The sequence below is a fragment of the Methylobacterium sp. AC832 genome (assembly GCF_979256025.1).
The window spans coordinates 283,072-338,848 of record NZ_CEEDMV010000001.1 but is presented as its reverse complement, the minus strand read 5'-3'; the positions used below and the strand labels follow the sequence as shown (position 1 = coordinate 338,848).

The following is a 55,777-nucleotide window of genomic DNA, read 5'->3' as shown; positions in this document are numbered from 1 at the left end:
GCAGATAGGCGTTCTCGAGTTCCAGGCGCTGGCGCAGGGAATCGACCTCCGCCAGGGCCTGGCGCAGGCGCTCGTCGGCCTCCCGCCGCTGGCTGATGTCGCGGAACACGATGACCGCGCCGAGGAGCCGGCCCCGGTCGCGGATCGGCGTCGACGTGTATTCCACGAAGATCGGGGTGCCGTCCCGGCGCCAGAACACCTCGGTATCCACCTGATGCACGGCCCCATCGCGGAAGGCGGCATAGATCGGGCAATCCTGATGCGGGTAATGGCAGCCATCCGGGTGGCTGTGATGGACGGTGGCATGCATGTCGCGCCCGACGAGGTCGGCCGCGTCCCAGCCCAGCATGCGCTCCGCCGCCGGGTTGATGAAGGTGGTGATGCCTTCGGCATTGACCCCGTAGATGCCCTCGCCGGCCGCGCGCAGGATCAGCTGGTTCTCGCGCTCGATATCGCGAAAGATCCGCTCCATCCGCTGCCACTCGGTCAGGCCGGCGCGCATATGCGCATCGGCCTCCGTATCCACGAGGCGGCGGCGACGCTCGTCGAGGTCGAACAGGCTCACGAGGAGGAGCGCAGGCTCGCCCGGCAGGATCGTCCCGCTATATTCCACATGGAGGCCGTGCCCCTCCGCGTGCCTCGGCGAGAGGGCGTGGGTCCAATCGCGGCCCCGCGCCTGGACGGCCTGGGTGAAGACGATCAGCGTCGGCACCTGGTCGGGATGAAGGCCGGTGACGCGCATGCCCCGCAGGACATCGAGATCGTAGCCGAGCAGCCGCGCGGCGGCCGGGTTGGCGTCCCGGATCTCGTCGGCCACCGGATCGAGCACCAGCATCGCCTCCGCCGCCCTGTCGAAGGCGGGGCCATAGGCCGAAGCAGGCGGCGCGACTGAGTTTTCCATCACGATATCTCGTAGCATGCGTCACGAAAAACCGTAATCGACGATATTTCGTTATGCTCGTCTATCTCTCAAACCATTGTTCCGGTTGTGATTTTTAATGGAACCATGGATGGCACAGCGTTTGCCATGAGGAGACAGTCTCCGCAGAAAGGTCCGCGACATGGCGCTCTTCGACGATCCGTTCAACGCCCGGCTGACCTTGAAGCGCGGGGGCTGCTCCTGCGGAAACCATCGCGATCAAGCCGCGCACGATGCCGAAGCTCCGTCCGGCGACGCCGCGATCACTCGGGCCATCGAAGGCGCGGTGATGCGGGCCCTGTTCCCCGAGGATGCCCAGCGGCGCGCCTTCCTCAGGAGCGTCGGCTCGGCGACGGCGCTGGCCGCCGTGAGCCAGTTCTTGCCCACGAAATTCGTGGCCGAGGCCTTCGCGCAAGGGGCGAAGCCCGAGAAGACCGACCTCAAGGTCGGCTTCATTCCGATCACCTGCGCCACGCCGATCATCATGGCGAAACCCATGGGTTTCTACGAGAAGCAGGGGCTGAACGTGGAGGTGGTGAAGACCGCCGGCTGGGCGGTGATCCGCGACAAGACCCTGAACAAGGAATACGACGCCGCCCACATGCTGGCGCCGATGCCCATCGCCATCTCCCTCGGCGTCGGATCCAACCCCGTCCCCTACACGATGCCGGCGGTGGAGAACGTCAACGGCCAGGCGATCACCCTGGCGATGAAGCACAAGGACAGGCGCGACCCGAAGAGCTGGAAGGGCTTCAAGCTCGCGGTGCCCTTCGACTATTCGATGCACAATTACCTGTTGCGCTACTACCTCGCGGAGGCCGGGATCGACCCCGATACCGACGTGCAGATCCGCGCCGTCCCGCCGCCGGACATGGTCGCCAACCTGCGGGCCGACAACATCGACGGGTTCCTCGCCCCCGACCCGGTCAACCAGCGCGCGGTCTATGATGGCGTCGGCTTCATCCACATCCTGTCGAAGGAGATCTGGGACCGGCACCCGTGCTGCGCCTTCGCGGCCTCGCAGGATTTCGTCACCCAGACCCCGAACACCTACGCCGCCCTGCTCCGCGCGGTGATCGAGGCGACGGCCTATGCCTCGAAGATCGAGAACCGCAAGGAGATCGCCGCGCAGATCGCGCCGGCCAACTACCTCAACCAGCCGGTGACGGTGGTGGAGCAGGTGCTCACCGGAACCTTCGCCGACGGCCTCGGCAATGTTCGCAAGGTGCCGGACCGCGTCGATTTCGACGCCTTCCCGTGGTCGTCCTTCGCGGTCTGGATCATGACGCAGATGAAGCGCTGGGGTCAGATCAAGGGCGATGTCGATTACAAAGCAGTGGCCGAGAAGGTCTATCTCGCCACCGACGCCGCGAGATTGATGAAGGAGGCCGGCCTCACCCCGCCGACCGCCACGTCGAAATCCTTCTCGGTGATGGGCAAGGTCTTCGATCCGGCGAAACCCGAGGAGTACCTGAACTCCTTCGCGATCAAGCGGGCGGGCTGAGCCATGAAGGCCTCCCTCTCGCTCCGCGCCGGCATCGTCTCCCTGGCCGTCCTCGCCGCCTTCCTGCTGCTCTGGCAGATCGCGGTGGGCGGGGTCGCCAAGACCGAGGCCATGGACCCGGAATACGCGGTCCTCATGGGTGCGAGCGCCACCACCGGCAAATCGGCGATGCCGGGTCCGCTCGACGTCGCCGCCACCGCCTGGAAGCACCTCAGAGACCCGTTCTACGACCGTGGCCCGAACGACAAGGGGCTCGGCATCCAGCTCGCCTATTCCATCGGCCGGGTGGCGCTGGGCTACGGCCTCGCGGTGCTGGTGGCCATCCCCATCGGCTTCCTCATCGGCATGTCGCCGCTGATGGGCCGGGCGCTCGACCCCTTCATCCAGCTGCTGAAGCCGGTCTCGCCCCTCGCCTGGATGCCCCTCGCCCTCTACACGATCAAGGATTCGAGCCTGTCGGCGATCTTCGTGATCTTCATCTGCTCGCTCTGGCCGATGCTGATCAACACCGCCTTCGGCGTTGCCGGAACGCGCAAGGAATGGCTGAACGTCGCCCGGACCCTGGAGGTCGGGCCGATCCGGCGCGCCTTCACGGTGATCCTGCCGGCCGCCGCCCCGACGATCCTCACCGGCATGCGTATCTCCATCGGCATCGCCTGGCTCGTCATCGTGGCGGCCGAGATGCTCGTGGGTGGAACCGGCATCGGCTACTTCGTCTGGAACGAGTGGAACAACCTTTCGATCACCAATGTGATCGTCTCGATCCTGGTCATCGGCCTCGTGGGCATGATCCTCGACCAGTTGCTGGCGCGCGCTCAGCGTCTCGTCACCTTCCCCGAGTGAGGTCGCGCCCATGAGCAAGCTCATTCCCTTCGCGCGGCGCTTCGCAAGTGCCGCTCCCGACCCCGCCGCCGGGACCAGCCGCATGTCGTCCTCCGAAAAGTTCATCTCCATCGAGGGGATCGCCCGGCGCTATCCCGCGCCCGGCGGCAAGCAGAACACCGTGTTCGAGAACCTGTGGCTGCCCATGCGGCGGGGCGAGTTCGTCTGCATGATCGGCCATTCCGGCTGCGGCAAGACCACGGTGCTCAACATCCTGGCCGGGCTGGAGGCGCCGAGCGAGGGCGTCGTCATCGTCGACGGGCAGGCGATCGAGGGAACCAGCCTCGACCGGGCCGTGATCTTCCAGGGCCACGCCCTGCTGCCCTGGCGAACGGTGCTCGGGAACGTCGCCTACGCGGTCTCCTCGCGCTGGCGCAAGGCGTCCCGCGCCGAGGTCGAGGAGCGTGCCCGCAAGGCCATCGCCACGGTGGGCCTCGCCGGCTCCGAGCATAAGCGCCCCTCGGAACTCTCCGGCGGCATGAAGCAACGTGTCGGCATCGCCAGGGCACTCGCCATCGAGCCCAAGATCCTGCTCATGGACGAGCCGTTCTCGGCGCTGGACGCGCTCACGCGGGGCACGCTGCAGGACGAGGTGCGCCGCATCTGCATCGAGACCGGCCAGACCGTCTTCATGATCACCCACGATGTCGACGAGTCGATCTACCTCGCCGACCGCATCGTCCTGATGACCAACGGTCCCGAGGCCAAGGTGGCGGAGATCGTCGAGAACCCGCTGCCCAAGCGCCGCGAGCGCGCGAACCTCCATCACTCGCCGGGCTACTACGCCCTGCGCAACCACCTGATGGACTTCCTCGTCAGCCGCTCGAAGAGCCTGCGGGACGCCATGCCCGCCGGCTACGACCAGCGCCACCCGCCCGTGGTGCGGCCTGGTGCGGACGAGCCGAAGCCGATTGCTGTCCCTGCCGCGTCGTAGATCCGCGCCTCGCAGACTCACGCGCCGCCCCTCACCCCCGTGTCTCGATCCATCGGAGAACTCATATGAAGCGCGAAGACCTCACCGAAAAGCTCCTCGACATCAAGCGCGAGAAGGGCTGGACCTGGAAGCATATCCAGGACGAGATCGGTGGAATCTCGCCGATCCTCATCACCGCCGCCTGCATGGGGCAGATGAAGCTGCCGAAAGCCCAGGCGAAGAAGGCGGCGGAGCTGTTCGGCCTCACGGAATCGGAGGAGCGGATGCTCAACGAGGCGCCCTATCGCGGGTCCATCGCGCAGATGCCGCCCACCGACCCGCTGATCTACCGGTTCTATGAGCTGGTGATGGTCTACGGCACCACCTGGAAGGAGCTGATCCAGGAGGAGTTCGGCGACGGCATCATGTCGGCCATCGACTTCAACATGACGATGGAGCGCGAGCCCAACAACAAGGGCGACCGGGTGAAGATGAACCTCTCGGGCAAGTTCCTGCCCTACAAGTATTACGGCAACGAGGAAGGCGTGCCTGATTACGGCTTCAAGGAGCCGTAGCCGGCGCAGCATCGACGCGAACTGGTAAAGGCATCGCGGCTCATCGGGCCGGGTTGCCTTTTTTCGCGCAGGACGAGTCGACGCAGGCCCCGGTTTCGTGCTGATTGCGCAGGCTTGGCCGTAAAAGCGGCCGCCCCGTCGGAGACTGTCGCCCGCATGAACCTCAACGCGATCTCGGCCACCTGGGCCCCCCGGCTCCTCAGCATCCTGCGCATCGTCGCCGGGGTGCTGTTCCTGGAACACGGCACGCAGAAGCTGTTCGGGTTCCCCGTGCGCATGGGCGGCGGCAGCGCACCGGCCCTGTTCACGCTCTTCTGGTTCGCGGCGATCCTCGAAATCGTCGGCGGTGCGATGATCATCCTCGGCCTGTTCACGCGGCCGGTGGCGTTCATCCTCTCCGGCCAGATGGCCTTCGCCTATTTCATCGCCCATGCGCCAAAGAGCCCGTTCCCGGCCCTCAATGGCGGCGACGCGTCCATTCTGTTCTGCTTCCTCTTCCTCTACCTCGCCGCCGCGGGCGCCGGTCCGTGGAGCCTCGACGCGCAGCGCCGCGGACGGTTCTGAGACCCGGAGAAAGCGGTCGGCCGCGCTTCCCGCTTCGGGTGGGAGCGGGTCGCCCCGGAACGAGGGAGAGAATGCGGATGCTTGCCCATCGTCACCCCAGGTCGTCCGGCTTCCCGGCGTGACGACCGTCTCCTCCGCCGAAGACCGGCGGATGCGCGTCATGGCCGTGGCCGTTCAGAAGGGCGGGACCGGCAAGACGACCCTGGCGGCGTCGCTCGCCGTCGCGGCCGCGGAATCCGGCGAGCGCGTCGTCGCCTACGACCTCGATCCGCAGGGCTCGCTGATGGGATGGGGCGCCCTGCGCCGCCAGAACGGCATCACGGTCGACCGCATCCAGGCCTGGGAGATCGGGCAATTGCCCGACATCCTCGACCAGACGTCAGAGAACGGGACGACGCTGGTCTTGATCGATACCGCCGGCGCCGCCACCGGCGCCACCCCCGCGCTCCGCGCCGCCGACCTCGTCCTGGTCCCGGTGCGCCCGTCGCGGCTCGACCTCGTGGCCGCCCGGCCGACCTTGCAGGCCCTCGTCGGCCTCGGCATGCGGAGCCGTTTGGCGCTCGTACTCAATCAATGCCCGCCTCCGCCCTCGGCGCGCACCGACGCCTATGCGGCGCAGCTGCGCGGCCTCGGCGTCCTGGCAGAACCGGGGATCGTCCAGCGCGTCGACCACCAGGACGCCGTGGCGGCGGGGCTTGGCGTCACCGAATACGCGCCCCAGGGACAGGCCGCCGGGGAGATCCGCGCACTCTGGGGCTGGATCGACGCCAAGATGCGAGGCTGACGCCTCGCGTCGCGCGGAGAGCGGGGCGCTGTCTCGCCCCGCTTCGCGAAGTAGATGGGGCAGTCTCTCGCCTACGCTTCCTTCGCCCCGAATGCCGCCAGGATGCGCGCCCAGGAGCGCGTGCCTTTGTGGAAGCTCCTGAGATCGTACTTCTCGTTGGGCGAATGGATGCGGTCGTCATCCAGGCCGAAGCCGATGAGGAGCGTGTTGCGATCGAGCAGCCGCTTGAAGTCGCCGACGATGGGGATCGAGCCGCCCGCTCCGATGGTGACAGCGGGAACGCCCCATTCCTCGGCGAGTGCCCCCCTCGCGATGTCCAGTTCGGGCATGTCGAAGGGCAGGCTGATGGCGCGGCTGCCCTTGTAGCAGATCACCTCCACCGAGCAGTCCGACGGGATTCTTTCGCGCACGAAGGCCTCGAAGGTCCGGGCGAGCTGTTCCGGGTCCTGGTCGTCCACGAGGCGGAACGAGACCTTGGCGCTGGCCTCTCCCGCGATGACCGTCTTGGTGCCCTCGCCGGTATAGCCGCCGATGATGCCGTTGACGTCGCAGGCCGGGCGCGACTGGATCAGCTCGATCAGCATGCGGCCGCGCTCACCCGCCGGCTCCGACAGGCCGATGGGGCCGAGGAACTTGTCAGCCGTAAAGTCGAGCCCGCGCCATTGCTCCAGGATGTCCGCGGGCGTCTCGCGCACGCCGTCGTAGAAGCCCGGCAGGGCCACCCTTCCATCCGCGTCGTGCAGGTCGGCGATGATCTTCGACAGGACGTGGATCGGGTTGCGCGCCGCGCCGCCGAAGAAACCCGAATGCAGGTCACGGTCGGCGCAGGTGACCTTCACCTCGAAATAGGCGAGGCCCCGCAGCGACGTGGTGATGGCCGGCGTGGTCGGGTTCCACATGCTCGTGTCACAGACGAGGACAATATCCGCCGCGAGCTTCTCCCGGTTGGCCGCGACCCATTCCGGCAATCCTTGAGAGCCGTTCTCCTCGGCGCCCTCGATCAGCAGAGTGACGCCACAGGGCAGCTCGCCCTCCATGGCGATGAAGGCGCGGCAGGCTTCGACGAAGGTCATGACCTGACCCTTGTCGTCCGAGGCGCCGCGCGCCACGATCTGTTTTTCGCCGTTGGCGTTCACCGAGATGCGCGGCTCGAAGGGCGGTGTCGCCCAGAGGTTCAGCGGGTCCACCGGCTGCACGTCGTAATGGCCGTAGAACAGCACGTGCGGCTTGCCGGGTTTCGGCGCATGCGCCAGCACCACCGGATGCAATGATGTCTCGTGGATGGCCGTCTCGAACCCGAGCGCCGTCAGATTGCCCTCGAGCCACTGCGCCGCGTCGCGGCAATGCCCGGCATAGGCCGGATCGGTGGAGATCGAAGGGATCCGCAGGAAGGCAAACAGCCGCTCCAAGGCATTGTCGAGGTCGCGGTCGATATCGTTGAGAACCGGGTCGAGGGCGGCCATCGCGCGTCCTTGTGGCAAGCGGGGATGGCGACAGGGTTAGCCGAGGGGATGGGTGGGCGCAAACCACCGACATTGCCGTTCAGGGCTGCAAACCGGGCTGGACGACTTTCGACATGCAGGAAGGTTCAGGGGGCCCACGATTCCGGAACCGTGTTCCGGTCATCGAGGAGCGTTTGGGCTCGCATGGTCGGCACCTGACGAATGATATGCCGGGACGCCGCTCGTCGGGATGCGGTTTGCGGCGCTCCACCCGATCCCTCACCGAACGACGCGACTATCGGACCTTCAGGTGCGACACGGGAAGAGAACGTACCCGCTCGCCGCGAGGGTCCACGCTTCAGCCACGATCAGCGCAGCCGCATCCCGGGGCATGGGCGCCGGTGGGCCAGCGCGAGCGACGGATCAATTCGCAGAAGTTGCCCTTGCGGAAGCTCGGTTCCTTGTCGGCGATGACGTCCGCCTTGACGTTGCCGAACGTCGTACCCGGCTTGTGTCGGATGCCGTCGTAGAAGGCCTGAATGATATCCTCTTTGAAGTCGGGCGTCCGAGGGAAAGCCGACACAACCGCCTCACGCTCGGCGTCTGAATACTCTCCGTAGGTCAGACCGAGCACATCCATCTCGACGCCGGCCGTGACGAGTGCCACCACCGGATGCATGTGGACCGGGATTCCCGGCGTCGTATGCAGCGCGATGGCGGTCCAGACCGTATACACATCCGCCTCCGGTACTCCGTGCGCTGCCAGGAAGTCGCGCGCCGCATTGGCGCCATCGACCTCGAAGCGCTCCTCCGCGCTGCTGTGGTCCGGCATCAGGCCAACGTCGTGGAACATCGCTCCCGCGTAGAGAAGTTCGCGGTCGAAGCTCAGATCGCGGCGGATGCCTGCCAAGGCGCCGAATTGGTAGACCCGGCTCGAATGATTGAAGAGGAGTTCGGTTTCCGTGTCCCGGACGAACTCAGTGACGGCACGGGCCAATTTGCTGTCCGGAATGGTGGCCGAGGTGGGAATGCTCATGAGCGGGTTTCCTTTGTGCTGAGCCTCCCAACGAGCTACGAGACATCCTTGATGGCATCAATCATCGTGTAGCGGCATTTTCTGCCATCATTCATGCATCCTCAGCCACGGAGCCCCAATGGTGCCCCGACTCGTCGCCATCCTCGCCCTTCCCGGGGTCCAATTGCTCGACGTGGCCGGCCCGCTCGACGTCTTTGCCGAGGCGAACGTCCAGAGCGGCGAGGATGTCTACGATCTCGCCATCGTCGGAACGGCCGCAGATACGATTCTGACGTCGTCGGGACGGCGTCTCGTGGTGGATCTCGTCGCTCCCGGCACCGACCCGACTCGCTTCGACACCTTGCTGGTCGCGGGAGCGCCCCGCATGCACGAGGCGGGCGTCGACAACGGCCTCTTGGACTGGCTCGCGAAAGTCGCGACGCAGTGCCGGCGCTACGGTTCGGTCTGCAGCGGGGCGTTCCTGCTCGGTCAGGCCGGCCTGCTGGACCGCCGGAGAGTGACGACGCATTGGGCCGTGGCGGAAGTGCTGGCGGCGCGCTACCCCGAGGCGTCGGTCGAGCCCGATGCGATCTGCCTCTTCGACGGTCCGCTGAGGACGGCGGCCGGGGTCACCGCGGGACTGGACCTCGCGCTGGCGCTCGTCGAGGAGGATCTTGGCGCGGAGATCGCGCGCCGGGTCGCCAGCCAACTCGTGATGTTTTTTCGACGCGGCGGCGGGCAGATGCAGTTCAGCCGACGCGGGTTCAGTGCACCGGCCGGCCGATCGGCCTTGCAGGAGGTGCAGCGCTGGGTGGCTGCGTATCCCGCGGAGGATCACGCGGTCGAGAAGCTCGCGGCGCGCGCGGGGATGAGTCCGCGCCATTTCGCGCGCCTGTTCCGGACCGAGACGGGACTGACACCGGCCGCCTACGTGGAAAACGTCCGGATCGAGGCTGTCCGGCGCCTTCTGGAAACGGACGACATCGTTCTCAAGCAGGTCGCGAGCGCTTGCGGGTTCCTCGACGCCGACACCCTCCGGCGGGCCTTCATGCGGCGCGTCGGGACAACGCCTGCGGAATATCGACGACGACATCTGCATCGCTGAGCCGACGGCGCATCTGAGCCTGCACGCCCGTTCGAACTATCAGATCCGGCGAATCGGTGCTCATCCGGCGGCGGCGCCTCGAACCAGCCCGGTGGCGCCCGACATCCATCTCACCAGCGGAAACACCCTACCGGGGAACAGGCTCAATTTGGAACGGTTATTGAGTGGGCGGGCGTGGGGCGCGGAAGATCTTCCCCCCGCGGCCGCATCGCCATTCGAGAAACCCGGCCGGCATCTCACCGGTCCCGATCCCTCAGGACATGCCCATGCTCATCGACAGCGGATCACCCGGGGCGCCAGCCGCCATCGGCATCAGCCTGACCATCAACGGCGAGGTCCGTGAGCTTCAGGTGGCTCCTTGGACCACACTCCTCGATCTGCTGCGCGAGGAGCTCGACCTCACCGGCACCAAAAAGGGCTGCGACCACGGCCAGTGCGGCGCCTGCACCGTGCTGGTGAACGGCACGCGGATCAATTCCTGTCTCGCACTCGCCGTGATGAAGGACGGCGCCGAGATCGTCACCGTCGAGGGGCTGGCCAGACACGCTGGCCAGGACGGCGCGATGCATCCGCTCCAGGCCGCCTTCGTGGAGCGCGACGCCTTCCAGTGCGGATACTGCACCCCCGGTCAGCTCTGCTCGGCCGCCGGCATGATCTCGGAAGGTCACGCCACGTCGCGTGAGGAGATCCGCGAGGCCATGAGCGGCAACATCTGCCGCTGCGGAGCCTACACCAACATCGTCGATGCCATCGAAGACGTGATGCACGCGGGAGCCGCCCGATGAACCGCTTCGATTACGTCCGCCCGACCACGGTCGAGGAGGCGGTGCGGGCCATCGGCTCCGCCGCCAATGCCCGCTTCATCGCCGGCGGAACCAACCTCGTCGACCTGATGAAATACAATGTCGAGCGGCCCGAACGCCTCGTCGACATCACACGCCTGCCCTTGGAGGCCATCGAAGAGCGCGATGGCGGCCTAGGCATCGGCGCCCTGGTGACAAACGCGACCGTGGCCTATGACGAGCGGATCAAGAGCCGCTATCCGCTCCTGTCGAGCGCGATTCTGGCCGGTGCCTCGGGCCAGTTGCGCAATGCCGCCACCACCGGCGGCAACCTGCTCCAGCGCACCCGCTGCTATTACTTCTATGACGACGCGATGCCCTGCAACAAACGCGATCCCGGCACCGGCTGCCAGGCGATCGGCGGGGTCAACCGCATCCACGCCATCTTCGGTACGAGCGACAAGTGCATCGCCACCCACCCGTCCGACATGTGCGTGGCCCTGGCGGCGCTGAACGCGACGGTACGGGTCACCGGGCCGGCGGGTGAGCGCACCATTCCCTTCGGTGAGTTCCACCGCCTGCCGGGGGACGAGCCGCAGCGGGACACCACCCTCGCGGCCGATGAGATCGTGCTGTCCGTCGATCTGCCGGCCGAGGATTTCGGCGCCCACCACACCTACCTGAAGCTGCGCGACAGGCTCTCCTACGCCTTCGCCCTGGTCTCGGTGGCCGCCGTGATGAAGCGCGATGGCGACACGATCACCGAGGCGCGCTTCGCCCTCGGCGGCGTCGCGCACAAGCCCTGGCGCAATGCGGAGGCGGAAAGCTCCCTGAAGGGCAAGCCCGCCACCCGTGAGACGTTCGAGGCCGCCGCCGACATCGTCATCCGTCAGGCTCAGCCGCAATCCGAGAACGGCTTCAAAGTCGAACTCGCCCGGCGCGCCATCATCCGCGGCCTGAGCCAGGCCGCGGCCGGCACGCCGCAGTCGCAATCCGACAAGCGCATCGCCTGAGGACCCGTCCAGACATGGCAAACAGCATTTCCTCCACCGGCACGGACAGCTTCGTCGGCACCGCACGCAGCCGCGTCGACGGCCCTGCCAAGGTCACTGGCCTCGCGAAATACGCGGGCGAATTCACCGCGGCCGACCTCGCCCATGGCTACGTCGTCTCCGGCGGCATCGCCAAGGGCCGCATCACCGCCATCGACACAGCGGCGGCGGAAGCCGTCCCCGGTGTGGTCAAAGTCTTCACGCACGAGAACCGGCCACGCACGGCGTGGCTCGACTACAATTATCAGGACGCCGTGGCGCCCCCCGGCTCGCCGTTCCGCGCCCTCTACGATGACAAGATCCTCTACAGCGGGCAGCCCGTCGCGCTGGTCGTCGCAGAGGATTTCGACACTGCCCGCTATGCCGCGTCGCTGATCAAGGTCGCCTACGAGGTCGAGGAGCCCCTCACCGATGTCGAGCGCCAGCGCGAGTTCGGCTACGTACCGCCGATGAAGCGCGCGGGAATCAAGCCGCCGCCGGAGCCCTGGGGTGATGCCGAGGGCGCCTTCGCGTCCGCGCCGGTGCAGCTGCGAAACGACTACACGCTCGCCGTCGAGCATCACAACCCGATGGAGCCGCACGCGTCCACGGTGGTGTGGGAGGGCGATGGCCGGATCACCGTCTACGACAAGATCCAGGGCGTCTCGAACAGCCAGGGCTACATCGCCGGCGTGTTCGGCATGGACAAGGACAAGGTGCGGGTGCTCAACCCGTATCTCGGGGGTGGCTTCGGCCTCGGCCTGCGCCCGCAATACCAGCTCTTCCTCGCGGTGATGGCCGCGCGCGAACTGGAGCGCTCGGTGCGCGTGGTGCTGACCCGCGACCAGATGTTCACGATGAGCTATCGCCCCGACGTGCGCCAGACGATCTCGCTGGGCTCCGACGAAGGGGGCAAGCTGCTCTCGCTCCGTCACGAAGCCCTGTCCGGCACCTCGCGGTTCGAGGATTACCAGGAGGTCGTCGTCAACTGGTCGGCGATCCTCTACGGCGGCTGCGAAAATGTCGCCCTCGACTACAGACTGACGCAGATCGACACGTTCACGCCGTCCGACATGCGCGCGCCTGGGGCGGTGACCGGGGTCTTCGCCCTCGAAATCGCCATGGACGAACTCGCCTACGCGACGAAGCAGGACCCGATCGCCCTGCGCCTGAAGAACTACACCGATAGGGACCCGACCGAGGGCAAGCCCTTCGGTTCGAAATCTCTGCGCGCCTGCTACGAGCAGGGCGCAGAGCTGTTTGGCTGGTCGGAGCGCAATCCCGAGCCGCGCTCCATGCGCGACGGCAAGGAACTCGTCGGCTGGGGCATGGCCACGGGCGTGTGGGAAGCCCTGATGCAGAAATCCTCGGCACAGGCGACGCTCACCGCCGATGGCAAGCTCGTGGTCGGCAATTCCACCGGGGATATCGGCACCGGCACCTACACGATCCTCACCCAGATCGCGGCCGATGCCCTCGGCCTGCCCATGGAGGACGTGACGACGAAGCTCGGCGACACGGATCTGGCGGAAGCCCCCGTCGCAGGCGGTTCGTGGACGGCGGCCTCGTCCGGCACGGCGGTGATGAAGGCCTGCCGAAAGATCGCGGCGGATGTCTTCGCCATGGCCCGCGCCATGGACGATTCACCGTTGGCCAATGTCGATCTCGAACGCGTCGTCTTCACCGGCGGGCGGATCGAAGTGGCGGGCGATCCGTCGCGCAGCGTCTCGCTGGTGGAGGCCATGGCGGCTGCGGGCGTCGACAAGGTTGAGGCCACGGAGAGCGCGGGGCCCGATGCCGGGCACGCGAAGGAGTTCGCCTCCTACACGCATTCGGCCATCTTCGCCGAGGTGAAGATCGACGAGGAACTCGGCCAGGTCCGGCTCACGCGGATCGTGTCCGCCATCGCGGCGGGCAAGATCATCAACCCCAAGACCGCGCGCAGCCAAATCCTCGGTGGCGTGGTGATGGGGATCGGATCAGCCCTGGAGGAAGAATCGATGCTCGACCACGCGGTCGGCCGGTTCATGAACCACAATCTCGGCGAGTATCACGTGCCGGTGAATGCCGACATCCACGATATCGACGTGATTTTCGTGGAGGAGGAAGACAAAGCCAACCCGATGGGCGTGAAGGGCCTCGGCGAAATCGGCATCGTCGGCACCGCCGCCGCGATTGCCAACGCGGTCTACCACGCCACCGGCAAGCGTATCCGCGATCTGCCGATCACCATCGATAAGATCATCGGGTGATCCAACAGTCGAACTGTAAGTAGATACTGAGTCACCCGGACCGTACGCAATGGTCCGGGTGACTCGACGGAGGCGGTTTTTGTTGCCTCAACTCGCCATCGAAAGGGGCTCCCCGACAGAGCGTTTCGCCCCCCTCTCCACCACCCGCTCCGCCAAATACTCCGTATCCCGCGCGATGCCGGAGAAGCGGCCGGAGCCCCAGGTGTGGAGCCAGGGCAGGCCGATGAAGTAGAGCCCATCCACCGGGGTCACGCCGCGCGTATGGATCGGCAGGCCGCGCCCGTCGAAGGCGGGGGCGTCGATGAAGCTGTAATCGGCGCGGAAGCCCGTCGCCCAGATCACGCTGCCGATGCCGGCCGCCTCGGCATCGAGGCTCGGCGCGTGAGGTCCCGGCACCCAGAGCGGGGTGTAGTGCGCCTGTTCGGGAGCGGCGATCCCCTTGGCGGTGATGTGCCTGTCGATGGCGCCCTGGATGCCGGTATAGACCGCATCCGCGTTGTCGAGGTTCCGGCTCAAATCGTCGGCGAAGCGCAGCACCGGCCCGTCGATGGCGTCGAGGCGGCCATGCAGGCTCATGCCTTCCAGGGCGAAGCGGCGCAGGTCGATGTCGCGGCCGCCGTCGCGGCCGGTGAGGTAGTGGTTGGCCTTGCGCCGGACCTCCTCCTTCAGCGGGTGGTTCTCCACGGAGAGGTCGTACTGGCCCATATCGGCGAGCCAATCGACGGCGTCGCGCCCACGATAGACGCGCGGGCAGCGCGGCGCACTGCCGACCACGAGATGGACCTTGCGGCCCGTCAGATGAAGATCCTCTGCGATCTGGCAGCCGGACTGGCCGGAGCCCACCACCAGCACCGCACCGTCCGGCATCTGACACGGATTGCGATAGGTCGAGGAGTGGATCTGCCGCAATCCGGCGGGCAGCCGCGCGGAGAAGGCCGGGATCGACGGCACGTGATAGCCGCTGATCGCCATCACCACCTGGTCGGCCGTGTGATCGCCACCGCTCGTGGCCACGGCGAACCCGCCGTCCGCGCGGCGGCGGATCGACGTGACGGTCACCCCCTCTGCCACGGGGGCTTCGATCGCCCGGGCATAGGCCTCGATGTACCGGACGATCTCGTCCTTCGGCATGAATCCATGCGGCTCGGCACCCGGATAGGGGAAGCCCGGCAGCTGGCATTGCCAGTTCGGCGTGACGAGGCAGAAACTGTCCCAGCGCTGCGTCTTCCAGGCATGCGCGATGGTGTTCTTCTCGAACACGATGTGGTCGATGCCGTGCTGCCGGAGCTGATAGCTCATCGACAATCCGGCTTGGCCACCGCCGACGACGATGACGGAATGGTGCGAGGGGGGCGTCAGGATCTGGTCCATGGGGCGTCCTTCAGGCTCGGTCCGCTATTCCTCGAAGGCCTCGACCCGCACGCGGGCATCGGGCAACGCGGCGAGCGCCCTGGCACCGGCCTCGATCCGCGCGAGCTGCCCGAGGGCGAGGCTGCAGGGAAACCCGTAGCGCGCCTCCACCCGCTGGCTGGCGATGGTCAGCGCCGTCCGACTGCGGGCGACGAACTCGTCGAGGGCGTAGGTCTCGCCGACTCCGAAATGCTCCTTGATGACGAGGGAGGGCGAGTAGCAGGCCTCGCGCCGGCCATCCGGCCAGCGCACGTGGAAATGCATTTCAGGCATCCGACATCTCCTGCTTGCGGGCGGCGAGCGCCGCATAGGCGGACTCGTGCTTCTCGGCGCAGGCGCGCCAGGAATGGGCCTCGGCGACAGCGATCCCTGCTCTCGCCAACCGGCCGCGGAGGGACGGTTCGAGGATTGCGCGCAGGCCCTCGAGGATCGCACCCTCGTCCTCGGGATCGACGAACACGGTGTCTCCGGTCGTCAGATATTCCGTGAAGGGTGGCCGGTCGGACACGAGGGTGGGCGTTCCGCTCGCCATCGCCTCCAGCACGCAGAGGCCGAAGCCTTCCCTCAGCGAGGGGAAGACCAGTGCGTCGGCCAGGCGATAGAAGGCCGGCATCGCCGCCTGAGGCACCGGTCCCGTCTCCACCACCGCCCGGCCGGGGCCGAGGGTGAGGCCGTTCCGGTCGAGCGCGGCCCGGCACCGGGCCTGGTAGCCGGAATGGTCGAGGAGCGAGGCACCGCCGACGACGAGAAGCTGCGCGTCCGGTCGCTCACCCCTCAAACGCGCGAAGGCCTCGATGATGGCGAGGGTGTTCTTGCGCTCCTCGAACCCACCGACGCTAAGGAGCACGGGACCGTCACCGAGGCCCCAGTGCGCACGGAGCGCCGCATCCCCCTCCCCCGGCGCGGGGCCGAAGGCGCCGGTATCGACACCGTTGCCGACATTGAGCGCGTCGAGACCGTAATCCCGCGTCAGTGCGCCCTGCCAGAGGCTGCTCACACACAGGAGGGCGGTGGCGTCGAAGATCGCCCGGTCGTGCCAATAGGCGAGCTGGGGGTCGGAGAAGAGGTCGACATGATGGACCGTCCGCACGAAGCCGGGGATCAGGCGGCGGCGCGCGAGGGTGGCAAGCGCATTGCCGCTGATGGCGTCCTGCGCATGGAAGACATCGTAGTCGCAGGCCGCCGGCGATGCGAAATGGCGCAGGTAATCCTCGATGCGGATGCGCACGAGCTCCACCGTGGAGCCCGAGACCGGCCGCGCGGCGACCGAGGTCACCGGGCAGGCGGCCCGGCGGAAGAAGCCGCTGCCCGAAGGGTCCGGCGCATGGACCACGGCCTCGTGGCCGAGGGCGACGAGCGCCTCGCCGAGGGCCAGGGCATGGACCACCCCGCCGCGCGGATTGGTGGAATGCGCCAGGATGGCGATGCGAAGCGGCTCACCCATTCGCGTCACTCCCCTTGCCCGCAGCCGATGAGGGGACCGGCCGCGAAATCCCAGATGACGGCCTCGTCCTCACCGTCGGCGAGGGTGGCGACACGGCTCGCATCGATGCCGCCGATGGCGGCGGCCGCGATCCCCCGCTGCGTAAAGCGCTCCAGCACCGCCTCGACATTCCCGGGCGGAACGCTGAGCAGGTAGCCGAAGCTCGGGAAGGCGGTGAGCCAGCGAACGAGGTCGATCCCCTCGGGGCGCGGGATGCGGTCCAGCCGGATCGACGCGCCGACGCGGGAGCATTCGAGCAGCATCAGCGCCGTACCGACGAGGCCGGCCATGCTGATGTCCTTGGCCGCCTTGGCGAGCCCGTCCTCGGCGATGCCGCTCAACAGTTCGATATCGCCGCGCAGGCGAAGGGCCGGTGCGGCACTGGCCGCGTCCCAATAGGGGTGCGGACCGCGAAAGGCGCCGCGCAGGTCGATCGCCGCCACGAGGCTGTCGCCGGGCCGGGCGTCGAAGCTGGTGAGCAATGTCTTCGCACGGCCCAGGATGGCCACGGCGAGATGCTCGCCCGCGTTGCGCGTGTTGCTGTGGCCGCCGACGATGGGCACGCCGAAGGTCTCCGCCCCCGCCCGCAAGCCCCTGAGCATGGGGTCGGCATGGGCCTGGTCGCGGCTCCACAGGGCGTCGACCACGGCGATCGGGCGTCCGCCCATGGCCGCGATGTCGCTGACATTGACCATCACCCCGCAGAAGCCGGCGAAATACGGATCGGCGGCCACGAACCCGTCCATGAACCCTTCGATGGCGAGGAGGAGGTAGCCGTCGCCATCGGGAATCGCGGCGCAATCGTCGCCCAGGGGCACGGCGAGCGCACGGTCGCCCAGGCCGAGCCGCCCGATCACCGCGTCGATGTCGCGTTTATGGGCGAGGCCCCGCCCGTCTCGGAGATGTCGCGCGATCTCGGCGAGGGATTGTATCTGGCCCATGCTCACGCCGCCTGTTTCAGGAGGGTGACGAGGCCGTGCTCCGGGTCCGCCATGGCTGGGTAATGGGCGAGATCGGCCTGCATCAGGTGATGCGGCCGCCCATGAAGTTCGATCTCGGCGAGACTCGTCCAGTGCAGAGCCTGGAACAGGATCGCGTTGGCACTCTGCACATGGGCGAGAAAGCGCGTGCATCCGCGCGCATGGGCGGAGGCCACCGCCACGTGGATCAGTCCGGCACCGAGGGCACCGATCCGGCGGTGATCCCGCGCCACCGCGAGGCGCGAACCCCACCATTCGCCGGGCCGGTCGGGAGTCTCGTGGATGCGCACGGTGCCGACCACCGCGTCCGGAGTGCCGCCCAGGGTCGAGAGGGCGCAGATCGGGACCGCCGCCGCGTCGACGGCATCGCGGTCGTCGCCCTCGAAGATCCTCTGCTCGACGCAGAAGACCTGGCGACGCAGGGCGGCCGTTCCGTCCCGCTCCCAGGGCGCGGTGGCGAACTTGATCCGGAAATGGCTGGACCGGTAGGCGGGGACGGGCTCGAACATCGCCCCGCCTCACCGCTCGTAGGTGGACAGCGCCGAGCAGGCGCCGCAGCGGCCGCACCCGGCCTTGATGTCGGTGGAACGCAACCCCGCCGCTGCCAGCATCGCTGCGAGCGGCTGGAGCACGGAATGCATGAAATCCGGCGAGGGGGCGGGATGGTCCTCCAGCGGCGTGCCGGAAATCGGCACGAACGGCACCACGAACGGGTAGACTCCCATGCCGATCAGGCGCTCGGCCATGGCGAGGATCGCTTCCGTCGTGTCTCCGAGCCCGGCGAGGATATAGGTCGAGACCTGGCCCTTGCCGAAGACCGGAACGGCGGCGGCGAAAGCGTCGAAATAGCGGTCCAGCGACACGCTCGCCTTGCCGGGCATGATTCGCGCCCGGACCTCCGGGGTCACCGCCTCGAGATGCAGGCCGAGCGCATCGACGCCCGACGCCTTCAGCCGGGCGAACCAGCGGTCGTCGTCCGGCGGCTCGCATTGGGCCTGGATCGGAAGATCCACCGCCGCCTTCACCGCGAATGCGCTCTCGCAGAGCACGGCCGCCCCTCGGTCGGTGGCGTTGGGCGTGCCCGTGGTCATCACCATGTGCTTGACGCCGTCGAGGAGCACGGCGGCGCGGGCGACCTCCGCGAGTTGCTGCGGCGTCTTGTGGGCGACGGTTCGCCCGGCCGCGAGCGACTGTCCGATGGAGCAGAACTGGCAGGTCTTGGTGCGGCTCTGGTAGCGGATGCAGGTCTGCAGCACCGTGGTGGCGAGCACGTCGCGCCCGTGCAGCACGGCGATCTTCGAATAGGGCACCCCGTCGAGGGTCTGGAGCCCGTAGAACCGGGGCTTGCCCGGAAACGTCACCCGACCGATCACGGTGCCGTCATGCTCGATGAGGCTCGACCCGTCGGCATCCGGCCGGCGCACGAGGTAGGGCGAGTCGAAGGCGCCCGCGGTATGGACCGGCACCATCACGGTGCGGCCGGCGATGGTCATCGCCTTGTGGTCGGAAGGGCCGGCCCCGCCCCGGCGGCTGGCGACCCCGGCGCGGGTGTCAGCCAACCTGACTCCGTAGGATTGGAGGGCGTTGATCAGGTGCTCTGTCGGCATCCCCTGATAGACCGGGGACGGCACCGGCGAGGAAGCGGCCTGGGAGGTCAGCAGCGGAGAGTCGCTCATGGTCGGTGCTCCGGGGATGCGGGATGTCCGATGCGGGCGTGGTCACCACCGTGCGGGCGGGACGTGCGTCATGGTTGAGGCTGAGGAGTTCGGGGCGGGCGTAATGGCCGACCGAATCCATCATCCGCTTGCGCTTGGTGACCAGCGCCATGTCCATGTCGGCGACGAGGATGCCCTCGCCCTCCGTCATAGGCGGGACGAGGTGCTTGCCTTCCGGCGAGACGATGGCCGTACAATTGCCGCCGCGCAGGGCCCCGCGCATCCGCTCGTCGGGAGAGATCTTGACGATCTGCGCCTCGGTGAGCCAGCCGGTGGCGTTGACGACGAAGGCGGCGGCCTCCAGGGCGTGGTGCCGGATCGTCACCTCCATCTGGTCGGCGAAGATCTGCCCGACCATGGAGCCCGGGAACTGGGCCGCGTGGATCTCCTCGTGCTGCGCCATCAGGGCGTAGCGGGCGAGCGGGTTGTAATGCTCCCAGCAGGCGAGCGCCCCGACCCGGCCCACCGCCGTCTCGACCACGGTGAGGCCGGCACCGTCCCCGTGACCCCAGATCATGCGCTCGTGGTAGGTCGGCGTGATCTTGCGGCGCTTGAGCAGCAGCGTCCCATCGGCGTCGAAGATGAGCTGCGCGTTGTAGAGCGAGCCGTGGTCGCGCTCGTTGATGCCGAGCACGATCACCGCGCCATGCCGGCGCGCGGCGGCCGAGACCGCCTGCGTCACCGGCCCCGGCACGGTCACCGCGCCCTCGTAGAGGCGCAAATGTTCGGGCCCCTGCGCCGCCGGCGGGGCGATGAAGGAGAAGTACGGGTAGTACGGCACGAAGGTCTCGGGGAATACGATGAACCGCGCGCCCCTGCCCGCCGCTTCGTCTGTCGCGGCGAGCACTTTCTCCAGCGTCCCGCCCGGCCGCTCCAGATCCGGGGAAACCTGGACGGCGGCGGCGCGCACGATGCGTGACTCGGACATCGGCCTGTTCCCTGTTCGCCATGGTCCGCGAGCATTCCCTCTCCCCTCTGCGGGAGAGGGTGGCCCACGAAGTGGGTCGGGAGAGGGGAGCGCCATCTCTGGAGGGGTCGCCCCTCTCCCGCCTCCACCACAGAGGGGGAGGGTCAGAACGGCCTCAGACCGTCCAGGTGTCGATGACCACGGCGTTGTCGCGCTTGTGCAGCAGCACCAGGTCGAGGACGTCGGTGGGGGCGATGGGGCGGATGCCCTCGATCAGCGAGGGCTCGCCATGGCCGTAGAGCGCCTGCAGCGCGAACCGGCAGGCATAGACCTTACCGCCCTCGGAGAGGAACTTCACGATCTGGTTGTTCATGTTCATGTGGCCGGGAAAGGCCTCGTCGCCGAGCGTCGGGAAGCCGCGCTGGACGCCGAGCGTCACGCCCGGCCCGTAGAGCAGGACGGAGGTCTCGAAGCCCTTGCGCAGCAACCGCGTCGCCTGGAGCAGGTTCACGAAGCCGATGGAGCCCTCGAAGGCCACGGTGTGGAAGGTGACGAGGGCCTTCTGGCCCGGCTCGGCCTTCACGTCCTCGAAGACTTTCTCTTCGTAATCCACGAAGTAATCGCCCTTCTTATGGTGCTCGGCGGTCACGGCTGGCATCGCAAATACTCCCCGTCATCTCGATATCCGCCGCGATCACGAGCAGCGACGGCTGATGAGGAGATGGCAAACCGCATGCCAGCAACCGGTGGAGTTCGATCCAGCCAAATCCGCGCTGACGGATACAGTCAATCATGCGGTCAATGTCAGTCGAATGCGAAGGCTCTGACCAGCGTGCCAATCGCTTAAAAAGCGAGCATTGGATGCATACATACTCGACACAATGAAAACTATACTCACCATATATTTGAATGCATTGACCGGAAATTCAGATCCAGAACCTTACGGTATATCACGGCATGGCGGTTGCTTTCCATACAATACCGAATTGAATGGATATTGATCGGTTTCGCGATGACCAACAGCCAGCGATCGGCCAAGTCCGTCCGGCCGACCTTGCCTACCCTCGTCTCGCCTGAGGGATGGACGCCCGACCTCCGGCGCTGGGGCAAGCCGCATTACCTCGCCATCGTCGAGGCCATCGCCGACGATATTCGGACTGGGCGTCTCGCCGTCGCGGAGCGTCTCCCGCCCCAGCGCGTCCTCGCCGAGCGGCTGGACCTGAACTTCACCACCGTGGCGCGCGGCTATGTAGAGGCGCAGCGCCGGGGGCTCGTTGAAGCGCGGGTGGGCCAGGGGACCTTCGTCGCCGAACCGGCGCTCCGCGTCACGCAGCCGAGGGCGGCACCGGAGCGCCGGCACGGCCCCGTCGATTTCACCATGAACCTGCCGCCGGAACCCGACGACCCCGCTTTGCTCGAGCGGATGAGGGGCGGCCTCGCCTCGGTCTCGGAGAATCTCGCCAATCTGCTGCGCTACCAGGGTTTCGGCGGGACGCCCGACGACAAGGACGCGGCGGTGGAATGGCTGCGCCGCCGCGGCCTCGACGCGCCTCGCGACCGACTCCTGATCTGCCCCGGCGCTCATGCGGCGCTCGGAGCCGTGATGAGCCTCGTGGCGCAACCCGGCGACACAATCTGCTGCGAGGCGCTGACCTATCCCGGCGCGCGGGCGCTCGCCGCTCATCTCAACCTGCGCCTCGTCGGCCTGCCCATGGATGGCGAAGGGATCGACGCCGCGGCCTTCGCGGCCACCTGCACCCGTCATGCGCCGAAGGCGCTCTACCTCAACCCAACCCTGCAGAACCCGACCACGATCACGATCTCGCCGGAGAGACGCGAGGCCATCGTCACCGTGGCGCGACGCTACAACGTGGCGATCATCGAAGACGACGCCTACGGTTTCGTGCCGATGATTCCGGTGACGAGTTTCTACCGCCTTGCGCCGGAGATCACCTATCACGTGGCCGGCCTCGCCAAGTGCCTCGGTGCCGGCCTGCGGCTCGCCTACATGCTGGCCCCCAGTGCCCGCGCGGCACTCCAACTGACGTCCGCCCTGCGCGCATCGACGGTGATGGCCTCCCCCATCACCACGGCTCTCGCGACGCGCTGGATCAATGACGGCACCGCAGAGGCGATCCTGGCCTTCGTCCGCTCGGAATCCCGGGTTCGCCAGGGCATCGCCGCCGGGATGCTGGGGCGGCACGGCGTGACCGCCGACCCCGCCGGCTTCCACCTCTGGCTGTCCCTGCCCGAAGGCTGGACCCGTTCGGCCTTCGCGAGCCAGGCGCGCGCAGCCGGAATCGGCGCTGTGGCGAGCGACGCCTTCCTCGCCGCAGGAGAAGCGCCTGAAGCGGTGCGGATCTGCCTTGGAGGACTCGCCGGCCGCGCCGAGATCACGCAATCGCTGGAGGTGCTTGCCCATGCCCTGTCGCATTCACCGGAGCTGGCTTCCGCCTATATTTAGCAGCGCGCGACAAACGGCCGGAGCGGTAGCAAGAGAGCGTCAAGGTGTCCCATGACAACGCCCCCTTTATCTCCATGACAATGTACGAAAGAAGACCGACCTAGATTATCCTAATTTATCGAGATCCTGGGTCTCATCTGTTGGTGATTCCGGAAACTCTGTGGACAGCGACGTTCTAGCTCAACGAGAGTCGGAACCTCCCCTGCCGCGATTGGTTGGCCATGTCCTCGCAGCGCGGGCCTCCGGGTCCGCTTGCGGAGCTCAGACCAGAGACGATCCGGAGCACCATGCTGTTTCCCACCGACGATGCCGGGCATCCGCTCGCTCAGGAATTTCACGCCTTCATCAAGAGTCAGCCTTTCCCCTGCGTCGGTGCGAAATCGGCTCTCGCCAAGGGGCAACTGAAGGTTCTCGTGGCCCGCGACATCGCCTCCGGCTGGGACGATACGCGGATCTATCCGGCGCTTCTGGCCTTCATCTGCCGCTACCGGGCCGACCCGAAACTGTTCCAGAGCTTCGCCGTCGTCTTCGAAGCGTCTCAGCGCCAGAGCGAAGAGGAGTTCGAGCGGCACCTGTGGGCGCGTGTGCAATCCCTCTCCGACAAGGACGTCTTTCTCGGCCAGCGCTACGACAAGCGGGTGCAGGCCGACCCGGACGACCCGCATTTCTCCCTGTCCTTCGGCGGGGAGGCGTTCTTCCTCGTCGGCATGCATCCGGGCGCGAGCCGTCCGGCCCGCCGCTTTTCCCACCCCGTCCTCGTCTTCAACGTCCGCGCTCAGTTCGAGCAGTTGCGGGCGGAGGGCCGTTACGAGGGTCTGCGCTCGGCCATTCTCGCCCGCGATGAAGCCCTTGCCGGCTCGATCAACCCGATGCTGGCGCGGCATGGCGAGACATCGGAAGCGCGCCAATACAGCGGCCGCGCCGTCGAAGGAGATTGGGTCTGCCCGTTCAGGGGGCGCGAGACTGGGACCAGGGCCGGCGACTCCGCTCTTCGGGATGGCCGCGATGCCGCCTGACATCGCCCTCCCCCCGGTCCGACGCCACGAGATCGCGCCCCGCAGTGGCGTCGCCTTCGTGCTCGCCAAGGGCGACCGCCTCACCGTGATCGACCCGAACGGCGAGCAGGTCGCCGATCTTCTGGCCTACTCCGCGGCCGACCGCGAGGAGGTGATCTCGTCGGGCCGGACCCTCGATTACGCCAGCCGCATCTACCTGACGACGGGCGACCCGATCTACTCGAACCGCTCCAACGTTCTGCTGCGCATTGTCGAGGATACGGTGGGGCGGCACGATTTCCTGCTGACCCCCTGCTCTGCGGACACCTTCCGCATCATTTACGGCGACACGCATCCGCACCGCGGCTGTTTCGGCAACCTCGCCGCCGCGCTCGCGCCCTATGGCATCGAGCCGGACCGGATCCCGGTGGCCTTCAACGTGTTCATGAACGTCGTGGTGAACGGCGAGACCGGGGAATTAAAGGTCGAGCCGCCCCTGAGCCGGGCCGGCGACCGTGTGACCTTCGAGGCCGAGACCGACCTCATCATCGGGCTCACCGCCTGCTCGGCTCTGCAATCGAACAACAATGCTTTCAAGCCGATCCATTACGAGATCCGGCCCGCAGGTGCGCCCCCGCAATCGCCCTGACCCTGCGCCTCGTGCTAGGGGCCCCGCTGCCCCGGACATGAGATCAGCGTCATGACGACAACGAAGCCCGCCCTCGCCCGCGCCGTCGCCTATGCCGATGGCGGCTGTGATCCGAACCCGGGCCCGGGGGGCTGGGGCGTGGTGATCGAGGGACCGGAGGGCAAGATCGAGCTCTGCGGCGGCGACCGCGCCACCACCAACAACCGGATGGAATTGACGGCGGCGATCAAGGCCCTGTCGCATTTCCCCGCCGGGTCGGCGATCGAGATGCGCTGCGACAGCCAGTACGTCATCAAGTCGGTGACCGAATGGATGCGAGGCTGGAAGGCGAAGGGCTGGCGCACCAGCACCGGGCCGGTGAAGAACGTCGAGCTGATGCAGGAGCTCGACGCCCTCAACGCCGCCCGCGACGTAAAGTGGACCTGGGTGCGGGGCCATACCGGCAATGTCGGCAACGAGCGCGCCGACCGGCTGGCGGCGCAGGGTCGGCGGCAGGCCCTCGGTCTCGCTCCGGCCGGCGAACCGGTTCCGTCCCCCGCCGTCCCGGCGGTGGTGCCTCCTCCGGGCGTGGCGGCGGAAGCGCCGGCCCCTGCCCCCCGCACGACGCCGGTGGCGATCGATCTCGGCCTCGGCCTCGACGTGTCGCGAGCGGCCAAGCTCGCCGGCTTGACGCCCCAGGCCTTCGTCGAACGCGCGATCCGCGTGGCCCTGAAACTCGGGCCGGACGGCATCGCCCGCGTGCTGGATGGCGGTTCCGCCAAACCGTGAGCCTCGGGCAAGCCGTGAGCCTCGGGGCGGATTTTTATGCGAGGCCGGCGGCGGCGGTGGCCTCCGACCTGATCGGATGCCGTCTCCTCGTCTCCGGGATCGGCGGGCTCGTCGTCGAGACCGAGGCCTATGACCGGAGCGACCCCGCCTCCCATAGTTTCAATGGGCCGACCCGGCGCAATGCCAGCATGTTCGGGCCGCCGGGCCATGCCTATGTCTATCGGTCCTACGGCATGCATTGGTGCCTCAACCTCGTCTGCGAACCGGGGAGCGCGGTACTGATCCGCGCGATCGAGCCGAAGGAGGGGATCGAGACCATGCGCGAGCGGCGCGGGCTCGACGCCCTCCGCCTCCTCTGCGCGGGACCGGGCCGCCTGTGTCAGGCCCTGGCGGTGACGAACCTGCAGGACGGCCTTCCCCTCGACCGGCCGCCCTTCGAGCTGGAGCGACGGGACGCGACGCCGGAGATCCTGGCCGACCGTCGCATCGGCATCACGCGCGGGGCGGATACCCCGTGGCGCTTCCTCCTCGCGGGCTCCGCCTATCTCAGCAAGCCGGTATCGCGCCGACGGGAATAGGCCGACCATCGAGGGACACCGGTGCCCAGGGTCGTTTCGGTCTCAGTCGGGGGTGGCGGCGGAGCGCCGCCGATAGGCCTCGGCATTCTCGAGATCGGCGATGGGAGACAGGAGCGCGCCGTCGAACTCATCGAGGGAAAGTCCTCCCGCTACGCGGCGCGGCCAGTCCGGATTGGCGAGAGCTCCGCGTCCGAGAGACACGAAGTCCGCTTCGCCAGCAGCCATGAGACCGGCCGCCCGCGATGGCCGATGAAGACTACCATTGGCAATCACGGGTCGACGGCCGTGGCGCTTGGCCAGAGCCGCCAGACTTGCCGTCGCCTCGAAGGCGGGCTGCCACGCCTCATGCTCTGTCGTGTGCAGATAATCGATGGCCAGGCCGCCGAGCGTACCGAAGATGGCAGCGGCCTCGTCCTCGCCCCCGCTCCATTTATGCGTGAGGTCGTTGACCTTGCCCTGGGAGATGCGGAGGCCCACCACGAAATCGGGCCCCACGGCCTTCCTGACGGCATCCACGACTTCGACGATGAGGCGCATCCGCCGGACGACGTCGCCGCCGTAGCGATCCTGGCGCAGGTTGGTTCCCTCGCTGAGGAACTGGTCCAGGAGGTAGCCGTTCGCCGCGTGGATCTCGACACCGTCGAAGCCCGTATCCCGTGCCCGAACCGCCGCCTCGGCAAAGCCGATCACGACCGACCTGACGTCCGGTTCCGACATGGAATCAGGGATCGGATACTCACCGCTTCCGCGATAGAAGATCATCTGCCGACCCTTGGGCTTCACCGCCGAAGGTCCCCTGGTCCCGGTCCGGAACGCGTTCCCCTGTGAGAGGGCCCCGGCATGCATCAGCTGTGCGATGATCCTCGCACCGTGCCCATGCACGCCTTCGACAATCGGCTTCCAGGCATCGCACTGTTCGGTGTCGGCAAGACCCGGCTGGAACAGGTAACCCTGAGAATGCGCCGTGTCGGTGTAGAGGCCCTCGGTGATGACAAGGCCGAAGCCACCGGTCGCGAAGGCGGCATAGTAATCCGCCATGCGCTGCGTCGCACGACCATCCGACCTGGCGCTGACCCGCGTCATCGGGGCGACCGCCATTCTGTTCCGAAGCGCCATCCGGCCGATGGCCGACGGCGTCAGGAGACGGCGCAGGGCGTCGGGATCCGGCATCGTCGCCAGCGCATCCATCTCAAGCACTCCCGACGCTGACGGCCGCGATAGCCTCGATCTCGATCATGGCCCGGGGATCGTAGAGCGCCTTGACCTCGGCGATGGTGTCGGCGGGATAGGGCGCGGTGAAGTACCGGCGGCGCAATGCCACGACGTCCCGGAAGTGGTCCATGTCGGTGACGAAGATCGTCACCTTCACCACGTCCTCCAGGCTCGATCCGCCAGCCTCCAACACCCTGCGGAGGTTGGAGAAGGCCTGCTCGCCCTGCTCCATGAAGCCACCGTCGACGATCCGCCCGTCATCATCCGCCCCGGCCTGGCCGGAGATGAAGAGAAGGCCGCCATACCGAATGCCCTGCGACAGCAGGAAAGGCTCATAATTGTCGGGCTGCGTGATGATGCGTTCCAGCATGGTCGTCTCGCTTTCGATGGACGGGAAAGCGGCATGAACCCATCTTGCCCCAGCCGCTCCGATGGCGGAGAGGTGGGCTCGAATCCGGAGCGCGACAAACTCCAAATCCTCGGGTGATGGATGAGCGGATCTCATCTTGGTCTGCGACGCCGCCTACCGCCGCTCGGCGCTCTGCGTGCTTTCGAAGCCGCGGCACGACACGGGAGTTTCAAGCTTGCGGCGGCCGAGCTCGCGGTGACGCCAACCGCGATCAGTCACCAGATCCGCGGCCTCGAAGAGAATATCGGACTGAGCCTCTTCGAGAGACGGGTCCGCCAGGTGATGCTGACCGAGGCCGGTCTCCAGCTATACCCTGTCCTGCGCGAGGGGTTCGATGCCTTCGAAGCCGCCATTGCCCGCCTGACGCGAGGGCGGAGCCGGATACAGATCACCATCACCGCCACGAGCGCGTTCACGGCGAAATGGCTGGTCCCGAGGGTGTCCGGCTTCCGGGCTCTCCATCCGGATATCGACCTGCATCTGCTGGCCTCGGATGACGCCATCGATCTCGATGCCGCCGGCGCGGACCTCGCCATTCGCTACGGGCGCGGCCCCTATCCGGGCCTCTCCGCCGAGGCGATGTTCGCCGATCGTTTCGCGCCTGTGGTCAACCCTCTCCTCCGCAAGATCGCCTTCGACGACCTAACGGGCGACGATCCTGAAGCCGCGCCGCTCATCCATTTCCGTTGGCGAAGGAAGCATCCGCTGAACCCGACCTGGGAAACCTGGTTCGATCGCGCGGGATTGCCCTGTCCATCCCGGCCCGGCCAGATCCGCTTCTCCGACGAAGGGCACGCGATCCAGGCCGCGGTGGCGGGCCAAGGGGTCGCCCTGTTGAGCCTCGCCCTCGTGGAAGCGGAACTGGCGGCGGGCCAACTCGTCCAGCCGTTCGGGCCGGTTCTGGACGGCCATATCTACCATCTCGTCACCAGCGAGGCAGGCCTCTCGAAACCCAGCGTACAAGCCACGACCGAATGGCTGCGCGCGGAGGCCGCCACGTTCCGGGCGCGGATGGAAGGCCATCCTTCGACCTGACATACCTGTCCTCGCGATATCGGGCATTGAACGAGCAAGGCTCTATCTCGGCAGGGCCAGACCATGACCGGGGAGATGTCGCGGGGATTCTACGGAATCTCGGCGCTCTCCGCCCTCGCCACGTCTGATGTTGCGTCCTATACCGCACTCGACCCGCGCGAGCGCCCCGCTCCTGGTTTCGCCGGACGCCCCCGCACCCCATGGAGGGCGCTCCCGCCCAACGAGGGTTTGCCCGAGCCGATGCCGCCCCACCTGCTCCTCGCCATCGCCGCCATCCTGCCCTTCCTCGGCAGCGTCGTGGCGATCTGCCTGCCGGGCCACGCACGCAACGCCGCCGCGATCCTCGCCGGTTTCGTGATGGTGACCTGCCTCGCCTGCATCGGGCTCCTCTACCCCGCCGTCGCAGGCCCGGACCCCGTCATCTGGGCGGTCGACTGGCTGCCGACGTTGGGCGTCCGCCTCGTGCTGCGGCTCGACGGGCTATCCTGGCTGTTCGCCGTCCTGGTGCTCGGGATCGGCGCACTCGTGGTCCTCTATGCGCGCTACTACATGGCGGAAGCGGACCCGGTGCCGCGTCTGTTCTCGTATTTCCTCGCCTTCGTCGGCGCGATGCTGGGCATCGTGCTCTCGGGCAACCTGATCCAGCTCTTCGTCTTCTGGGAATTGACGAGCATCGTCTCGTTCCTGCTCATCGGCTACTGGTCCGACAACGCCTCCGCACGGGACGGCGCGCGGATGGCGCTGACCATCACGGCGGCCGGCGGCCTCTGCCTGTTCGTCGGTCTGGTGCTCATCGGGCAGATCGTCGGCAGCTACGACCTCTCGGCGGTGCTCGCCTCGGGCGACACGATCCGCAACAATCCGCTCTACCTGCCGGCCCTGGTTCTGGTGCTGGCCGGCGCGCTGACGAAGTCGGCGCAGTTCCCGTTTCACATCTGGCTGCCGCGCGCCATGGCGGCACCGACGCCGATCAGCGCCTACCTGCATTCGGCCACCATGGTGAAGGCCGGCATCTTCCTGATGATCCGGTTCTGGCCGGTGCTGGCGAACACCGAGGCCTGGTACTGGATCGTCGGCACCGCCGGCATGATCACGATGCTGGTGGGTGCGTGGAGCGCGATCTTCCAGCACGACCTCAAGGGTCTGCTCGCCTATTCCACCATCAGCCATCTCGGGCTGATCACCCTGCTCCTCGGCCTCGATTCGCCGCTGGCCGTCGTGGCGGCGATCTTCCACACGGTGAACCACGCAACGTTCAAGGCCTCGCTGTTCATGGCGGTGGGCATCATCGACCACGAGACCGGGACGCGCGACATGCGCCGCCTCAGCGGCCTGTGGCAGGCCATGCCCTATACGGCGACGCTGGCGATGGTCGCCGCCGCCGCGATGGCGGGTGTGCCGCTCCTCAACGGCTTCCTGTCGAAGGAAATGTTCCTGGCTGAGGCGGTCGACAACGCGGACGGCCACCTGCTCAATCTCGCCTTGCCGGTGCTGGCGACGTTGGCGAGCGCCTTCACCATGCTCTATTCCGTGCGCTTCATCCGGCAGGCCTTCTTCGGACCCGCCCCGCACGACCTGCCGCACGCGCCCCACGAGCCGGTCCGCTGGATGCGCATCCCGATCGAGCTGCTGGTCCTCGTCTGCGTCGCCATCGGCCTCGTGCCGAACCTGACGATCGGTCCCCTCCTCGCAGGCGCGGTCCGGGCGGTCCTCGGCGAGCGGACTCCCGATTACGACCTCGCCATCTGGCACGGATTCAACGCGCCGCTTGCCCTCAGCATGGTGGCGCTGCTGGGCGGCATCGCGCTCTATGTCGCGTTCGGGCGGCGAATCAACACCAATCCCCGCGGCGGCCCCTGGCTGATGGACCGGATCGACGGCGGCTGGCTGTTCGAGCGGACCATGACCGGCCTCGTGAACGGCGCGGGCCGCCTGGAAGCCGGGCTCGGCGCCGAGCGACTCCAGGCGCAGTTGCGCATTCTCTTCCTTACCGTGCTCCTGGCCACATTGGTGACGGGAGCCGCACGGGGGCTCGACCTGTTCGCGCCGGGCAAGACCACGGAGTTCGACCCGGCCTTCGCGCTGATGTGGCTCGTGGGCGCGGCCTGCGCCATCGGCGCGGCGGAGCGGGCGAAGTACCACCGGCTCTCCGCCGCCATCTTCGTCGGCGGGGCGGGCCTCGTGAGCAGCCTCACCTTCCTCTGGCTCTCCGCCCCGGATCTCGCGGTGACGCAGATCCTGGTGGAGATCGTCACCACCGTGCTGCTGCTGCTGGGCCTGCGCTGGCTGCCCAAGCGCGACGCGGCGATTCCGGCACCGGCTTGGGAGAAGACGCGGTCCCGCCGTCGACGGATGATCGATCTGGGCATCGCCGCCTTTGCCGGCCTCGGGCTCGCCGGGTTGGCCTACGCGGTGATGACCCGGCCCGCCGTCGACGGGATCGCCCGCTGGTTCATCGAGGAGGCCTACCCGCAGGCGGGCGGACGCAACGTCGTCAACGTATTGCTGGTGGATTTCCGGGCCTTCGACACGTTGGGCGAAATCTGCGTGCTGGGCATCGTCGGCCTGACGGTGTTCGCGCTCCTTCGCCGCTTCCGGCCCGCCTCCGACAGTCTCGGTCCTCCCAAGCAGCAGGTGAACCACGACGCCTATGACGATGCCCGCGAGGGCCGCGAGCTCGGCGACACCACCGCCGATGCTCTCCTCGTTCCGCGCGTGGTGATGACGTGGCTGTTCCCCTTCATCGTCCTCCTCGCCCTGCACCTGTTCCTGCGCGGCCACGACCTGCCGGGCGGCGGCTTCGCGGCGGGCATCGCGCTCACCATCGCCTTCATGCTGCAATACATGGCCCAGGGCGCGCAGTGGGTCGAAGAGCGGCTGCGGATCCAGCCGATCTCGTGGATCGGCATCGGCCTGCTGGTCTCCGTCTCGGTCGGCGCCGGTTCCTGGCTGTTCGGGCGTCCGTTCCTCACCGCCTATTTCGCCTATTGGAAGCCGCCTCTGCTCGGCAAGGTCCCGATGGCGAGCGCGCTTCTGTTCGATCTCGGGATCATGGTGCTGGTGGTGGGCGCGAGCGCGCTGATGCTCGTCGCCCTGGCTCACCAATCCCTCCGCCGCACCAGCCCCGTCGAGGCGGGGGTGGAGCGGGCCGTCGAGACGGAGCCCGCCTGATGGAGATCGTGCTGTCCCTGGGGATCGGCGTCTTCGCCGCCTCGGGCATCTGGCTGATGCTGCGTCCCCGCACCTTCCAGGTCGTGCTGGGCATCTCGCTGCTGAGCTACGCCGTCAACCTGTTCATCTTCGCCATGGGCCGGCTGACGGTGGGGGCGCCGCCGGTGCTCGGGGCCGGGGCCGACATAGTCTCCGTGGACGACCCGGTGCCGCAGGCCCTGGTCCTCACCGCCCTGGTGATCGGCTTCGCGCTCACCGCGCTCTTCCTCGTCGTGCTGCTCGCCGCCCGCGGCATCACCGGCAGCGACCATGTGGACGGCCGCGAGCCGCATCTGGCGGAGCCGAATCCAGAGAACCCGCATCCATGAACGCCACGGTTCTGAATGCCCCCCTGGTCAGCGACTGGACCGACCATCTTGTCGTCCTGCCCATCGTTCTGCCGATCGCGGTGGCCGGGGCGATGTTCCTCATGGACGAGCGCCGGAGCCGGCTGAAAGGGGCGCTCAGCCTCGCCACGGTGCTGGCCCTCCTCGGCATATCCCTCATCCTCGTCTGGCGCGCGAGCGAGGCGGCGCAGATCTACCGCCTCGGCAACTGGGCCGCACCCTACGGGATCGTGCTGGTGGCCGACCGGCTCTCTGCCCTGATGCTGGCGCTCGGCAGCGTGCTGGGCCTATGCGCCCTGGTCTTCTCCTTCGCCCGCTGGGGCCGGGCGGGTCCGCGCTTCCACGGCCTGTTCCTCCTGCTGCTGATGGGCGTCAACGGCGCCTTCCTCACCGGAGACCTGTTCAACCTGTTCGTGTTCTTCGAGGTGATGCTGGCCGCCTCCTACGGTCTCGTCCTGCACGGATCGGGCGAGACGCGGATCCGGGCCGGCCTCGGCTACATCGCGGTCAATCTCGTCGCCTCGCTGTTCTTCCTCGTCGGCGTCAGCCTCATCTACGGCACGATGGGAACCCTCAACATGGCCGACCTCGCCCGGCGGCTCGCGGCGCCGGAGGCGGGGGAACTCGCTTTGTTCGAGATCGGCTGCGCGATCCTCGGCATCGCCTTCCTGGTCAAGTGCAGCGCTTGGCCGCTCGGGTTCTGGCTGCCCACCACCTACGCGGCAGCGAGTGCGCCGGCGGCCGCGATCCTCGCGATCCTGAGCAAGGTCGGCATCTACGTGGTGGTGCGCCTGAGCCTGCTTCTGTTCGGGGCGGGACTGTCGGAGGGGTTCGGACAGACCTGGATCCTCGCCGCCGGTCTCGCGACGATGGCCTATGGCGCCATCGGCATCCTGGCGGCGCGCGACCTCACGCGGGCGGCGGGCTATGCGGTGATGATCTCGTCGGGCACGGTGCTGGCGGCCTTGGGGAGCGGCAGTGACCGGGCGCTCTCGGGCGCCCTGTACTACCTCCTCGGCTCCACCCTCGCGGCGGGCGCCCTGTTCCTGCTCGCCGAAATCCTGCAGCGCGGCCGCGACCCGCTGGAGGCCGCCCAGGCCGTCTTCGCCGACGAGTACCGCGACCCGTTCGACGATGCCGACGCCACGGAGATCGGCCGGGCGATCCCCGCTGCGGTGGCGCTCCTCGGGAGCGGCTTCCTCGTCTGCACGCTGATGTTGGCGGGGGTTCCCCCGCTCTCCGGTTTCGTCGGCAAGCTCGCGATCTTCACGGGGATCACCACGGGCACGATGACCGCGTCCGCCTGGTGGCTCATCACAGCGCTGACCCTGTCGAGCTTCGCCACGCTGATGCCGATGGTGCGGCTCGGGATCAAGAACCTCTGGGTTCCGAGCGACGACCCGCCGCCGGTCCTGCGCCTCTCGGAATTCACCGCTCTCGCCGGCCTGCTCGCCGCCTGTGTGGCGCTCGCCCTTTGGGGCGGCCCGGCCCTCGCCTATGCCGACGAGACCGTGCGCTGGCTGGCCCAGCCGCAGGATTACGTTCGCGCCGTCCTCGGGCCGACGCGGGAAGGCGGTGGATCGTGAGCCGCCTCCTGCCCTACCCTATCCTGTCGGCCTGCCTCGCCGCGACCTGGCTGCTCCTGAACGCGCCGCTCTCACCGGGCAATGTCCTGCTGGCGCTGCTGGTCGGCCTCACGGTTCCTGCCGTCATGCTGGCGCTCCGTCCTCCCTCGGTGCGGGTGCGGGCGCCCGGCACCCTCGCCCGGCTCGCCGTGATCGTGCTCTACGACATGGTGCGCTCGAACATCGATGTCGCCCGCATCATCCTCGGGCTTCGCGGCGGCGAGCGGCGGACCGGCTTCGTCACGATTCCCCTCGACATGCGCGAGCCGTTCGGTCTCGCGATCCTATCGATCATCCTCACCGGCACGCCCGGCACCCTCTGGGTCCAGTATGATTCCGACACGGGCTGCCTGCTCATCCACGTGCTCGACTACACGGATGGCGAGGAATGGGTGCGGCGGGTGAAGGACCGCTACGAGCGCCCCCTGATGCAGATCTTCGCCCCATGATCTTCTTCGTCCCATGATCTTCTTCGTCCCATGAGGTTCTTCCCATGAGCGCCAACACCGTTCTCGACTGGGGGCTCGGCTTCGCCCAGGGGATGCTGGTTCTCGCCATGGCGCTCGCCGCATGGCGGATGCTGCGCGGCCCCCGCGCCCAGGACCGGATCCTCGGTCTCGACACCCTCTACCTCAACGGCATGCTGGCGGTGGTGGTCCACGGCATGCGCACCGGCAGCGGCCTCTATTTCGAGGCCGCCCTGATCCTCGGCATGATCGGCTTCACCGCCACCGTGGCGCTGGCGAAGTTCCTGATGCAGGGCGAGGTGATCCAGTGAACGGCGCCGAACTGCCCGCCTGGGCCGCGTGGCTGGTGGTTGCGCTGGCGATCGTCGGCGCGGGTTTCTCGCTCACCGGCGCCTTCGGCCTCATCCGTCTCCGGACGTTCTACGAGCGCGTCCATGCCCCCACTCTGGGCGCGACACTCGGCATGGCGCTGATCCTCATGAGCTCGATGCTGCTCCTGTCCCTGATCGAGGGCCGTCTCGTCCTGCGCGACGCCCTGATCGGCATGTTCCTCACCGTGACGACACCGGTGACGTTGCTGCTTCTCGCCCGCGCGGCGGCGCAGCGCGACCGCCACGAGGGCAATCCCGGCGCACCGCCCGAGGTGTGAGACCCTACGCCTCAGGCCTCCACCGCATTCCCCCGGATCAAGTCGCGCCCGGCATAGATCCCGCCCACGGTCTCCATATCGAGCCGCTCGGCGTCGCGGCGGCGGACTTCGGCCATGACCGCGCTGGCAGAATCCGGCTCGTCACCGATGGCCAGGAGCGCCTGCTCGCCGAAGGCCAGGGCCGACTCGAGCGTCTCGCGAAGCTGGTAGGCGACTCCGGCATGGATGAGCTCGATCGCGTGCTCGCGGTCGCGGGCGCGGGCAAGAACGGGAACGAGGGGGAACTCGGCCCTCGCCAGTTCGGCGATCCGCCGCGCGGCCTCGCGGTCGTCGATGCAGATCAGGATCGCCCGTGCCGTGGCGGCCCCGGCCGCGTGCAGGATGTCGAGGCGCGTACCGTCGCCGTAATAGACCTTGAAGCCGAATTGTTCGGCGACGCGGATATAGGCGGGGTTGGTGTCGATGATCGAGACCGAGCAGCCGCGGGAGATCAGCGGCTGGCTCACCACCTGCCCGAATCGGCCGAAGCCGATGATGAGGGCGCTGCCCACGAGATTTTCCGGCACCTCGACGCCCTCCGTCGAGACCGAGGCCTTGGGACCAAAGCGGTCGAAGGCGATCACCATCAGCGGCGTGACGGCCATGGAGAGGATGATCGTCGCCGTAAGGATGGCGTTGGTGGTGCCGTCGATGATGCCCGCGCTCGCGGCGGCGGCATAGAGCACGAAGGCGAACTCGCCGCCCTGGGCCATCAGGGCCGCACGCTCCATTGCCTCGGGATGCGAAGCGCGCAGGAGACGGGCGATGGCGTAGATGACGATGCTCTTCACCACCATGTAGGCGGCGACGCCCGTGAGGATGAGCGCCCCATTCGCGGCGATGACCGTGAGGTCGAGGGACATGCCCACGCCGAGGAAGAACAGGCCGAGCAGGATGCCCCGGAACGGCTCGATATCGGCCTCGAGCTGGTGTCGGAAGCTCGATTCCGAGAGCAGGACGCCCGCCAGGAACGCACCCATGGCCATGGACAGCCCGCCGAGCTGCATGGCCAGGGCCGAGCCGAGCACGACGAGGAGGGCCGCCGCCGTCATCACCTCGCGGGCCTTGGCCGCGGCCAGCAGGCGGAACAGCGGGTTGAGCAGCCAGCGCCCGGCCGCCACCAGGGCGGCCACGGACCCAAGGGCGATACCGATGCCATAGACGCGGTCCATCGTGCCGGTCGCCTGCCCGCCGGGGGCCAGAAGTGCCACGATGGCGAGGAGCGGCACGATGGCGAGGTCCTCGAGCAGGAGGATCGCCACGATGCGCTGTCCCTTCGGCGTCGAGAGCGACCCGCGCTCTTCGAGAAGCTGCATGACGATGGCGGTGGAGGTGAGGACGAAGCCGGTGCCGGCCACAAAGGAGATCGCAGGCGAGAACCCCATGGCGATGCCGACGAGCATGAGCGCAACGATGCAGACGCCGACCTGGGCGAGGCCGAGGCCGAAGATCTCGCGCCGCATGCCCCAGAGCCGCGACGGCTCCATCTCCAGCCCGATGATGAACAGGAACATCACCACGCCGAGTTCCGCCACATGCAGGATGGCGTGCGCATCCGAGAACAGGCCGAGGCCGAACGGGCCGATGGCGAGCCCCGCCACGAGGTAGCCGAGGACCGAGCCGAGGCCGATCCGCTTGAAGACCGGCACCGCGACGACGCCGGCGGCGAGCAGCGCTACGACCTGTACGAGTTCGCTCGCGGCACCGGATGCTTCAACTGCCATGATGTCGATATGTCCTCTCGGAGGGGATTCGCGGGCGAGGCCCCATCGGCCCCGCCCCGCTTTCACGCATCAGGGGTAGCGCACGGGCGGGGGTGCTTCCGGCAAGGGGATGAACTCGGATTCGCCGGGCACGGTGTCGAAGCGGGCCTGGCGCCAATCCTCCTTGGCCTGCTCGATCCGCTCCGGCCGAGAGGAGACGAAATTCCACCAGAGATGGCGCGGCCCGTCCATGGGCTCGCCGCCCAGCACCATGAAGCGTGCGGCCTCGGTCGCCCGCACGCTGATGCGGTCGCCGGGATTGAAGACGAGGAGTTGGCCGGGGCCGAACCCGTCGCCGGCAATGTCGATGGCGCCAGAGACGGTGTAGATCGCGCGCTCGTCATAGGTCGGGTCGAGGGGCAGCACGGCGCCGGCCTCGAGCATCACGTCGGCATAGACCATCGGGCTCGACGTCCGCACCGGCGATCTGGCGCCGAAAGCCTCGCCGGCGATCAGCCGGACGATCTTGCCCTCGCCGGTGAGGACCGGCAGCGCATCCGCATCGTAATGTTCGAAGGCGGGAGCGGTCTCCTCGTCCTTGCCATTGAGCGCGACCCAGGCCTGAATGCCGAACAGCTTCGAGCCGGTCCGGCGCAGCCCGGCGCCGGTGCGCTCCGAATGGGTGATGCCGCGACCGGCCGTCATCCAGTTGAGCTCGCCCGGACGGATCGGCAGTTCGGTGCCCAGGCTGTCCCGGTGCATGATCTCGCCGTCGAACAGGTAGGTGACGGTGGAGAGGCCGATATGCGGATGGGGCCGCACGTCCATGCCCTGGCCGAGGAGGAACTCGGACGGCCCCATCTGGTCGAAGAAGATGAACGGGCCGACCATCCGGCACTCCGTCGACGGCAGAGCCCGCCGGACGGAGAACGAGCCGAGATCCCGCGAACGAGGGACGATCAGGGTCTTGATCGCGTCGCAGGAGAAATGATCGCCCGGAACCGGGTCGTCCGCACTGTGCCAGCTCATCGCCCGTTTCCCTTCTGCTTAATCCGATTGACGTCTCTTGCGGTTTGCGAGGCAGGCATCCGATCCGCAGTACCGTTCCCGCCGGTCCATCAGATCGGTCGGGCTATACGCTCGCTCCCGGCGCCGGGTCTTGAAGAATGCCGGCATGTCCGCCTCGAATGGGTTATCGAGCATCTCTGCTCTCGATGAAACAGAAACGATGGAAACCGATCGTTTCGGAAAATACGCTCTCGCCTCGTCACCTTTGCGCCGCGAGGTTATCGAGGATCCTACAAACCGCACCCATAGAATCCTTCGCAGAACCCGGGTTTGGGAACCTCCCGAAGTGAGACCGCCGAAGTCATCGCGCTCGATTTCGTTGGAGCTCGAGCTCGGAGCGGGCCGAGCCGGTCCGGTCCGGTCCGGTCCAGCGGCAGAGCGCGAGGCGCGCCGCGAAGACGCAAGCGGCGGTGTTCGCTCGGAAGCCCTCAAACGGGTCTATGGCAGTCGGTGCGAAAACGGATATCGGCAATGGCGCTTCACGATGAACAGCCCGGCGTCGCCATCTCGATCAGCGGCGGATAAGTCACCTGTCTCGCGGGGGTCGGTCTAAACTCACGGCAAACGGAACCGTGTAACAGGAAGGCTGTGGAATTTTTTGAACGAACATCAGTTAAAGACATTACGTGCATATTTCAGCGGCACCGTTACTTTTAATGAGTTCGCTTTTACTTCTTTTGGAAACGGTGGAAATCTTGAACCCGTTTTTACAGTCAACAAAGCCATCCTGTCGAAATCGGGCGACCCAGATGAGTTGACGACATTTGATTCCACGACGTTCCCGTCCCTTCCGACAATGAAGTTGACGACAACAATCACGTCCGAGTTAGATATGTACATTCTTCTCGCAGATTGATGTCTTATATAAACATACCTGGCCAAGGTACCGAGATATTTTTGCTGTATGGTCGGCCCAAATTCATTGTCTTCGGCTTTGGATGCTTCGGGATAAGAGCCTAGAATTGCGCAAAAGCCTGCAATTGCAATGGCAAAGAATTTATAAAACATGGCATCCCCCACCAACAAGCGCAACCAAACTGGTTTATATGCTTGATCTGTGCAAGCCTAGAATCGGCTCTTCCTTGCCGTGCTGAGGACAGTCGCTCTCGAGGAGAACCCATACAAACGAAAGATCCCGCCACGGCTTACACCGGGCGGGACCAATTCGGGGAGTGAATTATCGTCGGAGCGTGACGCTAATTCTAGTAACCGTAGCGATAGGCTCGCCGACGATAATTGTGTTCCTGCCGGCGCAGGTGGGCGTCGTAACGCCGTTCACGCGCCCATTCGCGCCGAACCTGCTTCCGGTACCGATAACGCTGGTACCCTTCGCGGCTGTAAAACTGCGCCTTCTCGACAAGAGCAGGCTGCTCGAGCTGGACTGATGCCGGCGGCAATGGCGCAGCCTGGGCTGCCGAGGCGAAGCCCGCGACGGCAGCGATGGCCAGGAGAACCAGTTTCGAACTCGTTCGCATCGTTTTCCTCCGTGAAGCTCACGAGATGCGTCATGGCCCTTCAAGCATGAACGGAGCATTGACGCCATTCGCACACGCAAACACGGATTCGTGAGGCAGCAACCGGGCAGAACCGCCCCCGCTTTGAAAAGGCGGGACCGTTCAGATGCTTGGCGCGCATCGTGATGTGGCGACCAATGCCGCCTCGACCGATGCGCGGTGGGACGGATTCTTTCATGCCAAGCCTCTACCTCGGTGAGCCCGCCCCATGGCCGTACTCACCACGGCCCGCTTGCCAGCCGCCGCGTGGTCGCGCCTTGATGAGATCGGCTCATTGGGGCGCGATAAGAGCTTGGATCACGTGGCGGTGGCGCCACGAAGGACGACAGGTCGAGCGTCGTCGGCCGTACGAACGGCAGCAGCACCAGCGAGGTTCACGCCCCGGGCAGTCGCAGGCTCATCGTCGCTTCTCCGAAGTGTGCCCGACCGAATGCCGCAAAGCTTCTCGGACGCCCTGGGAACGCTATAGGAAGGTGATAAGATTTTCCTATGGTGGAGAATCCGTAAAATGATCCGGGTTAGGAACCCTTAAACCCGCCGTATTTACCATGCGGTACCTGAGCCTCTCGGATCGCGGGATGCTCACAGGTTCAGACGAAACGCATGGCGAACGGACGCAAGGGACGCGGGCGGGAGGAGCCGAACTTCGACGTGCCGGAAGGGCGCATCGGTGGGCGGGGCGACCTCGACCTGCGGCTCAGCGGCGACGATCGCGCCGGAGGCGGTGTGGGAAGACGCGCGACGAGCAGCAATGGCCAGGGCGAAGGCCCCCGGCGCCCCTCGGCGCGGGCCAAGACACCGGCCCGGAAGCCGCGCCGGCGCTCGTTCCTGGGCGGTCTCTTCTACGGCACGCTCGTACTCGGCCTGTGGGGCGTCATCGCCATCGCGGGGCTGGTGGCCTACCACGCCTCGCAACTGCCGCCGATCGACCAGCTCGCCGTTCCGAAGCGCCCCCCCAACATCGCCATCCTCGCCAGCGACGGCTCGCTCCTGGCCAATCGCGGCGAGACCGGTGGACGGGTGGTGAGCATCGGCGAGTTGCCGCCCTATCTACCGCGCGCCTTCGTGGCGATCGAGGACCGGCGCTTCTACAGCCATTTCGGCGTCGACCCGGTGGGCATCGCCCGCGCCGTGGCCCAGAACGTCACCCGCCGCGGCGTCTCGCAGGGCGGATCGACCCTAACGCAGCAGCTCGCCAAGAACCTGTTCCTGACGCCGGAACGCTCGGCCTCGCGAAAAATCCAAGAGGCGATCCTCGCCCTGTGGCTGGAGCACCGCTACACCAAGGACGAGATCCTCGAACTCTACCTGAACCGGGTCTATTTCGGCGCAGGCGCCTATGGCATCGAGGCCGCCGCCCAGCGCTATTTCGGCAAGCCCGCCAAGGCGGTGACGCTGGCGGAAGCCGCCATGCTCGGCGGCCTCGTCCAGGCTCCCTCGCGCCTCGCCCCCAACCGCAACCTGCCCGCCGCCCAGGCGCGTGCGGCCCAGGTTCTCGCGGCGATGGAGGAACTCGGCTTCGCCAAGCCCGCCGAGGTGAAGCTGGCGCTGGCGACTCCGGCGCGGCCGGCGAGCAGCCGTGGCGGCGGCTCGGCCAATTACGTGGCCGATCTCGTCATGGACGTCCTCGACGACTTCCTGCCGAAATTCGACACCGATATCGTCGTCACCACCACCGTCGACACCCGCCTCCAGAGCGCGGCCGAGAAGGCGCTCGTGGACGAGCTGAACCAGAAGGGCTCGCGCTATAACGTCGCCCAAGGAGCCGTGGTCTCGATGAAGCCGGACGGTGCGATCCGGGCGCTCATCGGCGGGCGCGACTATGCGCAGAGCCAGTTCAACCGGGCCACCACCGCCAAGCGCCAGCCGGGCTCCTCGTTCAAGCCCTTCGTCTATCTCGCCGCCGTGGAGCGGGGCCTGACCCCGGACACCGTGCGCGACGACGCGCCGATCAGCATCAAGGGCTGGAACCCAGAGAACTATTCGCGCGACTATCGCGGGCCGGTTCCCTTGCGCGAGGCCCTGGCGCTCTCGCTCAACACCGTGGCCGTGCGCCTCGGCCAGGAAGTCGGGCCGAAGGCGGTGGTTCAGGCGGCCCAGCGCCTCGGCATCTCCTCGCCGCTACAGGCCAACGGCTCACTGGCGCTCGGCACCTCGGAAGTGACCCCGCTGGAAATGGTGGGCGCCTACGCCGCCTTCGCCAATGGCGGCACCGGCGTGAACCCCTACGTCATCGCCAACGTGAAAAGCACGACGGGCAAGGCGCTCTACCAGCGCAAAGACACCAATCTCGGCCGAGTGATGAATGCCGAGACCGTCTCGATGATGAACGCGATGATGCACGAGACCTTTGTCTCGGGCACCGCAAGGAAGGCCGAGGTTCCGGGCTGGGACCTCGCCGGCAAGACCGGCACCAGCCAGGATTTCCGCGATGCCTGGTTCATCGGCTACTCGTCGACCCTCGTCACCGGCGTCTGGCTCGGCAACGACGACGGGGAATCCACCAAGAAGGTCTCCGGCGGTAACCTGCCCGGCGAGATCTGGAAGACCTACATGACGGTGGCCCTGAAAGGGCAAACTCCGACGATGCTGCCGGGCGCGAACCATTGGCGAAACCGCGCCCCCGCGGAGGTTCCGGCCACCACCGGAAGTGCGCCGGGGGGCCTCATAGGCGCCCTCCTCGGCGAGCCGCAATCCGCCGTCCCGCCGCCCCGCGTCGCTGCCAACCAGCGCGCTCGCGGGCCGAGCCAGGACGACAGGAACTTTCTCGAGAAGCTGTTCGGAGTGGGGGAGTAGGCGGGGAAGAGAAGCGCCTGCCGAAGACGGGCCGGACCGTCTGAGTTCGGTCGGCCTCTATAGTCCGACGATGCCCTTCAGCGCAGCGTTGATCCGGTCCTGCCAGCCGGGACCGTCCTTCTGAAAATGCTCCAGCACGGCTCGGTCGAGGCGCAGGGACACCATCTCGCGGGCGCCGGGTGGGCTGAGCGGCGCGGCGGGGGCGCGTTCGGCGGGTTTGGGGGCGTCGGGCGCCTTGGTGGTGGCGGCCTTGAAGGCGGCTTCCGCCGCCTGGCGGGGGTCGCTGGCGCGACGGGTCCGATCGAATGCCATGGGTCGGTTTCCTGGTGAGGCTCTCTGGCTCAGCTCGCGGAGCGCTTGCGCTTGGGGGCCGGCGCGGGAGCGGCGGCCTTCGCCTCGGCATCGGCGGCTTCCTTGGCGAGGCGAAGCGCGCGAAGCTTCACGGTGCGCTCGTCGATGGCCTTCACCGATTGCAGATGCTCCGCCATCGCCTCGGCGCCTTCCTTGGCCATCCGTTCGGCGCGCTCGGCGCGCTCTTCGGAACGGGTCCGGGCGTCAGTTTCGTCGCTCATCGTCGTCCTTCCTCGCTCCCCTCGCCCCGCGTACCATCCTTCGATCGCATCATCCGGCCCTGGCAAGGGCTGCATCGGCGAAGTCGCCGCTCGCGCCCGCTCGCGCGGCGCGTGACATCGACGATCTCGGCGGTTGCCAGCGGATGGGAAAACCCACGATCGGCGGCAAGGGAGGGTGATCCACACACCCTTCGCACGGGACCGGCTTCAGGCGGGATTATCGGGGCATAGCACGTCCGGAGACCAAAAAGCGAACCCTGGCAATGACCCGCAGGGGCAACGCCGACAAATCCCGGTGGATGGCCCGTCAGAACGCCGCGATGAGACCGATTCCGGTGACCGTCAGCGTGGCGCCCGCGATCCGTGCCTTACCCGCACGGTGCTCTCGCATTCCGAGCCCGCCGAAATGGTCGATGGCCAGGATGAAGCGATGGAGCAGGGCCGGGCTCAGGTCGGAGCGTTTTCGAACGGAGGAGATCACGGCAGGAGGAGGAGGCCGGCCAGCGCCAGGATCAGGGCCGGAGGCATCACCAGGAGGCCGAGCGTGAGGAAGCGCCAGAAGCCGACATTCTCGCCTTCGCGACGGATGGCGGTGAGCCACAGGATGGTGGCGAGGGATCCGGTGACCGACAGGTTGGGGCCGAGATCGATGCCGATGAGGATCGCCCCGGCGACTTTCTCGGAGACATCGGCCTGCTGCACGGCCGCCCCCGCGATCAGGCCGGCCGGCAGGTTGTTGACGAGATTGGAGAGTACCGCCACGAGCGTGCCGCCGCCCCAGGCGGCCGCATCCGGCGAGATCTCGGCCGCGCGCTTGAGATGATCGGCGACCATGGTCAGCACGCCGGTCTTCTCCAAGGCCTCGACCAGAACGAACAGACCGGCCACCAGGGGCAGTACGCCCCAGGACACGTCCTTAATGATCTCGACGGCTCCGCCGCGCTTGATCGCAAGGACGAGGAGCGTCGTGGCGAGCCCGGCGATGAAGGTCGGTAGGCCGAGTTCGAGATCGTAGGCCGAGGCGGCGATGAGCGCCCCGGCGGTGGCGACGATGCCGAGACCGGCGACTTTGCCTGTGCCCGAGAGCGGTGTCGCCGCGACGTCCTTCGCAATCAATTGCCGCCGCAGGACCGAGTTCTGGGTCAGGCGCAGAACGATGTAGGTGGCGACGATGGCCAGGGCCGAAGGCAGGGCGAAACGGGCGAGCCATTCCATGAGCGGCGGCATATGCGTAGCGTAGACGACGAGGTTGGCCGGGTTCGAGATCGGCAGCACGAAGCTCGCCGCGTTGGCGATGAAGGCGCAGATGAAGAGGTAGGGCAGAGGCTCGGCCTCCGCCGCCTTGGCCGCCGCATAGACCGCCGGCGTCAGCACCACGGCGCAGGCATCGTTCGAGAGGAAAACCGTGACCACGATGCCGACGAGGTAGACGAGGAGGAACAGGCGCGTCGCCGATCCTCTGGCTTGGCGCACGGCGATGCCGGCGAGCCAGTCGAAGAGCCCCTCCTTCCTGGCGATCTCGGCAAGCAGCATCATGCCGACGAGAAACAGGTAGACATCCGTCCCCTTGCGCACGCCGTCCCAGGCCGCGTCCGGCGAGATCAGGCCCAGCACCAGCAGCGCCCCGGCGCCGAGCGCGGCCCAGACCGCCTCCGGCCAGGCGAAAGGCCGGGTAATGACCCCGAGCGTCGCCAGTCCGGCGATGATCCAGATCACCAGATGCGGCGTCATGGGAAGTGCGAACATGGGCGGACGAGATCCTGTATGCGGCGGAAGACCGGCGCCACGGGGCCGGTACCGGTCGTTTCGGACGAGCCCCAGCTTGGTACGGAGGAGGCCCTTCTCTGGCCATGCGCCGATGGAAGAAGCGGCGCTGCCGATCCCGTTCGAGATCGGTCGCCCCGTCAGGCGGGGGAGACCACCATCGGCTCCGGCCCGCCGCCGCTCGGTGGCTTCGAGGCGGTTTTCGGCGGCTCGAACCCGTAGGTCTCCGGCATGGCGACGAGGTAGAGGACGAACCCCGCCGCCGCGATGCCGGCCAGGACCAGGAACGCCGTCGAATATCCCGCCGACACGATGATGAGACCGGCCAGCGTCGCCGAGAACGAAGCGCCGAGTCCCTGTGTCGTCGCGACGGCCCCCTGCGAGACGTTGAACCGTCCGGTGCCTCGGGTGAGGTCGGCGACGACGATGGGGAAGAGCGCGCCGTAGATGCCGGCCCCGATCCCGTCGAGGAGCTGGACAGCGACGAGGTAGAACGGGTTGTCCGAGAAGGTGTAGAGTACGCCCCGGATGGCGAGCACGCCGAAGGCCACGAGGAAGATTGGCTTGCGCCCGATCGCGTCGGCCTTGGCGCCGACGAAGACCGCCACCGGCACCATGACGAACTGTGCGGCCACGATGCAGACCGAAATGAGCGAGGTAGCGCTCTCCTTGCCGGACAGCTTGGTTAGCAGCTGGCCCACCGAGGTCAGCATCGCCGCGTTGGATAGGTGGAAGATCGCCGCCAGTAATGCGAACAGCATCAGGGTGCGGTTCTGCAGCAAGGCCCGGATTCCGGAGGTTTGCTCACCGCCTTCCTCCGCCGATTCGTCGAGGCCGCGCGCGAGATCGTCGTCGATGTCCTTGGCCGGCACCATCAGCATGGCACCGACGCTCAGGACCGCCAGCACGGCCATGAGCCAGAACACCACGATGGGTCCGAAGAAATAGGCCGTCGAGCCGGCGATGGCGGCCGAGACCGCGTTGCCTGCATGGTTGAAGCCCTCGTTGCGGCCGATGCGCTTGGAGAACATCTTCGGCCCGACCACGCCGAGGGTGATCGCCGCGAGCGCCGGAGGGAACACCGCCCCGGCGATGCCGGCCACGGACTGGGTCGCGGCCACCAGATAGAAATTGGTGACGAAGGGAAGGAGCAGGCAGCTCGCCGTGACAGCCAGCGCCCCGGCAATGACGATGGCGCGCTTGTGGTTGGTCCGGTCGATCAAAGCCCCGGCCGGCGTCTGCGCGATCAGTCCGGCGATGCCGGCGATCGTCATGATCATTCCCGTCGTCGCCTCGTCCCAACCCTGGTCGGGACCGCGCACGGCAATGAGGTAGATGGCGAGATAGGGGCCGAGCCCGTCGCGGACATCGGCGAGGAAGAAGTTGAGGGCGTCGAGCCCGCGCAGCGTCCGCTGTGACGGGGCACGCACGCGAGTCTGGTCGGCGGCCGTGTGGCTCGTCATCCGATCGATCCTTGGCGGAGATGTCGTGTTGGGGGGATCGATCGTCGCGCGTCCATGGCCGGCGAGCCGCGACCTTGCGTCGATCGCAGCGGCAAGTGGCGAGCCGAAACGATGGTTCCTGGCCGCCGCCTGAAATCTCCGTGAACGCAGCCGCACGCTCGCCGCCGGCGACCCATCCTGGACGGAACGGCTCGCCCCGGCGGCCTTCTTCCATCGGCGAGGAAGAAGCCACCGGCGGCGGCACGTGGTGTCAGAAGCTGCGCTTCTCGCGGATGTCGCCGTCGAACCCGACATGGAGCAGGCGCTCGCGGCCGTCCTGGCCCTTGGCCGCCATGTCGAGATGGCGCGGACCGTGTCCCGTGACGCGGATGTCGGAATAGCCGGCCGCCTCGACCTTCGCGGTGAGCGCAGGTGCATCGACCTCGGGGCCGAGGCCGACCTTGTCCTTCGCCCAGTCGAGGCCACCGGGCTTCGGGCCCCGCGCCGGACCGAGCACCACCGTCTTGCCATCGGCTCGGGTGAGGAGGGTGGCGTGGAGGAAGCCGTTCTCGAAGCGGCCCTGCACCGTGACTGCCTCACCCTTGGTGACGAGGGTGCCGCCCTCGCCCTGCTTGCCGGTCTCGACCAGGGCACGGCCGGAGCCGTCCTGCAGGATGAACTTGTTGCCGAAGATCTCCGCCACCTCGCCCTTGGCCGCGATGGCGGCGGAAGGGGCGAGCTGTGCGACGGTGACCGGCGCGACGGGGGTGAGGGTCACGCCGGAATTCTGCGCCAGGGAAAGGCCGACGGCCCCGAAAGCGAGGGGAGCCGCGATGGCGCCGACGATCCAGCCGCGGCGCGAGCGGCGCGGGGCGGCGGGGCTCGGCATCTCGGTGGCGGTTCCGTCGATGGTCTTCTCGGTCGTCATGGTGTCGATGTCCTGGAAAAGCGGATCCCCTCTCGGGTTGACGCCGTTCTAGGCTCGCCCCTCCAACCCGATCTGAACCGCGCGGTTCAGCCCCGGTTAAAGCGCGGCGCGTAGGCGCCGGGGCTGCCCCTGCATCCCCAAGGATACGGATTCCGATGAAGCTCCTTCTGGTGGAGGACGATGCGGCGCTCGCGGCCGAGATCGCCAAGGCCCTGCGCGCCGAGAACTTCGCCCTCGACCACGCGGTCAACGGCGAGGACGGCCAGCATCTCGGCGAAACGGAGATCTACGACGCCGTGGTGCTCGATCTCGGCCTGCCCAAACGCGACGGCGTCTCGGTGCTCCAGGCCTGGCGGGCCGCCGGGCGGACCGTGCCGGTGCTGATCCTCACCGCGCGGGACGGCTGGAGCGACAAGGTCGCGGGCTTCAAGGCGGGGGCGGACGACTATCTCGTGAAGCCGTTCCGGGTGGAGGAACTCGTCATCCGCCTGCGGGCCCTGGTGCGCCGCGCCTCGGCGCACGGGGCCAACCGGATCGTCTGCGGGCCTCTCACCTACGATGCCGGCCTCGGCACGTTCGAGCGGGATGGCCTGCCCCTGAAGCTGACCGGGCTCGAATGGCGGGTGCTCTCCTGCCTGATCCTGCGCAAGGACGGGGTCGTACCCCGCGGCCAGCTGATCGAGCGGGTCTATGACGGCGACGCGGAGGTGGATTCGAACTCGGTGGAGGTCATCATCACGCGCCTGCGCCGCAAGATCGCGCCGGCGCGGATCGAGGGCGTGCGTGGCCACGGCTACCAGCTCCTGCCGGGGGAGACACCATGACCCCGCCGCGACCTCGCCACGGGCCGCCTCATCCGCATCGCGGCTCCCTGCAGCGGCGCCTGATCCTCGCCGCCCTCGTCCTCGTCACCGTCGCCCTCGTTGTGGCGGGAATCGCCATCGGCTTCATCCTGCACCGCTTCGTGCGGGGCCAGCTCGACAGCCGCCTCGACAGTCAGATCGTCGCCATCGCATCGAGCCTCGAGCGGGGCCGCGACGGCCGCCTCGACCTCGGGCGCAACCTCGACGGCCCGCCCTTCGACCGCGACCGGTCGGGCTGGTCCTGGCAGGTCCGGCAGGGCGACGCGATCCTTCGATCCGGCTCCCTGGAAGGCCGCGACCTCACCGTCCCCGAAGACGACCGCCCGGATGGCGGGGGTCGCCGCCGCGACCGCCCCCGCCCGGCCGACGCCGTCGATCCCTGGGGCAACCTGGTGATCCTGCGCATTCTCACCCTTCCGGATGCGGCGGGGATCGGCCCGGCGACGATCGTCGCCTCCGCGCCCATGGCGGCCCTGCGCGGCCCCGTCCGGGAGGCGAGCCTTACCCTGGCGCTGATCCTCGCCGTGCTCGGCCTCTGCCTCCTCGCCGGCCTCGTCGCGCAGGTGCGCCTCGGCCTGCGACCGTTGGAACGCCTGCGCCGAGACCTCGCGGAGGTTCGCGCGGGCAAGCGCGCACAGGTGCCGGAGGCGCAGCCTGCCGAGATCCGCCCCCTGGTACGCGAGGTGAACGCGCTGCTCGGCGAAAACGCCGCGAATCTCGAACGGGCGCGCACCCATGTGGCTAACCTCGCCCATGGGTTGAAGACGCCGCTCGCGACCCTGACGATGGCGCTTCGGGATGGGGAGCGGGACCCCGACGGCCGGCTGGCGACCCTCGTCTCCGGCATGGATGGGCAGATCCGCCATCATCTGCGCCGCGCCCGCACGGCGGCCCTCGGCGGGGCCACCCGCGAGAGGACGGCGCTGCAGGCGCCCATAGCCGATCTACGGGCCACCTTCGCGCGGCTCTACGCCGACAAGGGCATCGCCTTCGCCGTGGAGGTACCGGATGGCATGGCCGTGGCGTGCGACGGCCAAGATGTCGACGAAATGCTCGGCAACCTCATCGACAATGCCTGCCGCTGGTGCCGGGCGCGAGTTCGGATCGCCGCTTCTCTCTCCGAACGGGGCGTCACCGTCACCGTGGAGGATGACGGGCCGGGTCTCGACGCGGATGCGGCTGCCGGGGTCCTCGGGCGCGGCAAACGTCTGGACGAGACAGTACCCGGCCACGGGTTCGGCCTGTCGATTACTACGGAACTGGCAGAACTCTATGGCGGCTCGCTCCGCCTCGATCGCGGGACCTTCCATGGTCTTCGCGCCCGGCTCGACTTGCCGACCTGACTCCATGTGTCGGTCTGAATGGCCTCCCGCGAAATGGCGGTTTCAACCGCACGGATTCTTTAGAGAGACGGCGCACCTTGAACGGGACGAAGCGGGCGGCATATCCCCTGCTGTGAAGGGTCGTCCCGCTCCGCATGCGCCTCGCCTTCGTCTCGGGATGGCACGATGGGGATACAGGGCGGAGGACAGGTTGCCCATTCGGGCTCGGGCGGGAGGTTCTGAATGTCTGAGATCCACCACGACGTCATCGTCATCGGCGCAGGCCTCGCTGGAACCACCGCGACCATCGCGCTCGCCAATGCCGGGTACGACACGGCGATCATCGACACCCACGCGGTCTATCCCCCCGATTTCCGGGCGGAGAAGCTCGGCGTGCCGCAGATGGACCTGTTCGAGAAGCTCGGCTTCGGCGAACTGGCGCGGGCCGTGACGACGCCGGTGGACGAGGTCTGCGTCACGCGCTTCGGCCATCTGGTCTCGCGCCATGCCGTGCGCGAATACGGCGTCCATTACACGCCCCTCATCAACGACCTGCGCGGCGCCCTGCCCGCCTCGTCGCCCCTGGTGATCGGGCGCGTGGCGGAGATCGAGACCGGCCCGGAACGACAGACGGTCACCCTCGCCGATGGCAGCGTGCGCACTGCGCGGCTGGTGCTTCTGGCCACCGGCCTCGGTGATGTGCTTCGGCGCAAGGTCGGCATCGGCAGGACCATGATCAGCGAGAAGCACTCCCTGTGCTTCGGCTTCGACATGGCGGCCCCGCCCTCGTCCTTCGGCTTCGAATCCCTCACCTATTACGGCGAGGGCGCGGACAATGCGGTGGCCTATGTCACGCTCTTTCCCATCGGCGCGACGATGCGGGCCAATCTCTTCGTCTATCGCGCGCTCTCCGATCCCTGGGTGAAGGAGTTCCGCAAATCGCCCGAGGCACTGATGAGGCAGGCCATGCCTGGCCTCGCCCGCCTCTGCCCGGACCTCACCGTCACGGGCCCCGTGGAGATGCGCCCCATCGATGTCGTCCAGGCGGCCGATGCGGAACGCGACGGGGTCGTGCTCCTGGGAGACGCCTTCCTGACCCCATGCCCGATCCCCGGGACCGGGATCGGCAAGGTGCTCACAGATGTCGACCGGCTCTGCTCCGAGCACCTGCCGCGCTGGTTCGCCACCCCGGGAATGGGCAAGGACAAGATCGCCGAATTCTACGCCGACCCGATCAAGCAGACCTCCGACCGGCAATGTCTCCAGGCGAGCCTCTATGCCCGCCAGATCACAATCGGCAGCGGCGCCGTATGGACCCTGCGGCGCCTGCGCAACCGCGTCGGCCGTTACGGCCTGCATGCCCTCCACCTGCTGCGCACGGCCTTCGCCAAGCCGCGAGGACCGGCGATCGGGCGCACCAAGACCGTCTGAGCCGGGCTATCGCCCCCTGCGCCAACGGGGGGAGCGGGCCGAGCCGTCGATGAATTCGAAGGTCGAGGTGCGGTTGAGGGTGTGGAGACGCGTACCGGGAAAGAGCGGGCCCGACCGCAGGATCGTCTCCACGGTCTGCGCGTAACCCTCGTCGTCGAGGCGGTCGATCCGTGCGAGCGCCAGGGCCTCGCCATAACCCAGGCGGCAATCCTGGACCGGGCGGATCAGGGCGCCATCCCGCTCGACGATGCGTCCCGCCGGCCGCGCCGAGGCGATATCGATGAGGACCGGGTTGTGCGCGTGCGGCGTCCAGGGCCCACGGAAATCCGGGGCAGACCAGAGATGCAGGCTGTCGTGGTAGGAGCCGAGGACCGGGCCGCCTCCCACATCGCCGGCCTGATCGCGCACCGTTGCGAACATCCACCAGCGGCCGTCCCGCTCCAGCAGGGTCGGATCGCTGACGGTGATGCCGCTGATCAGCGTCGCTTCCTTGACCCATCCGCCGGGAAAGGCAGTCGCGCGGTAGAGGTCGACCGTGCCGTTGGCGCAGCTCTCCGGGATCATCCAGAATGCCCCCTCGCGCTCGAACACGAACGGGTAGGACAGGTGATGCGGCTCCTCCAGCACCGGGACCGGCGTTCCGACCGGGCCGTTCGCATCGAAGGCCACCGCCGAGATCAGCGCCTTGCCCGTCGCGTGCGGGAAATCCTCGACGAAGAGGATCGTGCGGCCCTCGTGCTCGATCCCGAAGGGATCGGCGTAGAAGCGCAGGCCGTCATCCGCCAGGTCACGCCAGCCCGATGAAGGAAGGGCGCGCAGATCGATGAGATCGGGGCCGGCCAACCTGCGCCAGCCGACGCGCCAGTGCGGGGCGCGGTAGCAGAGGTAATAGAGACGCCGGACGACGAGCCGCGCCGCCATTTTCGCGGCGCGGGTGCCGATCGTCTTCACGGTCAGGGCGGGAGCCTCGGGCGACACTGGGACGCCGTCCCGGAGAAGCGGCCGGGCGCCCGACAGCGCGCCGACGATGAGCGTCATGCTGCGGATCAGCCCATCCTCGAACGCAGTGAGCATGGTGCCGCGATCCTCGGCGCCGAAGCGCCCGGAGGCGATGATCCTGCCATCCGTGGAGAGGGCCGCGACGGGAGAGCGGCCGGCGAGAAGCGCGGCGAGAAGCGCGCCCTCGCCCGCCACCCCGTCGAAGCCGAGGCGCCAGACCGGAAGGTCCGGGCCGCCCTCCGCATCGCCGCAGAGATCGAGGATGCAGGACGCAGCCGCCGTGGGTTCGGGATAAGCAGCCAATGCGCTCCCCGGAACGGGGGCGGACAGACCGCCGAGTGACAGCCGGTTCAGCAGGGCTTCGAGGCGGAACAGCAGCGCGGCGTTGTCCGGCAGGCCCCCAGGCCCTGGCGAGCGGTCGACCTCCACCTCGAGTCCGGGAAGTGCTGCGAGCCGTTGCAAAAGGCAGAGATGCCACCGGCGGGGGGCGCGTCCATCCAGCCTCAGTCGCAGACGCATCGTCGATCCCCAGACAGTCGAAAGCCGAGGCCGATGGCCGTGGGCCGGTGGGATCGGTCCGACCCTGGACGTTTCCTCATTCTGCCAGGTTACGGCATCACGATTGAGAAACCCTTCACCGCCATCGGCGCGAAGGGGCCGCGGGGGAGAGATGTTAATGTTTCACTAACCATATATTGGAGGGAACGGGCGAAGATCGGTGAAATCCCCAGGTGTTGGTGAATCGTCAGTAAAATCAGATCATGCCTATATCTGAAGGACGGGCTGTATCCCGGTCACGGCCCGAGCATCCGATGGCACAGATGGACAGACACATCGCGGCGGCGGATTGGATCGGTCGATCGAGTATCGACCGGCCACCCGCGTCCGAGCCCGACAAGAGCGCCGAGATCGGGGATCTCTGGCGCATTCTGTACGTGCGCCGGGCTTGGGTGCTCGGAACCGCCGCTCTGCTCACCTTCATCGCGGTGGCCTACGGCTTCCTTGCGCCGCCGCTCTATGCGGCCACCGCCCAGATTCTGATCGACCCGCGCGACAAGCAGATCGTCACCAACGACGTCAATCCGGTGGCGATGGCGCCGGATGGCGGCGTCATCCAGGTCGAGAGCCAGGCGCGCGTGATCGAATCCGATTCGGTCCTGACCCGGGCGGCCCGCGAGGCCGGATTGCTCGATGACCCGGATTTCGGCGGCGTCGGCAGCGGCTTCATCAGCTGGACCCTGCGCACCCTCCAGGGCGAAAGTTCCGCCCCGAGCACCGATGCCGCCGCCGAGGCCCGGGCCGTCCGCGCCCTGCGGCGCAAGCTATCGGTGAAGCGCGCCGACAAGGTCTTCGTGGTGGATGTCGTCGTCACCGCCGGCAACCCGGACAAAGCCGCCCGGATCGTCAACGCCATCGCCAGCGCCTACCTCAAGGACCAGACCTCCTCCCGTGCGGATGCGGCCGCGCGGGCCTCGGCCGAATTGGGCGCGCGCCTCGACGACCTGCGCAAGCGCGTGAACGTCGCCGAGAACAAGGTCGAGAAGTTCAAGGCCGAGAACGGGTTGATCACGGCGAGCGGCCAGCTCATCAGCGAACAGCAATTGGCCGAGAGCAACAACCGCATCGTCGCCGCCCGCGCCCGCACGGCGGAGGCGCGCACCCGGCTGCAGCAGATCAAGGATGCGCGCGGTACCGCGTTCGGACCGGACACAGCCCCGGAAGCGATCCAGTCCGCGGTGATCGAGCGGCTGCGCAGCCAATATGCGGAGCTCGCGAGCAAGGAAGCGGATCTTCGCACCCAGCTCGGCAACCGTCACCCCTTCATCGAGTCGGTGCGGACCCAGATGCAGGACGTCAAGCGCCTGACCGAGACGGAGCTGAGCCGCATCGCCCGCTCGGCCGAGACGGATTACCAGCGCGCCGTCGCCAATGAGAAAGCGCTGACCTCGAATCTCGACGAGTTGAAGCGGGGCTCCATCGTCACCGGCGAAGCCTCCGTGCGCCTGCGTGAACTCGAACGCGAGGTGGATACCAGCCGGGCCGTCTACGGCAACTTCCTCAGCCGTTCGCGCGAGATCCAGGAACAGACCGGCATCGACACCACCAATGCCCGCGTCATCAGCTGGGCCCGTCCGCCCGCCGAGCGGAGCTGGCCCCTGCGCCTCCTCCTGTTCGTCGGCGGGCTCGTCAGCGGCCTCGGCCTAGGGGCCGGCCTCGCCTTCGTGCGCGAGTATCTCGACCCCACCGTCCTTTCCCGGCGCCAGATGGAACGGCTCTCGCACACGTCCGTGGTCGCCACCTATCCGGAGTTCAAGGCGGGAAGCGAGCGTCCGGCCAGCGTCGCCGCAAGCCTGACCCTCGACCGGCTGTCCAGCGTGCGCGGCCAGATCCACCCGCCGGGCCAGGCGTTGAGCGTGCTCGTCACCTCGGCGGCCTCCGATGCGGCGGACCGGCGCTCGACACTTCACCTGCTCGCGGCCGTGGCGACGGCGCGCGGCGAGCGGGTGCTCCTCGTGGATGCGGATCTCGAAGCGACGCCGGAGCAGAAGGCCTACGGCCCCGGCCTCATCGAGGTCCTGCGCGGCGAGGCCGGGATGGCGGCAGCGGCCAAGTCGGATCCCGAGAGTGGTGCCGCGCGGATCGGCATCGGCGATACCGCCAGGGCCTCGCGCGAGGCTCTGAGCCGGGCCAATATCGAGCAGTTCCTCGCGGCTGCCAAATCGAGCTTCGACCTCATTCTCATCGATGGCGGCGTGCTCACCGGAAATCTGCGTATCGGGCCCCTGGCCTCGGCCAGCGACCGGTTGCTGATCGTGGCGAAGAACGGCGCCACGCGTCAGCGCGACCTCCTCGACATCCTCGACGTCTCGGAAGTGCTGGGCCGTCCGGTCTCGGGCAGCCTCTTCGTCGACCGCTACGCTGCGGCGGCGTGACGGGCTGAGCATGAGGAGCGCGGTCCATTACCCGGCTCGACCGTGGAGGGAGACCGGAGCGGTGTCGCGCAGCCCGATGCCGTTCGGCCTGATCGCCCTCACCGTGCTGATCCTCGGCGTATCGGGCGGCATGCTGTGGAATGTCGGCATCAATTACGACGGGCTCACGGGTGCGGCCCCGCAGAAGATCCACCCCTCGACCTATTTGGTCCTCGTCTTGTTCGGTTGGGCCGCGCTGAAGTCGGGCAACCCGGCGAGCTACCTCGTCTATGCCGTGCAGGTTCGGCCGGCGGGGATGCTGCTCGCCGTCTGCAGCATTGGGCTTTTCCTGCACATCGTCCTGCGTAGCGGGCCCGGCATGGCGGGAGCGCTGGACACATTCCTGCTCCCCGGCCTCTTCGCCGTGCTGCTGGCCGATCGCGACGCGCTGACCTGGAGACGCCTCGAACTGACGGTGCATGCGGTGATGCTCGTCAACGCCCTGCTCGGACTCACCGAATTCGCGACGAAGACCCTGTTCTTTCCCTATCGGTTGGACGGTCAGGTCTTCGCCACGGATACGCGCTCGGCAGCACTTCAGGGGCACCCCCTCGGCAACGCCACCCTCACAGCCTGCTATGTCCTCGCCCTCATCGGGGGAGGCGGACGCATGACGGTTCCACAACGCCTCGCGATGATCGGGCTGCAACTCGCCGCCCTCGTCGCCTTCGGCGGGCGCTCGGCCATGGTGGTCACGTTGATCTTCGGCGGCGGCTACGGTCTCTTCGCCCTGCACAAGGTGCTGAGCGCGGGCCGGATTCCGCTCCTGGCGGCAGCGGCGGGGATCTTCCTGTTCACCCTCGTGCCCCTCGGCATCGGCGGCCTCGCTGCCGGCGGGTTCTTCGACGCGCTGCTCAGCCGGTTCATGGCGGATGGCGGAAGCGCCAATGCCCGCGTGGAGATGCTCGACCTCGTCGCCAGCATTCCGTTTCGCGAATTGCTGGTCGGGCCGGATATGAGTCTCGTGGATTCGCTACGGCGCGTGAGCGGGCTCGAATGGGGCATCGAGAACCCCATCGTCCGAACCCTCGTCTACCAGGGCATCTTCATGACGGTCCTGCTCACTGCCGCGGTGACGCTCTACATGATGGAACTGGTTCGGCATTGCCGCACCGGCACGTTCCTGCCCGTGATCGCCTTCGTCATCCTGGTGAACACGTTCGAAGGGATCGGCGGCAAGACCACGCTCCTGGCCAAATTCGCCATCCTTCTCCTCGGCCTGTTCCACGCGGTCAGCGATCGTCCGCCGGAACGCGTAGACCGAGGGCGGTGACGATGGCCGGATCGAAGCGCTTGCTGGCATCGTCCATCAGCCCCATCCCGTCGAACAGGTTCCAGAACGCCCAGGGGAAGCCCTCGGCCTCGGCTGCCTCCCGCACGGCGCGGACGTAGCGCGCCCGGTCGTCCGCTTGAGCGGCGACGTAGCGCGCATCGCTGCGCAGGGCGCCGAACTCTCCGAGGACGATATTCGCTGGCGCTATGCCGTGGCGGCGGGCCCATTCCCCCACCATGGCGAGGTGGCGGGCGAGGTATCGTTTGTCCGGCTGGGCGGCGAAGTACTCGCCGAGCTTGGCCTCGGTCAGGGCGTAGGCGTCGCGCTTAACCTCTGCCGACAGGCCGGCATCACCGGCCATCCGGGTCCGCACGGCGGTGAGCGTCGCCTCGAGACTGCCGGCGGAGGCGGGCCACGGCA

At 67.6% G+C, this 55,777-nt stretch carries 53 protein-coding genes (2 of these 53 running past the window's edge); 28 read left to right on the top strand and 25 right to left on the bottom strand.

Annotation, left to right across the window (positions count from 1 at the left end; all coding sequences use genetic code 11):
- Positions 1-901, bottom strand: the start of a protein-coding gene (locus AC0IXR_RS01590) for a sigma-54 interaction domain-containing protein (RefSeq protein WP_471759500.1). Its footprint begins 1,022 nt before the window's first position; only the first 901 of its 1,923 coding nucleotides appear in the window; it begins with the start codon at positions 899-901; the stop codon falls past the left edge of the window.
- A 160-nt stretch (positions 902-1,061) separates the two neighbouring features.
- Here AC0IXR_RS01590 and AC0IXR_RS01585 point away from each other — a divergent pair, with 160 nt between their 5' ends.
- The 6 genes from AC0IXR_RS01585 to AC0IXR_RS01560 all read left to right on the top strand — a co-directional run bounded on the left by AC0IXR_RS01585 (position 1,062) and on the right by AC0IXR_RS01560 (position 6,141).
- Complete coding sequence (locus AC0IXR_RS01585) at positions 1,062-2,423, top strand: CmpA/NrtA family ABC transporter substrate-binding protein (protein WP_471759499.1); 1,362 nt, start codon at positions 1,062-1,064, stop codon at positions 2,421-2,423.
- 3 nt (positions 2,424-2,426) lie between these two features.
- Positions 2,427-3,266: a nitrate ABC transporter permease gene (gene ntrB / locus AC0IXR_RS01580; RefSeq protein WP_419952942.1), complete on the top strand. Its 840-nt coding sequence runs from the start codon at positions 2,427-2,429 to the stop codon at positions 3,264-3,266.
- A gap of 10 nt (positions 3,267-3,276) precedes the next feature.
- Positions 3,277-4,239 (top strand): ABC transporter ATP-binding protein, encoded by a 963-nt coding sequence (locus AC0IXR_RS01575; RefSeq protein WP_471759498.1) that lies wholly within the window; start codon positions 3,277-3,279, stop codon positions 4,237-4,239.
- A gap of 65 nt (positions 4,240-4,304) precedes the next feature.
- Positions 4,305-4,793, top strand: a complete 489-nt coding sequence (cynS, locus tag AC0IXR_RS01570; RefSeq protein WP_056427819.1) for a cyanase — start codon at positions 4,305-4,307, stop codon at positions 4,791-4,793.
- 156 nt (positions 4,794-4,949) lie between these two features.
- Positions 4,950-5,357: a DoxX family protein gene (locus AC0IXR_RS01565; RefSeq protein ID WP_056427822.1), complete on the top strand. Its 408-nt coding sequence runs from the start codon at positions 4,950-4,952 to the stop codon at positions 5,355-5,357.
- Between the two features lie 151 nt (positions 5,358-5,508).
- Positions 5,509-6,141 (top strand): nucleotide-binding protein, encoded by a 633-nt coding sequence (locus AC0IXR_RS01560; protein ID WP_311275958.1) that lies wholly within the window; start codon positions 5,509-5,511, stop codon positions 6,139-6,141.
- 71 nt (positions 6,142-6,212) lie between these two features.
- On the opposite strand, the gene AC0IXR_RS01555 is transcribed toward AC0IXR_RS01560, so the two are convergent.
- Positions 6,213-7,604 carry a dipeptidase gene (locus AC0IXR_RS01555; protein WP_471759497.1) on the bottom strand — a complete coding sequence of 464 codons (1,392 nt, stop codon included), beginning with the start codon at positions 7,602-7,604 and terminating at the stop codon, positions 6,213-6,215.
- Positions 7,605-7,941: 337 nt separating this feature from the next.
- On the bottom strand, positions 7,942-8,619 hold the full coding sequence (locus AC0IXR_RS01550) for an HD domain-containing protein (RefSeq protein ID WP_471759496.1): 678 nt from the start codon (positions 8,617-8,619) through the stop codon (positions 7,942-7,944).
- 118 nt (positions 8,620-8,737) lie between these two features.
- Between AC0IXR_RS01550 and AC0IXR_RS01545 the strand changes: the two genes are divergently transcribed.
- The 4 genes from AC0IXR_RS01545 to AC0IXR_RS01530 all read left to right on the top strand — a co-directional run bounded on the left by AC0IXR_RS01545 (position 8,738) and on the right by AC0IXR_RS01530 (position 13,768).
- On the top strand, positions 8,738-9,703 hold the full coding sequence (locus AC0IXR_RS01545) for a GlxA family transcriptional regulator (RefSeq protein ID WP_471759495.1): 966 nt from the start codon (positions 8,738-8,740) through the stop codon (positions 9,701-9,703).
- Between the two features lie 266 nt (positions 9,704-9,969).
- A complete protein-coding gene (locus tag AC0IXR_RS01540) occupies positions 9,970-10,488 on the top strand; it encodes a (2Fe-2S)-binding protein (protein ID WP_056428587.1) in 519 nt (172 codons plus the stop codon).
- Positions 10,485-11,498, top strand: a complete 1,014-nt coding sequence (locus tag AC0IXR_RS01535; RefSeq protein WP_471759494.1) for an FAD binding domain-containing protein — start codon at positions 10,485-10,487, stop codon at positions 11,496-11,498. The genes AC0IXR_RS01540 and AC0IXR_RS01535 overlap by 4 nt, the downstream gene beginning before the upstream one ends.
- Before the next feature lie 14 nt (positions 11,499-11,512).
- Positions 11,513-13,768, top strand: coding sequence for a xanthine dehydrogenase family protein molybdopterin-binding subunit (locus tag AC0IXR_RS01530; RefSeq protein ID WP_471759493.1), 2,256 nt, complete (start codon positions 11,513-11,515; stop codon positions 13,766-13,768).
- A gap of 87 nt (positions 13,769-13,855) precedes the next feature.
- Here AC0IXR_RS01530 and AC0IXR_RS01525 read toward each other — a convergent pair whose 3' ends face one another.
- The 8 genes from AC0IXR_RS01525 to AC0IXR_RS01490 form a co-directional block, all read right to left on the bottom strand.
- Positions 13,856-15,139: an MSMEG_0569 family flavin-dependent oxidoreductase gene (locus tag AC0IXR_RS01525; RefSeq protein WP_056427844.1), complete on the bottom strand. Its 1,284-nt coding sequence runs from the start codon at positions 15,137-15,139 to the stop codon at positions 13,856-13,858.
- A 24-nt stretch (positions 15,140-15,163) separates the two neighbouring features.
- On the bottom strand, positions 15,164-15,451 hold the full coding sequence (locus AC0IXR_RS01520; protein ID WP_056427847.1) for an MSMEG_0570 family nitrogen starvation response protein: 288 nt from the start codon (positions 15,449-15,451) through the stop codon (positions 15,164-15,166).
- The gene (locus tag AC0IXR_RS01515) at positions 15,444-16,622 is read right to left on the bottom strand and encodes an MSMEG_0565 family glycosyltransferase (RefSeq protein WP_056427850.1); all 1,179 of its coding nucleotides are present in this window, start codon (positions 16,620-16,622) and stop codon (positions 15,444-15,446) included. Before AC0IXR_RS01515 ends, AC0IXR_RS01520 begins: the two co-directional genes overlap by 8 nt.
- Before the next feature lie 5 nt (positions 16,623-16,627).
- Positions 16,628-17,602 carry a sll0787 family AIR synthase-like protein gene (locus AC0IXR_RS01510; RefSeq protein ID WP_419952947.1) on the bottom strand — a complete coding sequence of 325 codons (975 nt, stop codon included), beginning with the start codon at positions 17,600-17,602 and terminating at the stop codon, positions 16,628-16,630.
- 2 nt (positions 17,603-17,604) lie between these two features.
- Positions 17,605-18,150, bottom strand: coding sequence for an MSMEG_0567/Sll0786 family nitrogen starvation N-acetyltransferase (locus AC0IXR_RS01505; RefSeq protein WP_471759492.1), 546 nt, complete (start codon positions 18,148-18,150; stop codon positions 17,605-17,607).
- A gap of 9 nt (positions 18,151-18,159) precedes the next feature.
- The gene (locus AC0IXR_RS01500) at positions 18,160-19,248 is read right to left on the bottom strand and encodes an MSMEG_0568 family radical SAM protein (RefSeq protein ID WP_471760215.1); all 1,089 of its coding nucleotides are present in this window, start codon (positions 19,246-19,248) and stop codon (positions 18,160-18,162) included.
- On the bottom strand, positions 19,193-20,284 hold the full coding sequence (locus AC0IXR_RS01495) for a Nit6803 family nitrilase (protein WP_471759491.1): 1,092 nt from the start codon (positions 20,282-20,284) through the stop codon (positions 19,193-19,195). Before AC0IXR_RS01495 ends, AC0IXR_RS01500 begins: the two co-directional genes overlap by 56 nt.
- A gap of 154 nt (positions 20,285-20,438) precedes the next feature.
- Entirely contained in the window at positions 20,439-20,921 is a 483-nt protein-coding gene (locus tag AC0IXR_RS01490; protein ID WP_056427869.1) for an MSMEG_0572/Sll0783 family nitrogen starvation response protein, read from the bottom strand.
- Positions 20,922-21,275: 354 nt separating this feature from the next.
- On the opposite strand from AC0IXR_RS01490, the gene AC0IXR_RS01485 reads away from it, so the two are divergent.
- From AC0IXR_RS01485 to AC0IXR_RS01465, 5 genes are all read left to right on the top strand, one after another.
- Entirely contained in the window at positions 21,276-22,727 is a 1,452-nt protein-coding gene (locus AC0IXR_RS01485; protein WP_471759490.1) for an aminotransferase-like domain-containing protein, read from the top strand.
- 287 nt (positions 22,728-23,014) lie between these two features.
- Entirely contained in the window at positions 23,015-23,743 is a 729-nt protein-coding gene (gene gntA / locus AC0IXR_RS01480; RefSeq protein WP_056427872.1) for a guanitoxin biosynthesis heme-dependent pre-guanitoxin N-hydroxylase GntA, read from the top strand.
- On the top strand, positions 23,724-24,371 hold the full coding sequence (locus AC0IXR_RS01475) for a DUF1989 domain-containing protein (protein WP_471759489.1): 648 nt from the start codon (positions 23,724-23,726) through the stop codon (positions 24,369-24,371). Before gntA ends, AC0IXR_RS01475 begins: the two co-directional genes overlap by 20 nt.
- A gap of 51 nt (positions 24,372-24,422) precedes the next feature.
- Positions 24,423-25,139, top strand: a complete 717-nt coding sequence (gene rnhA, locus AC0IXR_RS01470; RefSeq protein WP_461221244.1) for a ribonuclease HI — start codon at positions 24,423-24,425, stop codon at positions 25,137-25,139.
- A 14-nt stretch (positions 25,140-25,153) separates the two neighbouring features.
- Positions 25,154-25,717: a DNA-3-methyladenine glycosylase gene (locus tag AC0IXR_RS01465; RefSeq protein ID WP_461235683.1), complete on the top strand. Its 564-nt coding sequence runs from the start codon at positions 25,154-25,156 to the stop codon at positions 25,715-25,717.
- Positions 25,718-25,759: 42 nt separating this feature from the next.
- Here AC0IXR_RS01465 and AC0IXR_RS01460 read toward each other — a convergent pair whose 3' ends face one another.
- Both AC0IXR_RS01460 and AC0IXR_RS01455 read right to left on the bottom strand, forming a co-directional pair.
- A complete protein-coding gene (locus tag AC0IXR_RS01460) occupies positions 25,760-26,905 on the bottom strand; it encodes an NADH:flavin oxidoreductase (RefSeq protein WP_471759488.1) in 1,146 nt (381 codons plus the stop codon).
- A gap of 1 nt (position 26,906) precedes the next feature.
- Complete coding sequence (locus tag AC0IXR_RS01455) at positions 26,907-27,299, bottom strand: RidA family protein (RefSeq protein ID WP_471759487.1); 393 nt, start codon at positions 27,297-27,299, stop codon at positions 26,907-26,909.
- Between the two features lie 120 nt (positions 27,300-27,419).
- On the opposite strand from AC0IXR_RS01455, the gene AC0IXR_RS01450 reads away from it, so the two are divergent.
- From AC0IXR_RS01450 to mnhG, 7 genes are all read left to right on the top strand, one after another.
- Positions 27,420-28,373, top strand: a complete 954-nt coding sequence (locus AC0IXR_RS01450) for a LysR substrate-binding domain-containing protein (RefSeq protein ID WP_471759486.1) — start codon at positions 27,420-27,422, stop codon at positions 28,371-28,373.
- A gap of 240 nt (positions 28,374-28,613) precedes the next feature.
- Positions 28,614-31,544 carry a monovalent cation/H+ antiporter subunit A gene (locus AC0IXR_RS01445; protein ID WP_471760214.1) on the top strand — a complete coding sequence of 977 codons (2,931 nt, stop codon included), beginning with the start codon at positions 28,614-28,616 and terminating at the stop codon, positions 31,542-31,544.
- Complete coding sequence (locus AC0IXR_RS01440) at positions 31,544-31,912, top strand: Na+/H+ antiporter subunit C (protein WP_018041828.1); 369 nt, start codon at positions 31,544-31,546, stop codon at positions 31,910-31,912. Before AC0IXR_RS01445 ends, AC0IXR_RS01440 begins: the two co-directional genes overlap by 1 nt.
- Entirely contained in the window at positions 31,909-33,516 is a 1,608-nt protein-coding gene (locus AC0IXR_RS01435) for a monovalent cation/H+ antiporter subunit D (RefSeq protein ID WP_471759485.1), read from the top strand. Before AC0IXR_RS01440 ends, AC0IXR_RS01435 begins: the two co-directional genes overlap by 4 nt.
- Positions 33,513-34,004 carry a Na+/H+ antiporter subunit E gene (locus AC0IXR_RS01430; protein ID WP_207412989.1) on the top strand — a complete coding sequence of 164 codons (492 nt, stop codon included), beginning with the start codon at positions 33,513-33,515 and terminating at the stop codon, positions 34,002-34,004. Before AC0IXR_RS01435 ends, AC0IXR_RS01430 begins: the two co-directional genes overlap by 4 nt.
- 44 nt (positions 34,005-34,048) lie before the next feature.
- Positions 34,049-34,333, top strand: coding sequence for a K+/H+ antiporter subunit F (locus AC0IXR_RS01425; RefSeq protein WP_018041825.1), 285 nt, complete (start codon positions 34,049-34,051; stop codon positions 34,331-34,333).
- Positions 34,330-34,671 (top strand): monovalent cation/H(+) antiporter subunit G, encoded by a 342-nt coding sequence (gene mnhG, locus AC0IXR_RS01420; protein ID WP_471759484.1) that lies wholly within the window; start codon positions 34,330-34,332, stop codon positions 34,669-34,671. The genes AC0IXR_RS01425 and mnhG overlap by 4 nt, the downstream gene beginning before the upstream one ends.
- Positions 34,672-34,682: 11 nt before the next feature.
- On the opposite strand, the gene AC0IXR_RS01415 is transcribed toward mnhG, so the two are convergent.
- The 4 genes from AC0IXR_RS01415 to AC0IXR_RS01400 form a co-directional block, all read right to left on the bottom strand.
- Complete coding sequence (locus AC0IXR_RS01415) at positions 34,683-36,434, bottom strand: monovalent cation:proton antiporter-2 (CPA2) family protein (protein ID WP_471759483.1); 1,752 nt, start codon at positions 36,432-36,434, stop codon at positions 34,683-34,685.
- A 69-nt stretch (positions 36,435-36,503) separates the two neighbouring features.
- A complete protein-coding gene (locus tag AC0IXR_RS01410; RefSeq protein WP_471759482.1) occupies positions 36,504-37,442 on the bottom strand; it encodes a pirin family protein in 939 nt (312 codons plus the stop codon).
- Between the two features lie 648 nt (positions 37,443-38,090).
- Positions 38,091-38,489, bottom strand: coding sequence for an energy transducer TonB family protein (locus AC0IXR_RS01405; protein ID WP_082470428.1), 399 nt, complete (start codon positions 38,487-38,489; stop codon positions 38,091-38,093).
- 194 nt (positions 38,490-38,683) lie between these two features.
- Positions 38,684-38,956, bottom strand: a complete 273-nt coding sequence (locus AC0IXR_RS01400; RefSeq protein ID WP_471759481.1) for a hypothetical protein — start codon at positions 38,954-38,956, stop codon at positions 38,684-38,686.
- A gap of 642 nt (positions 38,957-39,598) precedes the next feature.
- Between AC0IXR_RS01400 and AC0IXR_RS01395 the strand changes: the two genes are divergently transcribed.
- A complete protein-coding gene (locus AC0IXR_RS01395; RefSeq protein ID WP_471759480.1) occupies positions 39,599-41,791 on the top strand; it encodes a transglycosylase domain-containing protein in 2,193 nt (730 codons plus the stop codon).
- A gap of 57 nt (positions 41,792-41,848) precedes the next feature.
- Here AC0IXR_RS01395 and AC0IXR_RS01390 read toward each other — a convergent pair whose 3' ends face one another.
- The 6 genes from AC0IXR_RS01390 to AC0IXR_RS01365 all read right to left on the bottom strand — a co-directional run bounded on the left by AC0IXR_RS01390 (position 41,849) and on the right by AC0IXR_RS01365 (position 46,497).
- Entirely contained in the window at positions 41,849-42,103 is a 255-nt protein-coding gene (locus tag AC0IXR_RS01390) for a BrnA antitoxin family protein (protein WP_056427909.1), read from the bottom strand.
- Between the two features lie 29 nt (positions 42,104-42,132).
- Positions 42,133-42,363, bottom strand: coding sequence for a hypothetical protein (locus AC0IXR_RS01385; protein ID WP_056427912.1), 231 nt, complete (start codon positions 42,361-42,363; stop codon positions 42,133-42,135).
- A 307-nt stretch (positions 42,364-42,670) separates the two neighbouring features.
- A complete protein-coding gene (locus tag AC0IXR_RS01380) occupies positions 42,671-42,844 on the bottom strand; it encodes a hypothetical protein (protein ID WP_461235133.1) in 174 nt (57 codons plus the stop codon).
- Positions 42,841-44,109 carry an arsenic transporter gene (locus tag AC0IXR_RS01375; RefSeq protein ID WP_056427918.1) on the bottom strand — a complete coding sequence of 423 codons (1,269 nt, stop codon included), beginning with the start codon at positions 44,107-44,109 and terminating at the stop codon, positions 42,841-42,843. The genes AC0IXR_RS01380 and AC0IXR_RS01375 overlap by 4 nt, the downstream gene beginning before the upstream one ends.
- Before the next feature lie 158 nt (positions 44,110-44,267).
- Positions 44,268-45,590 (bottom strand): MFS transporter, encoded by a 1,323-nt coding sequence (locus tag AC0IXR_RS01370; protein ID WP_056427922.1) that lies wholly within the window; start codon positions 45,588-45,590, stop codon positions 44,268-44,270.
- A 250-nt stretch (positions 45,591-45,840) separates the two neighbouring features.
- Entirely contained in the window at positions 45,841-46,497 is a 657-nt protein-coding gene (locus AC0IXR_RS01365; protein ID WP_471759479.1) for a DNA-binding protein, read from the bottom strand.
- 155 nt (positions 46,498-46,652) lie between these two features.
- Between AC0IXR_RS01365 and AC0IXR_RS01360 the strand changes: the two genes are divergently transcribed.
- The 3 genes from AC0IXR_RS01360 (at position 46,653) to AC0IXR_RS01350 (ending at position 50,113) form a co-directional block, all read left to right on the top strand.
- Positions 46,653-47,321 (top strand): response regulator, encoded by a 669-nt coding sequence (locus AC0IXR_RS01360; protein ID WP_471759478.1) that lies wholly within the window; start codon positions 46,653-46,655, stop codon positions 47,319-47,321.
- Complete coding sequence (locus AC0IXR_RS01355) at positions 47,318-48,703, top strand: ATP-binding protein (RefSeq protein ID WP_471759477.1); 1,386 nt, start codon at positions 47,318-47,320, stop codon at positions 48,701-48,703. Before AC0IXR_RS01360 ends, AC0IXR_RS01355 begins: the two co-directional genes overlap by 4 nt.
- A 222-nt stretch (positions 48,704-48,925) precedes the next feature.
- A complete protein-coding gene (locus AC0IXR_RS01350) occupies positions 48,926-50,113 on the top strand; it encodes an FAD-dependent oxidoreductase (protein ID WP_056427931.1) in 1,188 nt (395 codons plus the stop codon).
- A gap of 6 nt (positions 50,114-50,119) precedes the next feature.
- On the opposite strand, the gene AC0IXR_RS01345 is transcribed toward AC0IXR_RS01350, so the two are convergent.
- The gene (locus AC0IXR_RS01345; protein ID WP_471759476.1) at positions 50,120-51,631 is read right to left on the bottom strand and encodes a glucosamine inositolphosphorylceramide transferase family protein; all 1,512 of its coding nucleotides are present in this window, start codon (positions 51,629-51,631) and stop codon (positions 50,120-50,122) included.
- A 302-nt stretch (positions 51,632-51,933) separates the two neighbouring features.
- Between AC0IXR_RS01345 and AC0IXR_RS01340 the strand changes: the two genes are divergently transcribed.
- Together AC0IXR_RS01340 and AC0IXR_RS01335 are read left to right on the top strand one after the other, a co-directional pair.
- Complete coding sequence (locus tag AC0IXR_RS01340; RefSeq protein WP_461235127.1) at positions 51,934-54,045, top strand: GumC family protein; 2,112 nt, start codon at positions 51,934-51,936, stop codon at positions 54,043-54,045.
- 76 nt (positions 54,046-54,121) lie between these two features.
- Positions 54,122-55,357 (top strand): VpsF family polysaccharide biosynthesis protein, encoded by a 1,236-nt coding sequence (locus AC0IXR_RS01335; protein WP_471760213.1) that lies wholly within the window; start codon positions 54,122-54,124, stop codon positions 55,355-55,357.
- On the opposite strand, the gene AC0IXR_RS01330 is transcribed toward AC0IXR_RS01335, so the two are convergent.
- Positions 55,317-55,777: the end of a glycoside hydrolase family 5 protein gene (locus AC0IXR_RS01330; RefSeq protein ID WP_471759475.1), read on the bottom strand. Its footprint extends 793 nt past the window's final position; 461 of the gene's 1,254 nt are visible here — the last part of the coding sequence; its start codon lies beyond the right edge, outside the window — the gene reads right to left on this strand; its stop codon occupies positions 55,317-55,319. The two genes, AC0IXR_RS01335 and AC0IXR_RS01330, sit on opposite strands and share 41 nt — an antisense overlap.

Bases quoted from the DNA above. Each gene is read 5' to 3' on its own strand.
- AC0IXR_RS01585 (WP_471759499.1), top strand. From the start codon at position 1,062: ATGGCGCTCTTCGACGATCCGTTCAACGCCCGGCTGACCTTGAAGCGC.
- ntrB (WP_419952942.1), top strand. From the start codon at position 2,427: ATGAAGGCCTCCCTCTCGCTCCGCGCCGGCATCGTCTCCCTGGCCGTC.
- AC0IXR_RS01575 (WP_471759498.1), top strand. From the start codon at position 3,277: ATGAGCAAGCTCATTCCCTTCGCGCGGCGCTTCGCAAGTGCCGCTCCC.
- cynS (WP_056427819.1), top strand. From the start codon at position 4,305: ATGAAGCGCGAAGACCTCACCGAAAAGCTCCTCGACATCAAGCGCGAG.
- AC0IXR_RS01565 (WP_056427822.1), top strand. From the start codon at position 4,950: ATGAACCTCAACGCGATCTCGGCCACCTGGGCCCCCCGGCTCCTCAGC.
- AC0IXR_RS01560 (WP_311275958.1), top strand. From the start codon at position 5,509: ATGCGCGTCATGGCCGTGGCCGTTCAGAAGGGCGGGACCGGCAAGACG.
- AC0IXR_RS01555 (WP_471759497.1), bottom strand. From the start codon at position 7,604: ATGGCCGCCCTCGACCCGGTTCTCAACGATATCGACCGCGACCTCGAC.
- AC0IXR_RS01550 (WP_471759496.1), bottom strand. From the start codon at position 8,619: ATGAGCATTCCCACCTCGGCCACCATTCCGGACAGCAAATTGGCCCGT.
- AC0IXR_RS01545 (WP_471759495.1), top strand. From the start codon at position 8,738: ATGGTGCCCCGACTCGTCGCCATCCTCGCCCTTCCCGGGGTCCAATTG.
- AC0IXR_RS01540 (WP_056428587.1), top strand. From the start codon at position 9,970: ATGCTCATCGACAGCGGATCACCCGGGGCGCCAGCCGCCATCGGCATC.
- AC0IXR_RS01535 (WP_471759494.1), top strand. From the start codon at position 10,485: ATGAACCGCTTCGATTACGTCCGCCCGACCACGGTCGAGGAGGCGGTG.
- AC0IXR_RS01530 (WP_471759493.1), top strand. From the start codon at position 11,513: ATGGCAAACAGCATTTCCTCCACCGGCACGGACAGCTTCGTCGGCACC.
- AC0IXR_RS01525 (WP_056427844.1), bottom strand. From the start codon at position 15,139: ATGGACCAGATCCTGACGCCCCCCTCGCACCATTCCGTCATCGTCGTC.
- AC0IXR_RS01520 (WP_056427847.1), bottom strand. From the start codon at position 15,451: ATGCCTGAAATGCATTTCCACGTGCGCTGGCCGGATGGCCGGCGCGAG.
- AC0IXR_RS01515 (WP_056427850.1), bottom strand. From the start codon at position 16,622: ATGGGTGAGCCGCTTCGCATCGCCATCCTGGCGCATTCCACCAATCCG.
- AC0IXR_RS01510 (WP_419952947.1), bottom strand. From the start codon at position 17,602: ATGGGCCAGATACAATCCCTCGCCGAGATCGCGCGACATCTCCGAGAC.
- AC0IXR_RS01505 (WP_471759492.1), bottom strand. From the start codon at position 18,150: ATGTTCGAGCCCGTCCCCGCCTACCGGTCCAGCCATTTCCGGATCAAG.
- AC0IXR_RS01500 (WP_471760215.1), bottom strand. From the start codon at position 19,248: ATGCCGACAGAGCACCTGATCAACGCCCTCCAATCCTACGGAGTCAGG.
- AC0IXR_RS01495 (WP_471759491.1), bottom strand. From the start codon at position 20,284: ATGTCCGAGTCACGCATCGTGCGCGCCGCCGCCGTCCAGGTTTCCCCG.
- AC0IXR_RS01490 (WP_056427869.1), bottom strand. From the start codon at position 20,921: ATGCCAGCCGTGACCGCCGAGCACCATAAGAAGGGCGATTACTTCGTG.
- AC0IXR_RS01485 (WP_471759490.1), top strand. From the start codon at position 21,276: ATGACCAACAGCCAGCGATCGGCCAAGTCCGTCCGGCCGACCTTGCCT.
- gntA (WP_056427872.1), top strand. From the start codon at position 23,015: ATGCTGTTTCCCACCGACGATGCCGGGCATCCGCTCGCTCAGGAATTT.
- AC0IXR_RS01475 (WP_471759489.1), top strand. From the start codon at position 23,724: ATGGCCGCGATGCCGCCTGACATCGCCCTCCCCCCGGTCCGACGCCAC.
- rnhA (WP_461221244.1), top strand. From the start codon at position 24,423: ATGACGACAACGAAGCCCGCCCTCGCCCGCGCCGTCGCCTATGCCGAT.
- AC0IXR_RS01460 (WP_471759488.1), bottom strand. From the start codon at position 26,905: ATGGATGCGCTGGCGACGATGCCGGATCCCGACGCCCTGCGCCGTCTC.
- AC0IXR_RS01455 (WP_471759487.1), bottom strand. From the start codon at position 27,299: ATGCTGGAACGCATCATCACGCAGCCCGACAATTATGAGCCTTTCCTG.
- AC0IXR_RS01450 (WP_471759486.1), top strand. From the start codon at position 27,420: ATGAGCGGATCTCATCTTGGTCTGCGACGCCGCCTACCGCCGCTCGGC.
- AC0IXR_RS01445 (WP_471760214.1), top strand. From the start codon at position 28,614: ATGCCGCCCCACCTGCTCCTCGCCATCGCCGCCATCCTGCCCTTCCTC.
- AC0IXR_RS01440 (WP_018041828.1), top strand. From the start codon at position 31,544: ATGGAGATCGTGCTGTCCCTGGGGATCGGCGTCTTCGCCGCCTCGGGC.
- AC0IXR_RS01435 (WP_471759485.1), top strand. From the start codon at position 31,909: ATGAACGCCACGGTTCTGAATGCCCCCCTGGTCAGCGACTGGACCGAC.
- AC0IXR_RS01425 (WP_018041825.1), top strand. From the start codon at position 34,049: ATGAGCGCCAACACCGTTCTCGACTGGGGGCTCGGCTTCGCCCAGGGG.
- AC0IXR_RS01415 (WP_471759483.1), bottom strand. From the start codon at position 36,434: ATGGCAGTTGAAGCATCCGGTGCCGCGAGCGAACTCGTACAGGTCGTA.
- AC0IXR_RS01410 (WP_471759482.1), bottom strand. From the start codon at position 37,442: ATGAGCTGGCACAGTGCGGACGACCCGGTTCCGGGCGATCATTTCTCC.
- AC0IXR_RS01405 (WP_082470428.1), bottom strand. From the start codon at position 38,489: ATGTTTTATAAATTCTTTGCCATTGCAATTGCAGGCTTTTGCGCAATT.
- AC0IXR_RS01400 (WP_471759481.1), bottom strand. From the start codon at position 38,956: ATGCGAACGAGTTCGAAACTGGTTCTCCTGGCCATCGCTGCCGTCGCG.
- AC0IXR_RS01395 (WP_471759480.1), top strand. From the start codon at position 39,599: ATGGCGAACGGACGCAAGGGACGCGGGCGGGAGGAGCCGAACTTCGAC.
- AC0IXR_RS01390 (WP_056427909.1), bottom strand. From the start codon at position 42,103: ATGGCATTCGATCGGACCCGTCGCGCCAGCGACCCCCGCCAGGCGGCG.
- AC0IXR_RS01385 (WP_056427912.1), bottom strand. From the start codon at position 42,363: ATGAGCGACGAAACTGACGCCCGGACCCGTTCCGAAGAGCGCGCCGAG.
- AC0IXR_RS01375 (WP_056427918.1), bottom strand. From the start codon at position 44,109: ATGTTCGCACTTCCCATGACGCCGCATCTGGTGATCTGGATCATCGCC.
- AC0IXR_RS01370 (WP_056427922.1), bottom strand. From the start codon at position 45,590: ATGACGAGCCACACGGCCGCCGACCAGACTCGCGTGCGTGCCCCGTCA.
- AC0IXR_RS01365 (WP_471759479.1), bottom strand. From the start codon at position 46,497: ATGACGACCGAGAAGACCATCGACGGAACCGCCACCGAGATGCCGAGC.
- AC0IXR_RS01360 (WP_471759478.1), top strand. From the start codon at position 46,653: ATGAAGCTCCTTCTGGTGGAGGACGATGCGGCGCTCGCGGCCGAGATC.
- AC0IXR_RS01355 (WP_471759477.1), top strand. From the start codon at position 47,318: ATGACCCCGCCGCGACCTCGCCACGGGCCGCCTCATCCGCATCGCGGC.
- AC0IXR_RS01350 (WP_056427931.1), top strand. From the start codon at position 48,926: ATGTCTGAGATCCACCACGACGTCATCGTCATCGGCGCAGGCCTCGCT.
- AC0IXR_RS01345 (WP_471759476.1), bottom strand. From the start codon at position 51,631: ATGCGTCTGCGACTGAGGCTGGATGGACGCGCCCCCCGCCGGTGGCAT.
- AC0IXR_RS01340 (WP_461235127.1), top strand. From the start codon at position 51,934: ATGGACAGACACATCGCGGCGGCGGATTGGATCGGTCGATCGAGTATC.
- AC0IXR_RS01335 (WP_471760213.1), top strand. From the start codon at position 54,122: ATGCCGTTCGGCCTGATCGCCCTCACCGTGCTGATCCTCGGCGTATCG.